Annotated in this window: 54 protein-coding genes, 3 tRNA genes and 1 riboswitch (1 of these 58 only partly in view); of the genes, 27 read left to right on the forward strand and 30 right to left on the reverse strand. The window is 60.6% G+C overall.

The window, feature by feature from the left end; all coding sequences use genetic code 11:
- The 4 genes from E2F50_RS13420 to E2F50_RS13435 form a co-directional block, all read left to right on the forward strand.
- On the forward strand, window positions 1–1,828 hold the 3' portion of the coding sequence (locus E2F50_RS13420; protein ID WP_245515411.1) for a glycosyltransferase family 2 protein. It extends 65 nt beyond the left edge of the window; 1,828 of the gene's 1,893 nt are visible here — the last part of the coding sequence; its start codon lies beyond the left edge, outside the window; it ends in the stop codon at window positions 1,826–1,828.
- Between the two features lie 65 nt (window positions 1,829–1,893).
- Entirely contained in the window at window positions 1,894–2,163 is a 270-nt protein-coding gene (locus tag E2F50_RS13425; RefSeq protein WP_133316676.1) for a hypothetical protein, read from the forward strand.
- Window positions 2,164–2,251: 88 nt separating this feature from the next.
- Complete coding sequence (locus E2F50_RS13430) at window positions 2,252–2,482, forward strand: hypothetical protein (protein ID WP_133316677.1); 231 nt, start codon at window positions 2,252–2,254, stop codon at window positions 2,480–2,482.
- 73 nt (window positions 2,483–2,555) lie between these two features.
- Window positions 2,556–3,008, forward strand: a complete 453-nt coding sequence (locus tag E2F50_RS13435) for a hypothetical protein (RefSeq protein WP_133316678.1) — start codon at window positions 2,556–2,558, stop codon at window positions 3,006–3,008.
- A 31-nt stretch (window positions 3,009–3,039) separates the two neighbouring features.
- Here E2F50_RS13435 and E2F50_RS13440 read toward each other — a convergent pair.
- Window positions 3,040–3,113, reverse strand: a tRNA-Gly gene (locus E2F50_RS13440).
- Between the two features lie 143 nt (window positions 3,114–3,256).
- Window positions 3,257–4,351, reverse strand: coding sequence for a 2'-deoxycytidine 5'-triphosphate deaminase (locus E2F50_RS13445; RefSeq protein ID WP_161974141.1), 1,095 nt, complete (start codon window positions 4,349–4,351; stop codon window positions 3,257–3,259).
- 90 nt (window positions 4,352–4,441) lie between these two features.
- Window positions 4,442–4,520: riboswitch (SAM riboswitch) on the forward strand.
- Window positions 4,521–4,561: 41 nt separating this feature from the next.
- Between E2F50_RS13445 and E2F50_RS13450 the strand changes: the two genes are divergently transcribed.
- Window positions 4,562–5,755, forward strand: a complete 1,194-nt coding sequence (locus E2F50_RS13450) for an O-succinylhomoserine sulfhydrylase (RefSeq protein ID WP_133316679.1) — start codon at window positions 4,562–4,564, stop codon at window positions 5,753–5,755.
- Between the two features lie 150 nt (window positions 5,756–5,905).
- Window positions 5,906–6,298 carry a Co2+/Mg2+ efflux protein ApaG gene (gene apaG / locus E2F50_RS13455; RefSeq protein WP_133316680.1) on the forward strand — a complete coding sequence of 131 codons (393 nt, stop codon included), beginning with the start codon at window positions 5,906–5,908 and terminating at the stop codon, window positions 6,296–6,298.
- Window positions 6,299–6,318: 20 nt separating this feature from the next.
- Here apaG and E2F50_RS13460 read toward each other — a convergent pair whose 3' ends face one another.
- The 3 genes from E2F50_RS13460 to E2F50_RS13470 form a co-directional block, all read right to left on the reverse strand.
- Entirely contained in the window at window positions 6,319–7,308 is a 990-nt protein-coding gene (locus E2F50_RS13460) for an Hsp33 family molecular chaperone (RefSeq protein ID WP_133316681.1), read from the reverse strand.
- A 177-nt stretch (window positions 7,309–7,485) separates the two neighbouring features.
- Complete coding sequence (argF, locus tag E2F50_RS13465) at window positions 7,486–8,403, reverse strand: ornithine carbamoyltransferase (protein WP_133316682.1); 918 nt, start codon at window positions 8,401–8,403, stop codon at window positions 7,486–7,488.
- Between the two features lie 54 nt (window positions 8,404–8,457).
- Window positions 8,458–9,654: an aspartate aminotransferase family protein gene (locus E2F50_RS13470; protein WP_133316683.1), complete on the reverse strand. Its 1,197-nt coding sequence runs from the start codon at window positions 9,652–9,654 to the stop codon at window positions 8,458–8,460.
- Between the two features lie 398 nt (window positions 9,655–10,052).
- Here E2F50_RS13470 and E2F50_RS13475 point away from each other — a divergent pair, with 398 nt between their 5' ends.
- A complete protein-coding gene (locus tag E2F50_RS13475; protein ID WP_133316684.1) occupies window positions 10,053–10,595 on the forward strand; it encodes a GcrA family cell cycle regulator in 543 nt (180 codons plus the stop codon).
- A gap of 179 nt (window positions 10,596–10,774) precedes the next feature.
- Entirely contained in the window at window positions 10,775–11,233 is a 459-nt protein-coding gene (locus tag E2F50_RS13480) for a PACE efflux transporter (RefSeq protein WP_133316685.1), read from the forward strand.
- On the opposite strand, the gene phoB is transcribed toward E2F50_RS13480, so the two are convergent.
- From phoB to phoR, 7 genes are all read right to left on the reverse strand, one after another.
- On the reverse strand, window positions 11,215–11,898 hold the full coding sequence (gene phoB / locus E2F50_RS13485) for a phosphate regulon transcriptional regulator PhoB (RefSeq protein ID WP_133316686.1): 684 nt from the start codon (window positions 11,896–11,898) through the stop codon (window positions 11,215–11,217). The genes E2F50_RS13480 and phoB overlap by 19 nt on opposite strands.
- A 28-nt stretch (window positions 11,899–11,926) precedes the next feature.
- Window positions 11,927–12,637: a phosphate signaling complex protein PhoU gene (gene phoU, locus E2F50_RS13490; RefSeq protein WP_133316687.1), complete on the reverse strand. Its 711-nt coding sequence runs from the start codon at window positions 12,635–12,637 to the stop codon at window positions 11,927–11,929.
- 53 nt (window positions 12,638–12,690) lie between these two features.
- The gene (gene pstB / locus E2F50_RS13495; RefSeq protein WP_133316688.1) at window positions 12,691–13,494 is read right to left on the reverse strand and encodes a phosphate ABC transporter ATP-binding protein PstB; all 804 of its coding nucleotides are present in this window, start codon (window positions 13,492–13,494) and stop codon (window positions 12,691–12,693) included.
- Window positions 13,495–14,331 (reverse strand): phosphate ABC transporter permease PstA, encoded by an 837-nt coding sequence (pstA, locus tag E2F50_RS13500; RefSeq protein ID WP_133316689.1) that lies wholly within the window; start codon window positions 14,329–14,331, stop codon window positions 13,495–13,497.
- A gap of 2 nt (window positions 14,332–14,333) precedes the next feature.
- Window positions 14,334–15,314, reverse strand: coding sequence for a phosphate ABC transporter permease subunit PstC (gene pstC, locus E2F50_RS13505; RefSeq protein ID WP_133316690.1), 981 nt, complete (start codon window positions 15,312–15,314; stop codon window positions 14,334–14,336).
- A 68-nt stretch (window positions 15,315–15,382) separates the two neighbouring features.
- Window positions 15,383–16,438 (reverse strand): phosphate ABC transporter substrate-binding protein PstS, encoded by a 1,056-nt coding sequence (pstS, locus tag E2F50_RS13510; RefSeq protein WP_133316691.1) that lies wholly within the window; start codon window positions 16,436–16,438, stop codon window positions 15,383–15,385.
- Between the two features lie 315 nt (window positions 16,439–16,753).
- Window positions 16,754–17,986 (reverse strand): phosphate regulon sensor histidine kinase PhoR, encoded by a 1,233-nt coding sequence (phoR, locus tag E2F50_RS13515; RefSeq protein WP_202615456.1) that lies wholly within the window; start codon window positions 17,984–17,986, stop codon window positions 16,754–16,756.
- Between the two features lie 201 nt (window positions 17,987–18,187).
- On the opposite strand from phoR, the gene ppk2 reads away from it, so the two are divergent.
- Window positions 18,188–19,069 carry a polyphosphate kinase 2 gene (gene ppk2 / locus E2F50_RS13520; RefSeq protein WP_133316692.1) on the forward strand — a complete coding sequence of 294 codons (882 nt, stop codon included), beginning with the start codon at window positions 18,188–18,190 and terminating at the stop codon, window positions 19,067–19,069.
- 33 nt (window positions 19,070–19,102) lie between these two features.
- On the opposite strand, the gene E2F50_RS13525 is transcribed toward ppk2, so the two are convergent.
- A complete protein-coding gene (locus tag E2F50_RS13525; protein ID WP_133316693.1) occupies window positions 19,103–20,269 on the reverse strand; it encodes a hypothetical protein in 1,167 nt (388 codons plus the stop codon).
- A 245-nt stretch (window positions 20,270–20,514) separates the two neighbouring features.
- Between E2F50_RS13525 and E2F50_RS13530 the strand changes: the two genes are divergently transcribed.
- Together E2F50_RS13530 and E2F50_RS13535 are read left to right on the forward strand one after the other, a co-directional pair.
- Window positions 20,515–21,471 carry an NAD(P)H-dependent flavin oxidoreductase gene (locus E2F50_RS13530; RefSeq protein ID WP_202615457.1) on the forward strand — a complete coding sequence of 319 codons (957 nt, stop codon included), beginning with the start codon at window positions 20,515–20,517 and terminating at the stop codon, window positions 21,469–21,471.
- A 139-nt stretch (window positions 21,472–21,610) separates the two neighbouring features.
- A tRNA-Thr gene (locus E2F50_RS13535) sits at window positions 21,611–21,686 on the forward strand.
- Window positions 21,687–21,728: 42 nt separating this feature from the next.
- Here the strand turns inward: E2F50_RS13535 and E2F50_RS13540 are convergent.
- Complete coding sequence (locus E2F50_RS13540; protein ID WP_202615458.1) at window positions 21,729–22,844, reverse strand: NAD(P)/FAD-dependent oxidoreductase; 1,116 nt, start codon at window positions 22,842–22,844, stop codon at window positions 21,729–21,731.
- Window positions 22,845–22,954: 110 nt separating this feature from the next.
- Here E2F50_RS13540 and E2F50_RS13545 point away from each other — a divergent pair, with 110 nt between their 5' ends.
- Window positions 22,955–23,908, forward strand: coding sequence for a D-2-hydroxyacid dehydrogenase (locus E2F50_RS13545; RefSeq protein WP_133316694.1), 954 nt, complete (start codon window positions 22,955–22,957; stop codon window positions 23,906–23,908).
- Between the two features lie 12 nt (window positions 23,909–23,920).
- Here the strand turns inward: E2F50_RS13545 and xth are convergent, their stop codons facing one another.
- Both xth and E2F50_RS23225 read right to left on the reverse strand, forming a co-directional pair.
- On the reverse strand, window positions 23,921–24,697 hold the full coding sequence (gene xth / locus E2F50_RS13550; RefSeq protein WP_133316695.1) for an exodeoxyribonuclease III: 777 nt from the start codon (window positions 24,695–24,697) through the stop codon (window positions 23,921–23,923).
- A 13-nt stretch (window positions 24,698–24,710) separates the two neighbouring features.
- The gene (locus E2F50_RS23225; protein ID WP_133316696.1) at window positions 24,711–24,887 is read right to left on the reverse strand and encodes a hypothetical protein; all 177 of its coding nucleotides are present in this window, start codon (window positions 24,885–24,887) and stop codon (window positions 24,711–24,713) included.
- A gap of 170 nt (window positions 24,888–25,057) precedes the next feature.
- On the opposite strand from E2F50_RS23225, the gene E2F50_RS13560 reads away from it, so the two are divergent.
- From E2F50_RS13560 to nadE, 3 genes are read left to right on the forward strand one after another with little or no spacing between them, the layout of a single operon-like run.
- Complete coding sequence (locus tag E2F50_RS13560; protein WP_133316697.1) at window positions 25,058–25,312, forward strand: acyl carrier protein; 255 nt, start codon at window positions 25,058–25,060, stop codon at window positions 25,310–25,312.
- A 10-nt stretch (window positions 25,313–25,322) separates the two neighbouring features.
- On the forward strand, window positions 25,323–26,879 hold the full coding sequence (locus tag E2F50_RS13565; protein WP_133316698.1) for a class I adenylate-forming enzyme family protein: 1,557 nt from the start codon (window positions 25,323–25,325) through the stop codon (window positions 26,877–26,879).
- Entirely contained in the window at window positions 26,876–27,874 is a 999-nt protein-coding gene (gene nadE / locus E2F50_RS13570) for an NAD(+) synthase (RefSeq protein WP_133316699.1), read from the forward strand. The genes E2F50_RS13565 and nadE overlap by 4 nt, the downstream gene beginning before the upstream one ends.
- On the opposite strand, the gene E2F50_RS13575 is transcribed toward nadE, so the two are convergent.
- Window positions 27,871–28,983, reverse strand: a complete 1,113-nt coding sequence (locus E2F50_RS13575; protein ID WP_133316700.1) for a hypothetical protein — start codon at window positions 28,981–28,983, stop codon at window positions 27,871–27,873. The two genes, nadE and E2F50_RS13575, sit on opposite strands and share 4 nt — an antisense overlap.
- A gap of 105 nt (window positions 28,984–29,088) precedes the next feature.
- On the reverse strand, window positions 29,089–29,481 hold the full coding sequence (locus E2F50_RS13580; protein ID WP_133316701.1) for a PRC-barrel domain-containing protein: 393 nt from the start codon (window positions 29,479–29,481) through the stop codon (window positions 29,089–29,091).
- A gap of 237 nt (window positions 29,482–29,718) precedes the next feature.
- On the opposite strand from E2F50_RS13580, the gene E2F50_RS13585 reads away from it, so the two are divergent.
- From E2F50_RS13585 to pgi, 3 genes are all read left to right on the forward strand, one after another.
- A complete protein-coding gene (locus E2F50_RS13585; RefSeq protein WP_133316702.1) occupies window positions 29,719–31,416 on the forward strand; it encodes a long-chain fatty acid--CoA ligase in 1,698 nt (565 codons plus the stop codon).
- Window positions 31,417–31,612: 196 nt separating this feature from the next.
- Window positions 31,613–32,800: an alpha/beta hydrolase gene (locus E2F50_RS13590; protein WP_133317108.1), complete on the forward strand. Its 1,188-nt coding sequence runs from the start codon at window positions 31,613–31,615 to the stop codon at window positions 32,798–32,800.
- Between the two features lie 82 nt (window positions 32,801–32,882).
- Entirely contained in the window at window positions 32,883–34,508 is a 1,626-nt protein-coding gene (pgi, locus tag E2F50_RS13595; protein WP_133316703.1) for a glucose-6-phosphate isomerase, read from the forward strand.
- A gap of 72 nt (window positions 34,509–34,580) precedes the next feature.
- On the opposite strand, the gene E2F50_RS13600 is transcribed toward pgi, so the two are convergent.
- The 3 genes from E2F50_RS13600 to pyrC form a co-directional block, all read right to left on the reverse strand.
- On the reverse strand, window positions 34,581–35,507 hold the full coding sequence (locus E2F50_RS13600) for a carbohydrate kinase family protein (RefSeq protein WP_133316704.1): 927 nt from the start codon (window positions 35,505–35,507) through the stop codon (window positions 34,581–34,583).
- Window positions 35,508–35,567: 60 nt separating this feature from the next.
- Window positions 35,568–36,263 (reverse strand): orotate phosphoribosyltransferase, encoded by a 696-nt coding sequence (locus E2F50_RS13605; protein ID WP_133316705.1) that lies wholly within the window; start codon window positions 36,261–36,263, stop codon window positions 35,568–35,570.
- Between the two features lie 104 nt (window positions 36,264–36,367).
- A complete protein-coding gene (gene pyrC / locus E2F50_RS13610) occupies window positions 36,368–37,411 on the reverse strand; it encodes a dihydroorotase (protein WP_133316706.1) in 1,044 nt (347 codons plus the stop codon).
- 223 nt (window positions 37,412–37,634) lie between these two features.
- Here pyrC and E2F50_RS13615 point away from each other — a divergent pair, with 223 nt between their 5' ends.
- Window positions 37,635–38,561 (forward strand): tetratricopeptide repeat protein, encoded by a 927-nt coding sequence (locus E2F50_RS13615; protein ID WP_133316707.1) that lies wholly within the window; start codon window positions 37,635–37,637, stop codon window positions 38,559–38,561.
- A 2-nt stretch (window positions 38,562–38,563) separates the two neighbouring features.
- Here E2F50_RS13615 and E2F50_RS13620 read toward each other — a convergent pair whose 3' ends face one another.
- Both E2F50_RS13620 and E2F50_RS13625 read right to left on the reverse strand, forming a co-directional pair.
- A complete protein-coding gene (locus tag E2F50_RS13620) occupies window positions 38,564–39,601 on the reverse strand; it encodes a proline racemase family protein (RefSeq protein ID WP_133316708.1) in 1,038 nt (345 codons plus the stop codon).
- 17 nt (window positions 39,602–39,618) lie between these two features.
- The gene (locus tag E2F50_RS13625) at window positions 39,619–40,326 is read right to left on the reverse strand and encodes an SDR family oxidoreductase (protein ID WP_133316709.1); all 708 of its coding nucleotides are present in this window, start codon (window positions 40,324–40,326) and stop codon (window positions 39,619–39,621) included.
- A gap of 222 nt (window positions 40,327–40,548) precedes the next feature.
- Here E2F50_RS13625 and E2F50_RS13630 point away from each other — a divergent pair, with 222 nt between their 5' ends.
- A complete protein-coding gene (locus E2F50_RS13630; RefSeq protein WP_133316710.1) occupies window positions 40,549–40,761 on the forward strand; it encodes a hypothetical protein in 213 nt (70 codons plus the stop codon).
- A gap of 53 nt (window positions 40,762–40,814) precedes the next feature.
- Here E2F50_RS13630 and E2F50_RS13635 read toward each other — a convergent pair.
- From E2F50_RS13635 to E2F50_RS13645, 3 genes are all read right to left on the reverse strand, one after another.
- Window positions 40,815–40,891: transfer RNA gene (locus tag E2F50_RS13635), tRNA-Arg, on the reverse strand.
- Between the two features lie 134 nt (window positions 40,892–41,025).
- On the reverse strand, window positions 41,026–42,522 hold the full coding sequence (locus E2F50_RS13640) for a sensor histidine kinase (RefSeq protein WP_133316711.1): 1,497 nt from the start codon (window positions 42,520–42,522) through the stop codon (window positions 41,026–41,028).
- A gap of 170 nt (window positions 42,523–42,692) precedes the next feature.
- On the reverse strand, window positions 42,693–44,726 hold the full coding sequence (locus E2F50_RS13645; RefSeq protein ID WP_133316712.1) for a methyl-accepting chemotaxis protein: 2,034 nt from the start codon (window positions 44,724–44,726) through the stop codon (window positions 42,693–42,695).
- Window positions 44,727–45,222: 496 nt separating this feature from the next.
- Between E2F50_RS13645 and rpmH the strand changes: the two genes are divergently transcribed.
- The 4 genes from rpmH (at window position 45,223) to yihA (ending at window position 48,361) form a co-directional block, all read left to right on the forward strand.
- The gene (gene rpmH / locus E2F50_RS13650) at window positions 45,223–45,357 is read left to right on the forward strand and encodes a 50S ribosomal protein L34 (protein ID WP_133316713.1); all 135 of its coding nucleotides are present in this window, start codon (window positions 45,223–45,225) and stop codon (window positions 45,355–45,357) included.
- Window positions 45,358–45,387: 30 nt separating this feature from the next.
- The gene (gene rnpA, locus E2F50_RS13655; protein WP_133317109.1) at window positions 45,388–45,777 is read left to right on the forward strand and encodes a ribonuclease P protein component; all 390 of its coding nucleotides are present in this window, start codon (window positions 45,388–45,390) and stop codon (window positions 45,775–45,777) included.
- A complete protein-coding gene (gene yidC, locus E2F50_RS13660) occupies window positions 45,777–47,576 on the forward strand; it encodes a membrane protein insertase YidC (RefSeq protein ID WP_133316714.1) in 1,800 nt (599 codons plus the stop codon). Before rnpA ends, yidC begins: the two co-directional genes overlap by 1 nt.
- Before the next feature lie 125 nt (window positions 47,577–47,701).
- A complete protein-coding gene (yihA, locus tag E2F50_RS13665; protein ID WP_202615465.1) occupies window positions 47,702–48,361 on the forward strand; it encodes a ribosome biogenesis GTP-binding protein YihA/YsxC in 660 nt (219 codons plus the stop codon).
- Window positions 48,362–48,447: 86 nt separating this feature from the next.
- On the opposite strand, the gene E2F50_RS13670 is transcribed toward yihA, so the two are convergent.
- The gene (locus E2F50_RS13670; RefSeq protein ID WP_133316715.1) at window positions 48,448–49,005 is read right to left on the reverse strand and encodes a fasciclin domain-containing protein; all 558 of its coding nucleotides are present in this window, start codon (window positions 49,003–49,005) and stop codon (window positions 48,448–48,450) included.
- Between the two features lie 337 nt (window positions 49,006–49,342).
- On the opposite strand from E2F50_RS13670, the gene argB reads away from it, so the two are divergent.
- Window positions 49,343–50,230, forward strand: a complete 888-nt coding sequence (gene argB / locus E2F50_RS13675) for an acetylglutamate kinase (protein WP_133316716.1) — start codon at window positions 49,343–49,345, stop codon at window positions 50,228–50,230.
- A 34-nt stretch (window positions 50,231–50,264) separates the two neighbouring features.
- On the opposite strand, the gene E2F50_RS13680 is transcribed toward argB, so the two are convergent.
- Complete coding sequence (locus E2F50_RS13680) at window positions 50,265–51,167, reverse strand: DMT family transporter (protein WP_133316717.1); 903 nt, start codon at window positions 51,165–51,167, stop codon at window positions 50,265–50,267.
- Between the two features lie 106 nt (window positions 51,168–51,273).
- Between E2F50_RS13680 and E2F50_RS13685 the strand changes: the two genes are divergently transcribed.
- Window positions 51,274–51,987 (forward strand): pyrimidine 5'-nucleotidase, encoded by a 714-nt coding sequence (locus tag E2F50_RS13685; protein ID WP_133316718.1) that lies wholly within the window; start codon window positions 51,274–51,276, stop codon window positions 51,985–51,987.
- A gap of 104 nt (window positions 51,988–52,091) precedes the next feature.
- Window positions 52,092–52,751, forward strand: coding sequence for an EF-hand domain-containing protein (locus E2F50_RS13690; RefSeq protein WP_133316719.1), 660 nt, complete (start codon window positions 52,092–52,094; stop codon window positions 52,749–52,751).
- Between the two features lie 134 nt (window positions 52,752–52,885).
- On the opposite strand, the gene E2F50_RS13695 is transcribed toward E2F50_RS13690, so the two are convergent.
- Window positions 52,886–53,800, reverse strand: coding sequence for a ribokinase (locus E2F50_RS13695; RefSeq protein ID WP_133316720.1), 915 nt, complete (start codon window positions 53,798–53,800; stop codon window positions 52,886–52,888).
- 49 nt (window positions 53,801–53,849) lie between these two features.
- The gene (locus E2F50_RS13700; protein ID WP_133316721.1) at window positions 53,850–55,058 is read right to left on the reverse strand and encodes a DNA recombination protein RmuC; all 1,209 of its coding nucleotides are present in this window, start codon (window positions 55,056–55,058) and stop codon (window positions 53,850–53,852) included.
- Between the last annotated feature and the right edge of the window lie 80 nt (window positions 55,059–55,138).

Genomic DNA, 55,138 nt, shown 5'->3' on the forward strand with positions numbered 1-55,138 from the left:
GCCTGGTCCTGAAACGGAGCTGGGCGCGCTTTCCGCGCTGGGTTTTTCCAAACCGCTGCTTGCCCGCATGGTAACGCAGGCGCGGCGCCACGGCACAAGCGTCGAAAACGAGCTTCTCAGAAGCGGCGAAGTGGAGGAGGAAGCCTATTATGGCGCGATCGCCCGCCTGCTGCGCCTGCCCTTCATCCTTTCCATAGATCCCGGCAGCGTCGCGGACTCCCTGGCGCTTGACAGCCAGTTGCAGCGCCCGACCATGCTTCGGATCGCCCATCGCCACCGGGCGCCGCAGACCGCCATCGTTCCTGAAGCGGGGCGGCTCGCCGATATTGCAGCGGCGCTCGCGACCATGCCGCTGCTCGGCCGCGATCTGGCCATCACCACGCCAAGCGCCATCCGAAATGCCGTCTGGCAGACGGGCGCGGCGCGGCGCGGCCGGCAAGCCACCTACGAGCTCTTCGAGCGCCGCCCCCAGCTGTCGGCGCGTATCGTGCTTGCCGGCCGCCAAGGCTTTTATGCCGGTCTGATCATGGCGTTCTTGGTATGCGCGTTCCTGCTACGCCCTATGGAGACGCTTTCCTTTCTGCATGTTACACTATCCTTTACCTACCTTGCCTCCCTTGTGCTGCGGCTGATTGCGCTGATGCGCAAGATCCACGAGCCGCCGAAGCGTACAGTCCCGCTTCCGCCGCCTGGACCTCTGCCGCGCTACACGGTAATGGTGGCGCTGTACCGGGAAGCAGGCATGGCGCAGCAGTTGATCTCCACTCTCCGAAGGATCGATTGGCCGCCCTCGCTGCTGGATATCAAGATCGTTTGCGAAGCGGACGATCAGGAAACCATAGCAGCGCTGAAGGCCCAAAAGCCCGGGCCGCAGTTTGAGATAATCGAAGTGCCGGATTTCGGCCCGCGAACGAAGCCCAAAGCGCTAACGTATGCACTGGCGGCGGCACAAGGCGAATTTCTGGCCATCTACGATGCGGAAGACCGGCCGCATCCGCAGCAGCTGCGCGAAGCCTATGCGCGTTTCCGCGCGTCGCCACTCGAGCTGGCCTGCCTTCAGGCGCCGCTGATCATCACCAATGCCCGTGAATCCTGGCTCTGCGCACTTTTCTCCTTGGAATATTCCGCGCTTTTCCGCGGCCTGCTCCCCATGCTGGGCAAGAGCCGCATGCCGCTGCCGCTGGGCGGCACATCCAATCATTTCCGCACCGAGGCACTGAAGGCGGCAGGCGGTTGGGACCCGTTCAACGTGACGGAAGACGCAGATCTCGGCCTTCGCCTTTACCGGCTGGGCTACCGGGCCGATGTCATCCAGCGACAGACGCTTGAAGACGCGCCGACGCGGATTCCCGTCTGGATGGCGCAGCGCAGCCGCTGGTTCAAGGGCTGGCTGCAGACCTGGCTGGTGCTGATGCGCAGTCCGCGGCGACTGATTGGCGAGATGGGACTGGCGCCTTTCGTGATATTCCAGCTAATGGTGGGCGGCATGTTGGTCTCGTCGCTTCTGCATCCCCTCATCGTGGTCTTCCTCGGCATCGGCATCAGTTCCATGCTGGCGGCGCCCGTCACAGACATCCCAGCCGAGGTGCTGTCGCTGTTCGTGATCGACTTCGTCAACATCCTGGGCAGCTACCTGATCTTCCTCGGGCTTGGCAAAGGTTCGATGATCGACCATGAAAAACGCCTGGTCGGCTGGCGCTGGGCAACTGTGCCCGTCTACTGGATGATGACCTCCTTCGCCGCCTGGCGGGCAGTCGTCGAGCTGAAAAGCAAGCCCTTCGTTTGGAACAAGACGCCGCATCAGCCAGTCTCCGACCGGTCTCCCTGAACCGGCGGGAACATTTTCGCCCCTCCAGGCGTCAGATAGGCAAGACCCAAGACTGGAGGAACAGGATGCAGACCTATCACCGTTACCGGCCGAGCGAGGCTGCAGAAGGGGCGTTGATCATCAAATTCTATCATTCCGGCGATCAGATCCGCGGCTATATCCGCAAGATCACCGATGAGAGGCAGGATGACAGCATCTTCCCAGGCGAGGAAATGGAGCCTGAGGATGCCTTTCGGATGGCGGACAACAAGAACCGCGACCCGGGTGGCCAGCCGATCTTCATCGAGCTTTCGGAAGGGGTTCAGTGGGATCCGGCCTGGGGCAAGCTGATCTAAGGTCGGCCTGACCTGCAGGATTGCTTGGTGGAACGATGCAGGCGCAAATCGGTTGTCAGTGCATAGACGTCCTTGAAGGAGACCCGTCATGTCCGACCAGAAAAATGCCATCGAAAAAGATGCTCAGGGCCAGTTCGCCAAATCGCAGGCAGATCCGAAGGCATCCGGTGTCCATAGCGCCAAGCCGACGGTCATCACCGGCTCGGAAGACGCCACGGCGCATAAACTGCCGCCAGGCGCCAAGTCACCGAAATCGGAAATCCCGGTGCATTACGATCCGGCGGAAATGAACGAAGGCAGCTTCCGCGGCTCGCGATAGCCGCGACGCCTCCAGGCGAGCGGGCCAGGAGTGTGTGAGCGAGACAACACGGCTTAAAGATTGAGGATGTCACATGTCAAATGCGACCCAAAGCGGAGATAGAGACGCGCCGAACAATGGTGAAAACCATAACCTCTTCGGCCGCTCGGTGGAAAGCAAGGCACAGATAGCCGATGCTGAGAAGATGGCATCCGGTACGGAAGAAGGCGAGGAGCTGAACGTCTACCGGCTTGTTCCGCTTGTTCTGCCTAACGACGCGCGTTGGCAGGACACAACGGACCCTCAAGAGATCGTGGTCGCCGCTCGCACCGCCGGCGATGCCCGCATCGTTGCCGCCGGCAGCGAACTCGACTTCATGGAGCTCGAAGCGGTGCCCGCCGAGGACGTGACGACCCGCAATGCCAGCATATTTCGCGACGAAAAGGCCTATACGGTGATCGCCGTGGAATTCGGGCGCGGTGATCTCAAGCGGGGCGTGCTGGAAGGCTTCGTGCCGGTCGATACGATCAAGCCGGTACAGGTCTGATCTCATTGGCGGCAGGCTTGGCAAGAAGGGCTGGAGCGGGTGAAGGGAATCGAACCCTCGTATTCAGCTTGGGAAGCTGCTGCTCTACCATTGAGCTACACCCGCGGAGATCCAAGACCTAACTGCCCTTGATCAGAAATTCAACCTCAAAGGCGCGCTGCGCAGAAGTTGCGCCCCGCCGTGAGGCGAGTCTTCGGCAGTGTGCCGATCAGGATAAGTCGATCGCACCTGCAGATTTGCCGCAGGTATCAGCTGCGAAAATGCTTGGAGAGCTTCAGACCCTGGGCCTGGTAGTTCGATCCGACGCCTGCGCCATACAAGCCTTCCGGCTTTTCCATCATATGCTCGTAGACCAGCCGGCCGACGATCTGCCCGTCCTCGAGAATAAAGGGGACTTCGTGGCTGCGCACTTCCAGAACGGCACGGCTGCCACGACCGCCGGATGCCTCATGCCCGAAGCCCGGATCGAAGAAGCCGGCATAATGAACCCGGAACTCGCCGACCAGTGGATCGAAGGGCGTCATTTCTGCGGCGTAGAGCGGCGGCACATGCACGGCCTCGCGGGACACGAGAATGTAGAACTCGTCCGGGTCCAGGATCAATTCACGGCGCCCACGGCTGTAAAGCGGCTCCCAGAAATCGAAGACGTCGTGCTGGGCCTTCTTGTCCACGTCGACGACGGCGGTGTGATGCTTTCCACGATAGCCGATCAGACCCTGTGCATCGCCGGCAAGATCGATCGACAGAGCGATGCCGCCGCCCGAGACATTGGGTTTGGCGGCTGCGACCAGTGTCTCGGCATCGTGCAGCTTCTGGAGTTCCGGCTCGCCGAGCAGGGCATTACCGACCCGGAAGCGGATCTGCGACAGCCGCGAGCCGCGCCGCACGACGATGGGGAAAGTACGCGGCGAGATTTCCAGATAAAGCGGCCCGGAATAATCTGCGGGGATCTTGTCGAACTCCTGCGCATAATCGGTGATCACACGGGTGAAGATATCGAGCCTGCCGGTGGAGCTCTTGGGGTTAGCCGAGGCGGACATATTGGCCGGCAGATCCAGCCGTTCCATCAAGGGCACGATATAAACGCAGCCGGTCTCCAGCACCGCGCCTTCAGACAGGTCGATGACGTGCAGGCTGAGACGATCGAGCTTGTCGGCAACAAGGCTGCTCGGCCCCGGCATGAAGCTTGCCCGGACGCGAAAGGCTTTTGCACCGAGGCGCAGGTCGAGGCTGGCCGGCTGGATCTGGTCGCGATCCAGCTCCCGTTCCGCGATCAGCCTGCCTGTGTCGAAAAGCGCCGCGATTGCGCGGTCCGCCAGAATTCCCGTTTCGCGAGCCATCATGCTCAATTCCTTGGCCCCACCCATCCATTGCCGGTCGCCGACAAAACCAAATGCCGGCCATTGACGCAAGCGGGACGCGGCGCTATGCAAATCTTATCCCGTGGTGATTTGGCCGGTCGGCTTGCAGCCACGTTAAATAAATGGCTAAAAAGACCGGGTGCGAAACCGGTCTGCTTATGCGGCCGGTTTTTTTGTTTTGAGGTGACCTGCATGACCAAGTCGTCCAACTCCTGGCGCCCTGCAACCCAGCTCGTCCACGGCGGAACGCTCCGCTCGCAATATGGCGAAATGTCGGAAGCAATCTACCTCACTCAAGGCTTCGTTTACGAGAATTCCGAAGCTGCCGAGGCGCGCTTCAAGGGCGAGACGGAAGGCTTCATCTATGCCCGCTACGGCAGCCCTACCAACGACATGTTCGAAAAGCGCATGTGTATGCTGGAAGGCGCCGAAGACGCCCGTGCCACTGCTTCCGGCATGGCTGCCGTCACCGCCGCCATTCTTTGCCAGCTGAAGGCGGGCGATCATATCGTCGCGGCCCGCGCCCTGTTCGGCTCCTGCCGCTGGGTCGTGGAAACGCTTGCACCCAAATATGGCATCGACTGCACCTTGGTGGACGGCCGCTTCCTGGAGAACTGGGAGAAGGCGATTACCCCGAAGACCAAGGTCTTCTTCCTCGAAAGCCCGACCAATCCCACACTGGAAGTGGTGGACATTGCCGGCGTCGCCAGGCTTGCCAATCAGGTCGGCGCCAAAGTGGTGGTCGACAACGTCTTCGCAACACCGCTCTTCCAGAAGCCGCTCGAACTCGGCGCCCATATCGTCGTTTATTCGGCCACCAAGCATATCGACGGCCAGGGACGCTGCCTCGGCGGCGTCGTGCTGTCGGACAAGGCCTGGATCGACGAGAACCTGCATGACTATTTCCGCCATACCGGTCCTGCCATGTCGCCTTTCAATGCCTGGACGCTGCTGAAGGGCGTCGAGACCCTGCCGCTGCGCGTCAAGCAGCAGACGGAGAATGCCGCGAAGATCGCCGACTTTTTGGCCGAGCAGAAACAGGTGGCGAAGGTCATCTATCCTGGCCGCAAGGATCATCCGCAGGCAGATATTATTGCCAAGCAGATGACGGGCGGCTCGACGCTGGTCTGCTTCGAGATGAAGGGCGGTAAGGAAGCGGCCTTCAAGCTTCAGAACGCGCTGGACGTCGTGACGATCTCCAACAACCTCGGCGACACCCGCAGCCTGATCACCCATCCGGCCACGACGACGCACAAGAACCTGACCGACGAGGCGCGAACCGAGCTCGGCATTTCTCCGGGAACCGTGCGACTGTCGGCAGGGATCGAGGATACGCAGGATCTGCTGGAGGATTTCGCCAAGGCCTTGGCGCAGGTCGCAGCCTGAACATGACATGGTGATCCGGCTTTCGGATTCACCATGTCAATTATCCCTAATGGCAGGAAGCAAGCCCTGGTACGGGCTCAACTTACGAGAATTCTTGACGTTTCTGTCTCCGTATACGATATCGGTCCAGCAAATCTGCAGAGGCCGCCCATGTACCGCGCCCGAACAAGAGACATAGAAGTCAGCGTCGAGCCCTTTTACCTGGAGGAACAATCCAGTGTGGAGGACAGCCGTTATGTCTGGGCTTATCACATCGTCATCAAGAACCATTCCTCGGTGACGGTGCAGCTCGTGCATCGGTATTGGCACATCACCGACCAGAATGGCGTCGTCGACGAAGTCGATGGGCCGGGTGTCGTCGGCGACCAGCCCCAGATCAAGCCCGGCGACTCCTACGAATATTCATCGGGCTGCCCGCTTGATACGCCGTCCGGTGTAATGTTCGGCCATTACGACATGCAGACGGACGAAGGCGAGATTTTCCAAGTGACGATCCCCGCCTTCTCCCTCGATTCCCCGGGCCTGATGCGCGTTCTCAACTGATCGCGCTTCATCGGACCGCCTCAAGCGGCGGCAAATTCCGCCGCTTCGTAGCGATAGGTCGTCGAGCAGAACTCGCAGGTTACCGCAATCTGACCGTCTTCCTGGCTCGCCTCGATTTCCTCGGCATTGAACCCGTCAAGCACGCCCTTGATCTTGTCGCGCGAGCAGCTGCAGCGGTCGAATACTGTCTGCGGCTGATAGACCCGCACGCCCCGCTCATGGAAGAGACGGAAAAGCAGCCTCTCGATCGCTACCTGCGGATCCGTAAGCTCGTCCGTATCGATCGTATCGACCAAGGTGCGCGCTTCGGCCCAAGCCTCGTCCTCCGTCAGGTCCGTATCGCGCTCGTCGCCATCGCCGCCATGCAGGTCCGGCTGGCGCATGCGCTCCGGCGACTTCGGGAGAAATTGCGCGATAAGGCCTCCTGCCCGCCAATTGTGGCGCGGCTTACCATCGGCATCCCGATCAAAGAGTTCAGCGACGCCGAGCCGCACCCGGGTCGGGATCTGCTCAGACTGCCGGAAGTAAACACCGGCGATTTCCTCCAGTGACGAGCCATCGAGCGGAACGATGCCCTGATAGGGCTGCATGCCGCGGCCCTGATCGATGGTAAAGGCAAGCACACCTTCGCCCAGCAGGTCCGGTGGCGAAATCTGCCCTGCCTTCACCGCTTCGGCCAAGGCATCCTCATCATAGCGAGCATAGGCGCGCAGGCTGTCGGGGGAAGAGAAATCGGCGACCAACAGGTCAACCGGTCCATCGCCCTTGGTCTGGACCGTGAACTTGCCATCGAACTTCAGGGATGTGCCCAAAAGCGCAGTGAGCACGATCGCTTCGGCAAGCAGCCGCGCCACCGGGGCTGGGTAATCATGCCGCCCGAGAATAGAATTCAGCAACGGCCCCAGCTGAACCGCGCGGCCCCGCACGTCAAGCCCTTCCACCTGGAAAGGAACGACGCGGTCGTCGCCGGCAAAGTCGAGTTCGTTCAGTTCCACAATCGCTTCCGCCATGACCTCACTCCTTCGCGCCGACCTTGGCTTTTACACAAGCGCGGGCAAAAGCGGAACCGCTCACCCGGGGGAAGACGCTGACAATGTTGTTGAAGCGCCCTCAATCAAGGTAGGGGCGCGGTTGAAAGCCGGTAGATGGTGGCGGTTGAAATGGAAATCAAGACCGCGCCTAGGGGCTCAAAGAGCCCCAAAACACCAGGCTAGGATGGACTTCTGCGCATGCAGCCGGTTTTCCGCCTCATCGAAGACGACCGATTGCGGCCCGTCGATCACCTGGTCGGTCACTTCCTCGCCGCGGTGGGCCGGCAGGCAGTGCATGAACAGAGCATCCTTGCCGGCACGCTTCATCAGCGCGTCATTGACCTGATAGGGCTGGAAAATGTTGTGGCCGCGCGCCTTGTGTTCCTGGTTCATGGAAACCCAGGTGTCGGTGACGACAAGATCAGCATCGGCGACAGCGCGCTCGGCATCATGATACAGCTTGACGTCGCCGCCATTGTTGCGGGCCCAGTTGAGGATCTTGTCGGAGGGTTCCGAACCCATCGGCACGGCCATGTTCATCCGGTAGCCGAAGCGCGCAGCTCCTTCGATAAAGGAGTGCAGCACATTATTGCCGTCCCCGGTCCAGGCCAGCGTCTTGCCGGATACGGATCCGCGATGCTCTTCGAAGGTCATGATGTCGGCCATGATCTGGCAGGGATGGGTGTCGTCGGTCAGGGCATTGATGACCGGCACGGTCGCGTGTTCAGCAAGCTCCAGCATGCGGGCGTGATCCGTGGTGCGGATCATGATGGCGTCGACATAGCGGGACAGCACCTTGGCCGTATCGCCGATCGTTTCGGCCCGCCCGAGCTGCATTTCCGTTCCCGACAGAAACAGCGTTTCCCCACCGAGCTGGCGCATGCCCACATCAAAGGAGACACGGGTACGGGTCGAGGGCTTTTCAAAGATCATTGCCAACATCTTGCCGGCCAAGGGCTTGTCGGCACTGCCGGCCTTGGTGGCCTGCTTGCGAACCTTGGCATCCTCGAGGATGGTGCGCAGATCCGCGGCGGAAACCGCGGAAAGATCCAGGAAATGTTTCGGTGCTGCCATTGTTTTGGTCCCCAATCACGAGGGGACCTTGAACCGGCACCCTCCTTCGCCCCCTCAGGCGGATTTTTTCATATCGCGAGCCGCAAGCTTTTCGGCTGCTTTCTCGATACGTGAAAGGCCTTCGCGGGCCTCCTCGGCGCTGACGATGAGCGGCGGCAGCAGACGGACGACATTGTCGCCCGCCGGCACGACCAGCGTCTGCTCGTCGCGTATGGCTGTCACCAAGTCTCCGGACGGCACCTTGGCCTTGATCCCCAGCAAAAGTCCTTCGCCGCGAATGTCTTCGATCACATCAGGGAAGCGATCCTTCAGCCCCGCCAGTCCCTGGCGGAAGACCAGCGCCACGTCGCGCACGCTTTCGAGAAAACCGTCCGCCAGCACCACGTCCAGCACGGCATTGCCGACCGCCATGGCAAGAGGATTGCCGCCATAGGTCGTGCCATGGGTGCCGGCCGTCATGCCGGAAGCAGCCTCAGCGGTTGCAAGGCAAGCGCCCAGCGGAAAGCCGCCGCCGATGCCCTTGGCGAGCGCCATGATGTCCGGGGTCACGCCGGTCCACTCATAGGCAAAAAGCCTGCCGGTGCGTCCGAGACCACATTGGACCTCGTCGAAAATCAGCAGCGCGCCGCTCTCGTCGCAGATCTGGCGCAGAGCCTGCAGGAATTCCTTTGGCACCGGCCTGATGCCGCCTTCGCCCTGGATAGGCTCGATGAGGATGGCAGCCGTGGTTTCCGTGACAGCGGCCTTCAGGGCTTCCAGGTCGCCGAAGGGCACCTGGTCGAAGCCCTCGACCTTGGGGCCGAAGCCTTCCAGATATTTCGCCTGGCCGCCGGCCGCAATCGTTGCCAGGGTGCGGCCGTGGAAGGCGCCCTCGAAGGTGATGATGTGGAACCGCTCCGGATGTCCCTTCACGAACTGATAGCGGCGCGCCGTCTTGATGGCGCATTCCAGCGCCTCGGCACCGGAATTGGTGAAGAACACCTTGTCGGCAAAGGAATTATCCGCCAGCCGGCGCGACAGCATCTCCTGACCCGGCACTTCATAAAGGTTCGATACGTGCCAGACCTTATCGGCCTGCGACTTCAACGTATCGACGAGATGCGGATGCGCGTGACCGAGCGAATTGACGGCGACGCCGGATCCGAAGTCTAGATATCGCTCGCCCTTTTCCGTCACAAGCCATACGCCTTCGCCGCGCTCGAAGCGTAGCGGAGCACGGGCAAAGGTGTCGAAAAGCGCGGCTTCGGCCATGGCGACATTACTCCTTGCGGCGACACGGGCGGGACTGCCCGTGAAATCAAAATGCCGCCCACGGGGCGGCGTCGGCACTATCATCGCTCAAGCCCGGGATGTCAACAAAACAGGGCAAATGGAGTGCTTCCGGCCGGCGTTTTGAGCGTCCAAAGCAATGTGACAAAAATGACTCTTTCAGGCAGCAAGTTGGGGAAAACCAAGAAATCGATTCGCAGGGATTCCGCCGACTCTTGCCACGGAGTCAGCCTCACACTAGGTTAACGATCAATTACTAGACTGCATGCGGCGGAACTAGTCACCTATCAGCATAGATATAGTGGTTGCTGCGGAATCATATCCGCAGCAAAGGTGGAAGGATTCTGCATGCCATCAACGTTCAAAGGCGGAGAACGGGCATGAATTGGACAGACGAGCGCGTCGAAAAGCTGAAGCGGCTATGGTCGGAAGGCCTGAGCGCCAGCCAGATCGCGGCACAACTCGGCGGCGTCAGCCGCAATGCGGTGATTGGCAAGGTTCACCGGTTGAACCTTCCGGGCCGCGCGAAAGCCGGCGGCACGGTGGCGACCAGCCGCAATGCAGGCAAGCGTCCAGCCGCAGCGCCGCGCGCTCCCAATTATGCAGCCCGCGCCACGACCACCCGGACCGTGACCCACGCTGCCGTCGGCGCGACTGCGCTGAAGGAAGAGATCGGCGTCGATGCCGTCCAGGAAATGCAATTCGTCCCCAAGAGCAATGTCGTCGTGCCGATTTCGCGGCAGCTCGCCTTGACCGACCTGACGGAACGCACCTGCAAGTGGCCGGTCGGCGATCCGCTGAAGGACGATTTCCACTTCTGCGGCTGCGAATCCCCCGACGCTTCGCCTTATTGCACCTATCATGCGCGTCTGGCTTATCAGCCGGCGCATGACCGCCGCCGCGCCGCCGCCATGCGCGCTTAACAGCGGACCGATCCAAAACGAAGAGCGGGCCTGTGGTCCGCTTTTTTGTTGGTGATCACAGTCGTAGCCGAGGCTTGCAGTCGGAAGCCGCGTCCCCTATCTATGGCCGGCGAGGACGACCTCCCCCAACACGGGCATGACACCGGGACGACCCGGAAGCAAAGCTCAAAGGTCCCTCCATGCGCTCGACATCAGACCGTATCCGCCACGCCATCAGCTTCGAGATCATCGGCCTCGCGCTCGTCACACCGCTCGGCGCATTGGCCTTCGATCAACCATGGTCGGCGATCGGGATCGTGGGTGTCGCAGGTGCGACGCTCGCAACCGGCTGGAACTATTTATATAATCTAGGCTTCGATCACCTGATGCAGCGGCTGACCGGCAGCAGCCGCAAAAGCGTGGCGGTCAGGGTGGCTCACGCCCTTCTTTTCGAATTGGGCTTGCTGATCGTGCTGATGCCGATGATTGCCTGGTATCTGGAGGTAAGCCTCATCCAGGCGCTGGCGATGGACATATCCTTCGCCGCCTTCTACGTCGTCTATGCTTTTGCGTTCAACTGGATCTATGACCGGCTGTTTCCGCTGCCCGAATGGCAGGGGAAAACATTGCCTGAAAACGCTCAGGCTTCCATCGAATAGCCGGCACCGCGAACGGTGCGGATGACATCCTGCATATTGGAGAAATTCAAGGCCTTGCGCAGGCGCCCCACATGCACGTCGACGGTCCGCTCGTCCACATAGATGTCATGGCCCCAGACGCCATCGAGCAATTGCGAGCGCGAGAAGACACGGCCGGGCGACGCCATGAGGAATTCCAGGAGGCGGAACTCGGTCGGCCCCAGCCTCACTTCGCGGCTCTTACGATGGACACGATGCGTCTCGCGATCGAGCTCGATATCGCCGCAACGCAGGACGCTCGAAAGGACCTCCGGCTTGGCACGCCGCAGCATGGCCTTGACGCGGGCCATCAGCTCGGGCGTCGAGAAGGGCTTGACGACATAATCGTCGGCACCAGTCGCAAGGCCGCGCACCCGTTCGCTTTCTTCGCCGCGCGCCGTCAGCATGATGATCGGCAGACGTTCGGTTTCCGGGCGTACGCGCAACCGCCGGCACAATTCGATACCGGAAACGCCGGGCAGCATCCAGTCGAGGATGAGGAGGTCCGGCGTGCGTTCCTGCAGGCGGATCTCCGCCTCGTCGCCACGCAGGATCGTTTCCACCTCATAACCTTCGGCTTCGAGGTTATAGCGAAGAAGCACGCTTAGTGCTTCCTCGTCTTCCACGACTGCTATTTTCGGCTGCATTCTCGCTCTGCTCCGTCACCAGTCCAGTTCAGCTGTTGGCAGCGCCGAGCGTGTTCGACGTGTCATCCTTCGGGCGCTCGCCTTCCGGCTGGGCACCCGTCGTCATGTAATAGATGGTTTCGGCGATATTGGTCGCATGGTCGCCGATACGCTCGATGTTCTTGGCGCAGAAGAGCAGATGCGTGCAGGTGGTGATGTTGCGCGGATCTTCCATCATGTAGGTCAGCAATTCGCGGAACAGCGACGTGTACATGGCGTCGATTTCTTCGTCGCGCAGCCGGATGGCTTCCGCCTTCTCGACCGAGCGGCTGACGTAAACGTCGAGAACTTCCTTGAGCTGAACCAGGGCCAGATCCGACAGATGCTCGAGACCACGCGCCAGCTTGCGCGGCACGCCGCCTTGAACGGCGATCACGCGCTTGGCGGTATTCTTGCCAAGGTCGCCGACCCGCTCCAGGTCGGCAGCGATCCGCAGCGAGCCGACGATTTCACGCAGGTCGGCGGCGACCGGCTGGCGGCGGGCAATGGTGATGATCGCCTTTTCCTGGATCTCACGCTCGGATTGGTCGAGGCCGACATCGTCAGCGATGACCTTCTGGGCGAGTGCCGAATCCGAGTTGACGAGGGCACGGACCGCGTCCGTGCACATCTGCTCGGCCAGCCCGCCCATTTCGGAAATGCGGCGGGTCAGATACTGCAATTCCTCGTCATAAGCGGACAGGATATGGGTCGAGGCCATGGTTTTTCCTTCCAGATGCACAGGTCACGGCATTGGTGAGTTGCAAAAATCGATCAGCCGAAGCGGCCGGTGACATAGTCCTGCGTCCGCTTCTCCTGCGGGGAGGTGAAGATCTTGGCAGTCTCATCGAATTCCACCAGTTCGCCTAGATACATGAAGGCGGTCTGGCGGGACACGCGGGCCGCCTGCTGCATGTTATGGGTAACGATGACGATGGTGTAATCGGCGCGCAGTTCGTCGATCAGTTCCTCGATCTTGGCTGTCGACAGCGGATCGAGCGCCGATGCCGGTTCATCGAGCAGGATGATCTCCGGCTTCACCGCAACGGTGCGGGCGATGCAAAGGCGCTGCTGCTGGCCGCCCGACAGGCTGAGCCCGCTGGCGTTGAGCTTGTCCTTGACCTCGTTCCAGAGGGCGGCGCGGCGCAGTGCCGCTTCGACCCGCTCGTCCATGTCGCTTTTGTTGAGGTTCTCGTAGAGCTTGATGCCGAAGGAGATGTTCTCATAGATCGACATGGGGAAGGGCGTCGGCTTCTGGAAGACCATGCCCACCTTGGTGCGAAGCAGGTTGAGATCCTGGTTGCGATCCAGGATGTTCTGGCCGTCGACCAGCACTTCGCCTTCTGCCCGCTGCTTCGGGTAGAGTTCGTAGATGCGGTTCAGCACGCGAAGCAGAGTCGACTTGCCACAACCCGACGGGCCGATGAAAGCCGTCACGCTGCGTTCCGGCAGCTGCAGCGAGATGTTCTTCAGAGCCTTGGATTCACCGTAGTAGAAGTTGAGATTCTTTATCTCGATCTTCGCCCGGTCATTGGCTTGCTGCGGCGCGGTTTTTTCGAGGGAAACCATGTTGGTCATCTATCCTTTGCGTCCGGTGAGGCTGCGGGCGAAAATGCTGAGGCCCAGCACGGTAAGGGTGATTATGAGAGCGCCGGTCCAAGCCAATTGCTGCCATTCCTCGTAAGGGCTCAGCGCGAACTGGAAGATGGTAACCGGAAGACTTGCCATCGGAGCATTGAGATCGCTGCTCCAGAACTGGTTGTTGAGAGCGGTGAACAGCAGCGGCGCCGTTTCACCGGAGATGCGGGCAATGGCGAGAAGGATGCCGGTGACGATGCCCGAGAGGGCTGCCCGATAGGCGACCGACCGGATGACGATCCAGCGCGGAGCGCCGATGGCGGTGCCCGCCTCGCGCAGCGCATTGGGAACGAGGTTGAGCATGTCTTCGGTGGTGCGCACCACGACCGGGATCACCAGAACCGCCAGCGCGAAGGCACCAGCAATCGCTGAGAAGTGCCCCATCGGCCGGACGATCAGTTCATAAACGAACAGTCCGACGATGATCGAAGGCGCCGACAGGAGAATGTCGTTGATGAAGCGGACCGCCGTTGTCAGCTTGGAGAAGCGGCCATACTCAGCCATATATGTGCCGGCCATGATGCCGATCGGGGTGCCGATTATGACCGCGATGACGGTGATGACCAAGCTGCCGACAATGGCGTTGAGCAGGCCGCCCGCTTCGCCGGGAGGCGGTGTCATTTCGGTAAAGACTGCGACGTTCAGGCCGGCAACGCCGTTATAAAGCAGCGCGCCGAGGATCAGGGCGAGCCAGGCGAGGCCGATTGCGGCAGCGACCACGCAGAGAACCATCATGATGCCGTTGGTTGCTTTGCGGCGAGGATAGATTGAGGACATTTTCAAGCTCCCGCCTTCCGACCGATCCGCATCAGCATGTAACGTGCGATCGCCAGGATAATCAACGTGATGAAAAATAGTATCAGGCCAAGCGCGATTAGCGAGGATGTATAGAGCTCGCCGTCGGCTTCGGTAAATTCATTGGCAATGGTAGCGGAAATCGTCGTGCCCGGCGCGAATAGCGAAGGGCTGATGCGGTGGGCATTGCCGATCACGAAGGTGACGGCCATGGTTTCGCCCAACGCGCGGCCAAGCCCGAGCATGATGCCGCCCATGATGCCGACGCGGGTGTAAGGAATGACAATGCGGCGGATGACTTCCCAAGTGGTGCAGCCGATGCCGTAGGCGGATTCCTTGAGGACCGCAGGCACCGTGTCGAAGACATCCTTGGTAATCGAGGTCACGAAAGGCAGAACCATGATCGCGAGGATCATCGCCGAGGTCAGCATGCCGATCCCGTAGGGCGGGCCGGCAAACAGGCTGGAAAGACCCGGAACATCCTTGAAAAGATTGATCACGAAAGGCTGGATCGTCGTCTGAACGAAGGGAGCAAAAACAAACAGGCCCCAGATGCCGTAGATGATGCTGGGGATGCCGGCCAGCAGTTCGACTGCAATCCCGATCGGGCGGCGCAGCGGACGCGGGCAGAGCTCCGTCAGGAAGATCGCAATGCCGATGCCGATCGGAACGGCGATCAGGATGGCGATCGCCGAGGTCACGACGGTACCGTATATCGGAGCAAGAGCGCCGAATTTCTCGGTGACCGGATTCCAGCTTTCCGTGGTGAGGAAGCTGAAGCCGAAGGTCGAGAGGGCCTGCCAGGATCCGACGACGAGCGAGATCGCTACGCCACTCAGGATCAGCAGAACCAGGATCGCTGCAGCTCGGGAAATACCCGCAAAGACCGCATCGGTCAAAGCGAAACGCTTTACAGCCTTGTCGCGCCGCGCATCAACGCGCTGTTCCGCCATTGCCAACGTCATACTCCTATGCCCTCACTTATTCGTACCGGGGAAACGAGAGGGGCGCCGATGACGCCCCTCCCAGAGGATTACTTCGCGGCGAACAGCGACTTGCCGTCCTTGCCTACGACGTCCTTCTTCCACATGTCTTCGACGCTCTTGACGACGGCTTCCGGCATCGGAACGTAGTCGAGTTCGTTCGCCATCTTGGCGCCGTTCTTGTAGGACCAGTCGAAGAACTTCAAAGCTTCGGCAGTCGCAGCAGCGTCATCCGGCTTCTTGTAGACGAGGATCCAGGTGGCAGCAGTCATCGGCCAGGATTCTGCACCCGGCTGGTTGGCGAGGATGACGCCATAACCCGGCTGCGAGTCCCACTTTGCATTGGCAGCGGCAGCCGAGAAGGATGCAGCAGTCGGCTCGACCTTCTTGCCGTCCTTGTTGATCATGTCGGCGTAGATCATCTTGTTCTGCTTGGCATAGGCATATTCGACATAACCGATTGCGCCTGCAGCCTGCTTGACGTTGTTGGCAACGCCTTCGTTACCCTTGGCGCCGATGCCGACCGGCCATTCGAGAGCCGAGTTGACGCCAACCTTTTCCTTCCACTCCGGGCTGGTTTCGCCGAGGTAGTAAGCAAAGTTGTAGGTGGTACCCGACCCGTCCGAACGGTGAACGACGGCGATTGCCTGCGAAGGCAGCTTGGAATCCGGGTTCAGCTTCTTGATGGCAGCATCATCCCAAGAGGTGATCTTGCCCATGAAGATGTCGGCAAGCGTCTTGCCGTCGAGAACCAGTTCGCCCGGATCAACGCCTTCGATGTTGACGACCGGTACGATGCCGCCCATGACCATCGGGAACTGAGCAAGACCGGAGGCTTCCAGATCTTCGCCCTTCAAAGGCGCATCGGTTGCGCCGAAGGTAACGGTCTTCGCCTTGATCTGCTTGACGCCGCCGCCGGAGCCGATCGACTGGTAGTTCAAGCCGTTACCGGTTTCCTTCTTGTAGGCGTCAGCCCACTTTGCATAGATCGGGTAAGGGAAGGTAGCGCCGGCGCCGGAAATATCCGCTGCCTGGGCAACCGGAGAAATGAAGCTGGCGGCCGCAGCCGTAGCGACAGCAAAGGCTGTCGGGATGAAATGTCTCATTGAGGTGCTCCTCTTTGGATCAAATCGACGCGAAGCGCCGACTAAAGCGCCCATAACAGGGCGGGATAACAGTTCGATGACGCAGCTTGCGCCATTGGGTCCGCCGTAGAAGCTGACTCCCGCCCCACAACTTTCCCCGATGGTTCTTGGTGCGACGCGGTCCCGGCTTGTCGCTCCCGCCGGCCCTCGCCAGCAACACTTAGCCGGTCTATCCCCGCTCTTTTATGTCAGTTCCGTAAAAGATTTATGACAACTTAAATGACTGAAAAATATTGGATTTATTTTGAACAGCTGCGCAGACCAGCATCCTGTATGTCAGAACCTGACGGTAAATTCCGTGCCCTTGCCGATTTCGGATTTTACGATCAGGCGAGCCCGGTGACGGGTGAGGATGTGCTTGACTATGGCAAGGCCCAGCCCCGTCCCTTTCTTGGACCGGCTATCGGCGACGCTGACCCTGTAGAAGCGCTCTGTCAGCCTGGGAACGTGTTCGGCCGGAATGCCCGGCCCCTTGTCGACGATGCTGACTTCCACAGGCTGGGCAGTGCCGTTCTTCAGGAAGACCTCGACCAGTTCGCCTTCCTGACCGTATTTACAGGCATTCTCGATCAGATTTTCGAATACCTGCACGAGTTCATCGCGGTCGCCGAGAACCTCCACCTTGCCCTCGGGCAGATGCAGGCGGATTTCGACACCCAGTTCGTCGGCAAGCGGCACCAGAGCATCGCGCACATGTGCGATCAGCGGCTTCAGATCCACCGACTGGTCAGGCGCAATGTGCGCCTTAAGCTCGAGGCGCGAAAGCGAAAGGAGATCGTCCACCAGCCGGCTCATGCGCGTCGCCTGGTCGAACATGATGCCGAGAAATCGTTCCCGAGCGGCCGGATCAGAGCGTGCCGGACCCTGCATGGTTTCGATGAAGCCGCGCAAAGACGCAAGCGGGGTTCGCAGTTCATGACTAGCATTGGCGACGAAGTCCGACCGCATGCGGTCGATGCGGCGCAATTCGGACACGTCCCGGAACGACAGGACATAGAGCTTCGTCGACGGCGGCACCACCCCGCTCAGATCAACGGGCGCCACGCGCAGGATGAACACCCGCTCGGACGGAAGCCGCTCGGAATGCTCCATCTGGTTCGGCTCATTGGTGGCGATGGTTTCGCGCACCATGTCCAGGATGCCCGGCGACCGCAACCTGGCCGACAGATGCGAGCCCAGGGGCAAGGCACCGAAGGACCGTTCGGCGGCATTGTTCTGGTAAAGAACCGTGACATCCTCTCCTACCACGAAGACGGGCATGTCCAGCGTTTCGAGCGTCGCGCCGATGAAGGGAAGCGGATCGAAAAGAGGTTGGTCGACCTCAAGCTGCGGCGTCGTGTCGGCCGCAGGTTCGGCCGGCCGGCGGGCGATCGCCACGAAAACCAGAAGCAGCCAGCCGACCAGCACGCCCGGCCAATCGAGGCCGGCAACAATGGCGATAAGCGCCAGTAACGACAAAAGCAGCAAGAGAGGCCGTTCGCGGCGCATGCTAAGAGCAAGTGCCGCCATAAATTTCCGCAGATTCGTCAGGACCTTTGTCAATTTCTTTTCTCGGCCTCTTCCCCTGAACACGCGCTCATATAACTCCTGCATGACAGATATGCATCGCTTCGGAAGAAAAGATGCAGGCGCCGGCGGTTCTCCCCATCCAGCCGGCATCGACCAGAGAGAGCACAGCAGAACGTGACGCAAGAGACAAGGAACGATCTTATGACGCAGAGCGGCGCAAACCCGGTGGTGGGATTGGAGATCGGTGGCAAGCACCGCAAATTCGACATCGACAACCCCGACCTGCCGGGCTGGGTGGAGGACCATGCGCTGGCCTCCGGCGGTTATCCCTATGACCACAAGATGGACAAGGAGAAATACGAAAAGCATCTCGAGCGGCTGCAGATCGAGCTCGTCAAGGTGCAGTTCTGGCTGCAAAACAGCGGCAAGCGGCTGATGGCTCTTTTCGAGGGCCGCGACGCAGCCGGCAAAGGTGGCACCATTTCCTCGCTGCGTGCCTATCTCAATCCGCGTTCAGCCCGCATCGTCGCACTAAGCAAGCCGACTGAAATCGAGGCTACCCAATGGTATTTCCAGCGGTATGTGAAGCATTTCCCGAGTGCCGGCGAAATCGTTCTTTTCGACCGCTCCTGGTACAATCGCGCCGTGGTGGAGCCGGTCATGGGCTTCTGCACCGAGGATCAGTACAGGAACTTCATGCGGGCCGTGCCGCACTTCGAAGAGATGATCGTCGACGAGGGCATCTATTTCTTCAAGTTCTGGCTCGATATCGGCCAGGAAATGCAGCTGAAGCGCTTCCACGACCGGCGCCACGATCCCCTGAAAATGTGGAAGCTTTCTCCCATGGATATCGCGGCTCTCAACAAATGGGAGGATTACACGGAAAAGCGCGACCGCATGCTGGAGGAGACGCATAGCGACCGGGCTCCCTGGACGGTGGTGCTCGCCAACGACAAGCGGCGGGCGCATCTCAACATCATGCGCCAAATCCTGCTGTCACTGGATTATGAAGGCAAGGATGCCGACGCAATCGGCGAGATCGACAACAAGATCCTAGGCTTCGGCAAGACCTCCGTGAAATAACCGGAGCCCAAACACTGCTCCGGCCCGGCCCGTTCAGCGGCCCGGCAAGATGCGGACGGAATACAGCAGAACCGGCTTGTCCGGGCCGTCGATGCCCGCATTGATGACCAGGCGGCCGGGGCTGTTGGGGGCAATAGTGCGTTCGAAGGTCACCTTGAACAGCGCCTCCAGCCTTTCCTGCGTCGCCGTGAACCGGTGGCGCGAGCAATTGCCAAGACTGCCGAAGTCGCAACGCACCGACATCTGCGCTGCCTGGTTCATCCCCGACTGGACGGTCAGCGCAATGGTCGAGCTCTTGGCCGCCATTTCGCGAAGCACTTCTGCCGGAACCTGGATGACGATGTCACCATCCTCTCCCGGTGCTGCCGAAACGAGCCGTACCGCCCGTCCTTCCGACCCGTCGACAGCCTCTGCCTTGGCCTGGCTGCCGAGCTGGAGTGCCGCGACATCCGCAGGCTTGAAGATTTCCGTCCATTCGTCCGAAAAGCCGCCGCGCGGATCGAAGGCGGCATTGCTGCGACCGCTTCCCTGCGCAGCACGATCGGCCGCCTGAATGGCTTCCTGAAGGACCGATTGCACCATGCCCGACTGGTAGAACCACCAGCAGGCAATACCGACAACGGCGAGCGTTATCATCCAAGTCGCCAGGCGTGACAGGAAGCCCCGCCGTCTGCGCGGCTTGGCGCCCGGCCCGGCAGCCATGTCCGGCTTGCCTGATCTTGCCCTGCGACGCCTGCCTTTGGGCGAAGACGCTTGCACGCCCAGTTCCGGCTGCGGCAAAGGCGCATCGACCATGGCCTGCGGAGCCTCGACCGAGACCGGCGCAATCCTGGTGTCAGGCTCGACGTCAGCATGTCCATCGAGCCGTCGCGTTTCCCCTTCAAGCAGAATTTCATCGTGCATATCTGCCTGTCTTGGCGAATGAACAGGCTCCGGCTCCACTTCGACAAGATCGGCAGGGCGGTCTTGTTCGGCGGAGGGGGCGGCCAGCTTGTCGATCTCCTCGGCCTCGATCTCGCGGATCTTCTCCTCGAGCCGCTTCTGCTGCTGCATGATGATCAGCGTGTCGGTCACCCCTTGCCGGCGAAGACCGGCTTCCAGCGCTTGGCGGGCAGACTGATAAATTTTTGCCCTCGTTTGCCCATCCGCCCGATCCGAACGATCCAGGGCATTTCTGATGGCCGTTTCCAAACCGCTCACTGCCGGTCCTTCCGGTTACGCTTACTCGAACCCATGTGGATTTACCTTTCGGTAACCTCTCCTCCAGGGAACTGCAAGCAAGGTTTCCACCGTTCCTCCCGGACAATAGCTGCAAAAATAAGTCCGAAAGTAGCAGGACCACATCCAACCAGGCCGTCGGACAAAAACCAAAGGCCAGCTTCCCGTCAGCAACGGGTTCTGCTAGATCTTCTTACGTTTGCGTAAACGTAAGACAGGAGGAAATCATGCTGCCAGCCATCCTGAAAGATAGCGCGCGACTGCCTGTTGTGGCCTCGCCACTGTTCATCATTTCCCATCCAGAGCTGACGCTTGCGCAATGCAAGGCGGGGGTGATCGGTGCCTTTCCGGCGCTCAACGCCCGTCCCGAAAGTCAGCTTGACGAATGGCTGGCGATGATCACGGAAGATCTCGCGGCTCACAATGCCGCCCATCCGGAAAGACCGGCCGCTCCATTCGCCGTCAATCAGATCGTCCACACGTCGAACAAGCGCCTCGAGCACGACCTGATGATGTGCGTCAAATACAAGGTGCCGGTCGTGATATCGTCGCTGGGCGCCGTGCCGGAGGTGAACGCTGCCGTGCATTCCTATGGCGGCATTGTGCTGCACGATGTGATCAACAACCGGCATGCGAGCTCCGCAATCCGCAAGGGCGCGGATGGCCTCATTGCCGTCGCTGCCGGCGCCGGCGGCCATGCGGGAACGCTATCGCCCTTCGCCCTGGTGCAGGAAATTCGCGAATGGTTCGACGGCCCTCTTCTGCTGGCCGGTGCAATCGCGACGGGCGGCGGCATACTGGCGGCCCAGGCCATGGGCGCCGACATGGCCTATATCGGCTCCCCCTTCATCGCCACGCGTGAGGCGCGGGCGGTCGAAGGCTACAAGCAGATGATCGTCGACTCGGCGGCCGCAGACGTCGTTTATTCAAACTATTTCACTGGCATTCACGGCAATTACCTGAAGGGCTCCATCAAAGCCATGGGGCTCGACCCGGATGCGCTGCCGACAGCCGATCCGAGCAAGATGGATTTCGACCAGGGAGTCAGCGGCCCCAAGGCCTGGAAGGAGATCTGGGGTGCGGGCCAGGGCGTCGGTGCCGTCAAATCCGTGGTTTCCGTTGCCGAACTGGTGGACAGGCTGGAAACGGAGTATCTGGCGGCGCGCCGGCGCCTGTCGCTCTGAACACCTGCGCTGGCACCGGACTCTTCGGTGAGACAGCACCGAGGAAATTGCCAGGCGCGGAAAAACCGGCTTGAAATCGCGCCTCATTGGCTGTATCAGCCGCATCACTTGCAGCCGAGGCCAATCCTTCGCTGCCCGTGCCGCTTTAGCTCAGGTGGTAGAGCACATCATTCGTAATGATGGGGTCGCAGGTTCGAGTCCTGCAAGCGGCACCACTTCCTCCAATCATTTGAACTCGGCGGTCGCACCATCATTGTCTACTGAGACACGAGTTCAGCCACTCGCCTGGCAATGGCCATGGATGCGGTCAACCCGGGCGATTCAATGCCGTAGAGTGCCACATAGGCCGGATGGCCGGTTGCTTGCGGCCCCTGGATCATGAAGTCCCCGCCGCCACCCTGCAACGGGCCGACAATTTTCGGACGTACGCCCGCATAGGCCGGCTGCAGCGCATGGTCGGGAAGTCCCGGCCAGTATCGGCGAATTGCGCCGTAAAACCGGTCGGCGCGGTGAGGATCGACGTCGTAGCCGACCTCGTCGATCCATTCCACGTCAGGACCGAAACGGGCCTGACCGCCGAGATCCAGCGTCAGATGCACGCCAAGTCCGCCCGGTTCAGGCACCGGATAGATGAGCCGGCTCGCCGGCGATCGTGCTGCAAGCGAAAAGTAGCAGCCCCTGGCATAATAGCGACCCGGAATGGTGGCGGGATCGAGGCCTTGCACGCTTTCCGAGACAGTCCAGGCGTCCAGCCCTGCCGCATTGACAACGAGTTTCGCTTCGATCTCGACAGGATCACGGCCGCCGACAGAAAGCCGCACCGCATTGTCCATAAGCGACCCGCCACGGACCGGCGAGCCGACGACAACCGTGCCGCCAGACGCTTCGATATCCGTTACATATGCCTGCATCAGCCGGTGGCTGTCGATGATCCCGGTCGAAGGGGAAAGCAGCGCAGCGAAACCCGCGATTTCCGGCTCCAGGCGTTGCAGCTCCGACCGATCGATCAGCATGCAGTCATCGACGCCGTTGGCATGCGCCTGTTTCAGCAGGGTTTCGAGATAGGTAACCTCCGCTTGACTGGAGGCGACGACCAGCTTGCCGCACTGGCGGTGCGATATGTGGCGCTCGCGGCAATAGTCGTAGAGCCTGCGCTTGCCCTCGACGCACAATTGCGCCTTCAGGCTGCCGGACGGATAATAAAGGCCCGCATGGATGACCTCGCTATTGCGCGAGGAGGTGACGCTGCCGGTGATGGCCTCTGCCTCCAGGAGCACCACGTCGCGGCCGGACAAGGCAAGCTCGCGCGCCACGGCAAGGCCGATGACGCCGCCGCCGATGACCACGCAATCCAGCGCCAGCACCTCAATCATTGCCCCTCCCTTTTTGTGTTCTGGTCAGCCGCCGGAATGATATATGGGACATCATCGCCGCCAGTCACGCGGCCTGACGGCAGTAAGTCAATCATGCAGAAAGTTCGATCATGCTGAAGGTGGTTTTTCTGGATCGCGACACGATCGGCCCGGCGGTCACGATCAGCCGTCCCGGCTTTCCGCATGAATGGGTGGAATATGGCAAGACGGCACCGGAGGATGTCGCTGCTCGCATTTCGGATGCTGATATCGTCATCACCAACAAGGCGCCCGTCCGGGAACAAGCCATGGAAGGAGCGCCCACGCTGCGAATGGTTGCGGTTGCCGCCACCGGCTACGATATCGTCGATCTGGCCGCCGCCAAGGCACGCGGCATCACCGTCTCAAATGTGCGGGGCTACGCGGTCAACACCGTGCCGGAACACACATTCGCGCTGATCTTCGCGCTACGTCGTTCCGTGATCGGCTTTCGTCAGGATGTGATCGCCGGGGAATGGCAGCGCGCCAACCAGTTCTGCTTCTTCAACCATCCCGTCCGCGACCTTGTGGGCTCGACGCTTGGCCTGTTCGGCCGTGGCACGCTTGGACAATCGGTTGCCAGGATCGCCGAGGCCCTGGGCATGAAAGTGATCTTCGCCGCTCGAAAGGGTGCAGGCCAAGCGGGGCTAGGCTATCACTCCTTTGACGAGGTGCTGGAGACATCCGACATCATCAGCTTCCACATGCCGCTCACGCCGGAAACCCGCAACCTCATCGGCATGGAGGAATTCCGGCAGATGAAACGGCGGCCGCTGATCATCAACACGGCGCGCGGCGGCCTTGTCAACGAGGCTGATCTTGTTCAGGCACTGGACGAGGGCCTGATTGCCGGTGCGGGTTTCGACGTGCTGACCAAGGAACCGCCCGCGCCCGATAACCCTCTGCTGACCGTTCTCGACCGTCCCAATGTCATCGTCACCCCGCATGTGGCATGGGCGAGCTACGAAGCCATGCAATCGCTTTGGGCGCAGGTGATCGATCATGTGGAGAATTTCCAGAAGGGCATCCCTTCCAACGTGCTCTGACCGCGCATTGTCTCACGTATCCGAAAGCTCGATCCAGGTTGGCGCATGATCGCTCGCATGGTCGCGGCCCCGTACGTCGCGGTCGATGCCGCCGCCTTGCAGTCTACCCACCAGGTTCGGGCTGAGAAGCAGATGGTCGAGCCGCAAGCCTGCATTGCGGCCCCAGGCGTTGCGGAAATAGTCCCAGAAGGTGTAGATTCGCTCTTCAGGATGGAGCTTTCGCAACGCGTCGGTCCAGCCCTGCGCCATGAGCCGCGCGAAGACCTTCCGTACTTCCGGGCGAAACAGGGCATCATCGCGCCAGCGCTCGGGCGAATACACATCCAGATCCGTCGGCATAATGTTGTAATCGCCGGCCAGAACGACGGGCGCGCCCGTTGCCAGCAGATCTTCGGCATGTGCCAGAAAGCGCTCATACCAGGCGAGTTTGTACTCAAATTTCGGGCCGGGAGCCGGATTGCCGTTCGGTGCATAAAGGCAGGCGATCAACACGCCGTTGACCGCCGCCTCCAGATACCGGCTGTGCAGGTCGTCCGGATCGCCCGGAAGGCCGCGCCGCGTCTCGACCGGATCGGCATTGCGGGCCAACATCGCGACGCCGTTCCAGCTCTTCTGGCCCTGCCAGATGGCACCATAGCCCGCCTTCTCCAGCGCAGCCGCCGGAAACTTGTTCTGCGGTGCCTTCAGCTCCTGCAGGCATACGACATCCGGCTCCGCTTCCTCGAGCCATTCGAGAAGTGCTTCCAAGCGACCATTGACGCCGTTTATATTGAAGGTCGCGATCTTCACGGGTATGGTGCCGTCAGTGCTTCCGGTCGCCGCGGTCACCTTGGCCAGATTTCACACTGGTCTTGGCAGATTTGCGGACATCCTGAGACAGGGAGCGGCCGACATCGTCGGACTCCTTGAAGCGGCCCTTGGCATCGCGGCGAACATACCGCTTATCGGTGCCCGTATCGATGAGTTCACGTTTGCTCATTTTCTTCTCCGTCGTGGACGCGGAGAAAACGCGTGAGCGGCGATTTGGATGCAATCCGGAGCCCCCATCCGAGCTCAACGGCCATTAGCGAAACATTTAAGCCTGACAGGCATGATAGCCGCTCCTGAACGCGCCGATGAGTGCGCTAAAGCTGCCTCTGGAGGGAAAAGATGCCGGAAGCCTTCGCAGCCACATTGCGTGAATTCATAGCCGAGAACTTTCTGTTTCGTGCAGATGCCGATGTCAGCGACAGCCAGTCGCTGCTGGACAGCGGCGTCATCGATTCCACCGGCGTGCTCGAACTGATCGCATTTCTCGAGCAGACCTACGGGATCCGCGTCGCCGACGAGGAGATTGTCCCCGACAATCTCGACAGCGTCGACAACATGTCGCGCTATCTCTCCACCAAGCTTGCCGCGGCCTGAGGATGGGCGAATGCGCCTAGAGGCACGGCTCAGACAGAGCGCCACGCGCTTCGGCGACAAGACGGCCTTGGTCGCCGGCGATGTCCGCTTGACCTATGCCGAAATCGATGACCTGTCCGACAACCTGGCGGCAACCCTCAAGCATCGAGGCCTTGCATCGGGCGATCGTATCCTGCTCGTCCTGGAGAATGGCCAGGAAGCGGTGATCGGATTTTTCAGCGCCTGGAAAGCCGGCTTGGTCGCCTGCCCGCTGCATCCTTCAATCAAGGCGGAGAAGCTTGCTTCGATCCTGCAGAGCACCGGCGCAACCGCCGTCATCGTGCAAGTGCGCCTTTTGAAAATGCTTCAATCCGCGCTGCAGATCGCCAAGGCGTCGCCCCTGGTCATTCTTGCCCAGGCTGATGCCACCCTCGAGCCTAGCAGCATACTGAGTTTCGAGGAGGCGGTGGCGCAGCAGTCGCCGGTTCTTCTCGGCCACCACCATGAAGACAGTGATGCCCTGGCGCTTTTGATCCACACTTCGGGGTCTACAGGCGTTCCGAAGGGCGTCATGCTCAGCCATGCCAATGTGACGGCCGCCTGCGAGGCGATCACCACCTATCTCGGCAATACCGCATCCGATATCGTCCTCAGCGTCCTGCCGCTCTCCTTCGGCTACGGCATCACGCAAATGGTCACGATGGCGATCGCCGGCGGCACGCTGGTGCTGGAGAAAAGTTTTGCCTTTCCCCGCAAGATCCTGGAGCGACTGCAGGAGGAAAAGGCCACCGGCTTTCCGCTTGTGCCTGCCATGGCAGGCCTTCTGACCGGGATGAAGGACCTGCAGCCGGGCCTGCTTCCCCATCTTTGTTATATCACCAGTGCCGCGGCTGCCATGCCGCCGACGATGAGCCAGGGACTGCAGCATCTGTTTCCGGCTGCCCGGCTATTCCTGATGTACGGCCAGACGGAATGCCTGCGGGCGACTTATCTGGCACCCGAGGAAACCTCGCGCCGGCCGCTTTCCGTCGGCAAGGCGTTTCCCGGCAGCCGCGCTTTCGTGGTCGATGAAGAGGGCCGCGCCCTGGCACCGGGCCAGATCGGTGAACTCGTCGTCGAAGGACCGCATGTCATGTCCGGATATTGGGGCGACAGTCTCGCTTCCGTCCGGAGCCTTGCTCCAGCAGGGGCTGGCCGGCGGCTTTACACCGGCGACCTATTTCGAACCGATGAGGACGGCTTCCTTTATTTCGTCAGCCGGCGCGACGACATCATCAAGACGCGCGGAGAAAAAGTCAGCCCGCAGGAAGTCGAACGCGCGCTCTACGCGCTCCCCGGCATCCGCGAGGCGGCCGTCGGCGGCGTCGACGACCCAATCTTCGGCCAGACGATCCGCGCCTATGTGGCGCTGGAAGACGGTACGGTGCTCACCGAACGCGACATCATCCGCCACTGCGCCGGTATGCTGGAAGATTACATGGTGCCCAAAAGCGTCGAATTCCGCGACAGGCTGCCGCGCACGACGACGGGCAAGATCCGCCTTGGAGCCGATGAGCCCGAGCCAATCATGAAGGGTAATGTCGCATGAGCCAGAGCCTCAACAGCCTATCTTCGAAGAATGGCTTCTCCGCCGAGACCCTCAGGCTCGATGCTGAGGCGGAAATCGAACGCATCTGTGCATGGTTGCGCGAAACGGTGCTGAAGAATCTGCGCAAGCGCGGGGCGGTGCTGGGCCTCTCGGGCGGCATCGATTCCAGCGTTACGGCAGCGCTCTGCGCGCGGGCGCTCGGCCCGGGCAAGGTCACCGGCGTCTTCATGCCCGAGCACGATTCCGATCAGGACAGCCTGCGGCTGGGCCAGGCGCTCGCGTCCGCAACCGGCGTGGAGACCGTGCTGGAGGATATTGGTCCGGCACTTTCCGCCGCCGGCTGCTACACGCGGCGTGACAGCTTCATCCGCCAGGTGGTTCCGGAATTCGGCGAAGGCTGGGGCTGCAAGGTCGTGCTGGAAAACGCGCTGACGGGGCGCGGCTACAATATTTCCTGGCTGGTCGTCGCCAATCCCGACGGCGAGCAAAGCCGGCACCGCATGCCGCTCGACGTCTACCTCGGCATGATCGCTGCCGCCAACATGAAGCAGCGCACCCGAAAGCAGATCGAATATTACCATGCGGACCGGCTGAACGCGGCCGTCGCCGGCACGCCGAACCGGCTGGAATATGACCAAGGCTTCTTCGTCAAGAACGGCGATGGTGCCGCCGACTTCAAGCCGATTGCGCATCTCTACAAGAGCCAGGTTTATCAGCTGGCGGAAGTCTTAGGCGTCCCTGAAGAAATACGCCGGCGGCCGCCGACGACCGATACCTGGTCGCTGCCGCAGGGACAGGACGAGTATTACTTCTCACTGCCCTATGACCGGATGGATCTCTGCCTCTACGGGCTCGACAACGGCATTCCGCGCGAGGGCGTGGGTGAAGCAGCCGGTCTGACGCCTGACGAGGTGGATGCCGTCTGGCGCAATATCGCATCGAAGCGCAAGGTCGCCGAATATCTTCACGCCGAGCCGGCGACGATGCTGCGCTAGTCGAAGCGGTCGCCGATCAGGCGCGTCCAGGTCTCGCCGGCAAGCCCGCTGACAAGCGCCCTACCCGCCTTGATCGGCTCCAGAAGGCTCTTGTCGCGCGCATCGGCAATGAAGAAAGAACGGCCGTAGAGCATGGTCCTGCGGCTCATCAGAGCGGGAATCAGCCAGGGGTGAGAGCTGCCGCGGACACCGGAATAGCCCATCTCATAAGCGTGCGCGAAAAGATCGTCGACAAGCTCGCCTTCGCTGCCCGGCGCGCAGACGGCCTGCAGCAGCCAGCCTATGTTTCCAGGCGACGAGAAATAGACATAGGCGCCAAGAAGCTGACCCTTCGGGCCGTATCCGACCCGCCATTCCGGATAGCCGAGATCCCGTTTCTCCTGTGCCTGGGCGAGGAACCACAACAACGTGCGCTCATCCCAGCGGGGCCTCAGGGGAAAATGACGAGATAGCGTCATCATCGCTGTAGCGAACTGTTCCGGCGTTGCGTCGCTGAAGCTCACTTTCGACGCCGTCCTTTCGGCGGGGCGAAAGGGCATCAGTCTGGCCAAGGCCGCACCGCGATCGAGAATGCGCCCGACAGGCCGCAGGATACCGGCGGGCGGCACGATCCGGCCGCCGGTATCGGCTGCGGCGGAAAACGGCCGCAGCACCCGCAGCCACCCCATGCTATAGCCCGGATCGAGCGGATACCCCGCCTTCTGCCACATGCCGAGCGCCGTGTGATTGGCCGTCTCGGTGATCGAAATGTCCTGAGGGCCGGCCATGAAGGCCCGCAGAAGCCGCGCACCCGCCAGCGGATTTCCCTTCGGGTCGTCGACCATCAGCGATCCGGCAAATGCAGCCCTCACCGGCCGCGCATCCAGTTCCAGTCGCGACGGAAAGACACCGACAAAGCCTGTGACCTGACCGCTGGCTTCGACGAACACCTTGGAGCATATGTCCGGATCGCTCCAAGGATGGTTGAGAAACACTTCCTGCAGATAATCGGTCAAGGAAGCGGTCGGCGGCTTGGACCTGCGGAAGGTCTTTGCAAACAACGACGCGACCATTTGCAGGTCGCCCACTTCCAGATCGCGGACCATGCCCGCCTGCGACTTGCCCGCCATGTTCTACCCCGTTCGAAGACCAAGACCTTGCACGAGGAGCATTAAAATAAACGAAAAGAGGCTCCGCTGCGGGCGGAGCCTTCGAAAATCATCTTGATGATGACCTTACATCCAGTAAGGCGGGACGCCATAATAGTCGTAGACTGTCCGATTGTTCGCCCGGTACCAGCTCTCGTCGTTCAGGTCGTCATAGCGCGGTGCGCCGACAATTTGGTCCTTGGTCAGATCGATGCGATAACCATCGAGCTGCTCGTCATAGCGCAGCTTTTCCCAAGGGAGCGGGTAGTAGTCGTCACCGATACCGAGAAAGCCGCCGAAGCTGAGCACAGCATAGGCCACTCGACCGCCGCGCTTTTCCAGCAGAATGCGCGCGATGGAGCCGATCCGCTTGCCGTCGGCGCCATAGACTGCCGTGCCTTCCACCTTGTCGCTGGAAATCAGCGAGGGGGTGTCTTTGACGTAAGGGTCCTGACCGGCTCTTGGTTCCTGGTGTAACATGACGCACCTCCTTGTTGTTGTGCATTGTCACGGTGGTAAAACGCAGACCGGTGCAGGGAGGTTCCGCTCTAGACGGCTCCGGCGATTTGACGTTTACGTCAAAGTTAGCTAGCTGTAGGCATAAATGTCGCTGGCTTGAAGCGGCAACGGCATGCATATTCTTTTCCGCAGCAAGTGGAGGACTTGGGCCCGCAAGGGCGGCTGCGGACAAAAAAACGGCTGAAGGAGGAGGTTTTGATGACAGAAATGACAGCGCGCGCCGGAGCGCGTTCGAACAAGATTTGGCTTGCCTCCTACCCGCCTACCGTTCCTGAAGAGATTGCGCCGCTGAAACACCGTTCTCTCGGGGAGCTGTTCGAGGCGAGTTGCGCCCGCTATGCGGACCGGCCTGCCTTTTCCAGCATGGGCAAATCCCTTTCCTTCGCGCAGTTGGGGGTGGAAAGTGGCAAGATCGGAGCCTGGCTGCAGGCGCAGGGGCTCGAAAGGGGCGACCGGGTAGCCGTCATGCTTCCGAATGTTCTCCAGAACCCAGTCATCGTCTACGGGATCCTGCGGGCCGGCATGATCGTGGTCAACGTCAACCCGCTTTATACCCCGCGCGAGCTGCAGCACCAGTTGAAGGACTCCGGCGCAAAGGCGATCTTCGTCCTGGAGAACTTCGCCCATACCGTGGAACAAGCCCTGTCCGAAACGGACATTCGGCACATCGTGGTCGGCACCATGGGCGATATGCTCGGCCTGAAGGGGCACATCGTCAATCTGGTCGTTCGCAGGGTGAAGAAGCTCGTGCCTGCCTGGTCGCTGCCGACAGCCAAAAGCTACCGCCAGGTCGTCGCCGAAGGCGAACGCTTGAGCCTCAAGCCCACCGATGTCCAACCTCAGGATATCGCCTTTCTGCAGTATACTGGTGGCACGACGGGAATTTCCAAGGGCGCAACGCTGAGCCATGCCAATCTGCTCGCCAACAAGGAACAGATGAGCGTTTGGCTCGATTCCGCCTTTCTTGAAAAGCAGAGGCCGGAGCAGTTGCAGTTCCTCTGCGCCTTGCCGCTCTATCACATCTTTGCGCTGACGGTGAACTCGCTGATGGGCGTTGCGACCGGCAGCCATAATATCCTCATCGCCAATCCCCGTGACATCCCGGCGCTCGTCAAAGATCTCCAGAAGTACTCGATCCACATCTTTCCGGGACTGAACACCCTGTTCAACGCCCTGATGAACAATGCCGAGTTCCAGAAGCTCGACTTCTCCTCGCTGAAGCTGGTGTTCGGCGGCGGCATGTCGGTGCAGCGGCCCGTAGCGGAGCGATGGCTCGCCATGACCGGGTGCCCGATCACGGAAGGCTACGGCCTTTCGGAAACATCGCCTGTCGCAACGGCCAACCGATGCAACAGCAAGGAATTTTCGGGCATGATCGGCCTGCCGATCTCGTCCACCGAAGTCTCGATCCGCGAAGATGATGGCCACGAAGTGGACAATGGCAATGTCGGCGAGATCTGCATCCGCGGCCCGCAGGTCATGGTCGGCTATTGGAACCGGCCGGACGAAACAGCCAAGGTGATGACCGACGACGGATTCTTCCGGACCGGCGACATGGGCTACATGGACGCCCGCGGCTATATCAAGATCGTCGATCGCAAGAAGGACATGATCCTCGTTTCGGGCTTCAACGTTTATCCGAACGAGGTGGAAGAAGTGGCGGCCATGCATCCGGGCGTTCTGGAATGCGCCGCCATCGGCATACCGGACGAGCATTCCGGCGAGGCCGTCAAGCTGTTCGTCGTCAAGAAGGACCCCGACCTGACCGAGGCCGAACTGAAGTCGCATTGCGCCGCCAATCTCACCAATTACAAGCGGCCGCGCTTCATTGAATTCCGCGATCAGCTGCCGAAGTCCAATGTTGGCAAGATCCTGCGGCGCGAGTTGCGCAAGTGAGCCATCGTTGCATCCGCGCGACAGCCGGGTTGCGAAGCACCGGCCGTCGCGTGCAATCCGGCGTTTCGAGATAGACGCGCCCTGGCTACTGAACTAGCCATGAAACCAACCTAGCCGCTGACGGCATGTTGGAGTTCGCGTGACGAGGCCTGCCTTATCCTTTTTTCGTCTCATCGCCGTTCTTGCTTTATGCGGGATGGGGACTGCCTGTGCGGGACGCCCGGAAGGCGTCCTCGTTCCCCAGGCGCAAACAGTCAGCGGAGCCTCCAAGGTGGATGTGCTGGTGGCAACCACACGCCGACCGTCTGGAACGCCCGGCATCCTGTTCTCGGGTGAACGCGACAAAGGCACGCATGTCACGGAGATTTCCGTTTCCATTCCTCCCGACACGATGCGCAAAGCAGGACAGGTACAGTGGCCGGCAAAGCTGCCTGCCGATCCGGCCAAGGAATTCGCCACGCTTTCCGTGACGCCTCTGTCACCGCCGGCGGCTCATGGCTGGCTGAAGCAGAACCTGCCGAAAAGCCGGCGCGTCCTCGTCTTCGTCCATGGTTTCAACAACCGCTATGAAGATGCCGTCTACCGCTTTGCGCAGATCGTTCACGACGCGGGCGGCGATGTGGCCCCGGTTCTGTTTACCTGGCCGTCGCGTGGAAGCATCTTTGCCTATAATTACGATCGCGAAAGTACCAATTATTCCCGCGACGCGCTGGAAGACATGCTGCAGCGGCTGGCCAAGGATCCGGCCGTCGGCGAGGTCACACTCATGGCACATTCCATGGGCTCATGGCTGACAGTTGAAGCGCTCCGACAAATGGCTATCCGCGACGGGCGCGTCGCTCCGAAGATCCAGAACGTCATCCTTGCCTCCCCCGACATGGATGTGGATGTCTTCGGCCGGCAGTTTGCATCGCTCGGACCTCGGCACCCGCATTTCACGCTGTTCGTGTCGCGCGACGACCGGGCGCTCAACCTGTCCAGGCGGATATCCGGCAACGTGGATCGACTGGGTCAGGTCGACCCAACCGTCGAGCCCTATCGCAGCGAATTTGAAAAAGCCGGTATTGTCGTTCTTGACCTGACCGCGCTGAAGACCGGCGACCGTCTCAACCACGGAAAATTTGCCGAGAGCCCGGAAGTGGTCAAGCTGATCGGCAACCGTCTGATTGCCGGGCAGACGGTCAGCGACTCCGATGTCGGGCTCGGGGACCGGATCGGCGCCGTGGCGCTTGGCGCGGCGCAAACGGTCGGCGGCGCCGCAACCGTTGCCGTCAGCACGCCGATCGCGGTGTTCGATCCCGCGACCCGGCGCAATTACGGCGGCCAGGTGCAGCGTTTCGGCACGGCCGTCGGCAACACGGTCACCACAGCCGCCGGACAATAAATATGCCGTCGACGCCAAGCTTGATTTGATCGGGAAAGCGAATAGGTTCCCGTGCATCATGTCCCGAGCGCGAGGAACCCCCATGCAGGCCATCGTTCAACAGCTGAAATCCACCGTCGAGAAGACCAAGGCGACCGACATTCGCGCAGCCTTCGCCGCCGATACCGGCCGCTTCCAGAAGTTCAGCGCTCGTTTCGACGACCTCACGATGGACTATTCCAAGACGGCGGTGAACGACGAGATCCTTGCCCTGCTCGAAAATCTCGCCGAAGCCGGCGGCGTCGCCGCCAAGCGGGAGGAAATGTTCTCGGGCGTTTCCATCAACTTCACCGAAGGCCGCGCCGTGCTTCATACGGCCTTGCGCAACCGTTCCAACAGCCCTGTCATGGTGGATGGCAAGGATGTCATGCCGGACGTCAATGCCGTGCTCGAAGCCATGGGCAAGTTTGCAGAAGGCATCCGCTCCGGAGAGCTGAAGGGCGCAACCGGCAAGCCGATTACCGATTTCGTCAATATCGGCATCGGCGGTTCCGATCTTGGTCCGGTCATGGTGACGCTGGCGCTGGCGCCTTATCATGATGGGCCGCGTGCCCATTTCGTTTCCAATGTTGACGGTGCCCATATCGCCGATACGCTGAAGCTGCTGAACGCCGAAACGACCCTGTTCATCGTCGCCTCCAAGACCTTCACGACGATCGAGACCATGACCAACGCGGCCTCAGCCCGCGCCTTCATCGCCGAGAGACTGGGTGAAGGAGCAGTCGGCCATCACTTCGCAGCCGTATCCACGGCACTCGACAAGGTTGCCGCCTTCGGCATCGACAGTGACCGGGTATTCGGCTTCTGGGACTGGGTCGGCGGACGCTATTCCATCTGGTCCGCCATCGGCCTGCCGCTGATGATCGCCGTCGGGGCCGAGAACTTCGGCAAGTTCCTCGACGGAGCGCATGCCATGGACAGCCACTTCCGCACTGCACCGACCCGCCAGAACCTGCCCATGCTGCTCGGGCTGCTCGGCTTTTATCACCGCAACGTGCTGGATTATTCAACGCGGGCCATCCTTCCCTATGACCAGCGGCTACTGCGCTTCCCAGCCTACCTGCAGCAGCTCGACATGGAATCCAACGGCAAGGGCGTGACCATCGACGGCAAGCCTGTCGAGGGGAATTCCGGCCCGGTCGTGTGGGGCGAGCCGGGCACCAACGGCCAGCACGCCTTCTACCAGTTGATCCACCAGGGCACGAGCATCATTCCGGCTGAGTTCATGATCGCCGCCAATGGTTTCGAGCCACATCTGCGCCACCAGCACGACCTGCTGATCGCCAATTGCCTTGCCCAGTCGGAAGCCTTGATGAAGGGACGCAGCTTCGAAGAAGCCAAGGCGCAGCTGACGTCAAAGGGAATGGCCGACGACAGGGCGGACTTCATCGCGCCGCACCGCGTCTTCACCGGCAACCGTCCGTCGATCACCTTTGTTTACGACAAGCTGACCCCATTTGCGCTGGGCCGGCTGATCGCCCTTTACGAGCACCGCGTCTTCGTGGAAGGCGTATTGTTCCGCATCAACTCCTTCGACCAGTGGGGCGTCGAACTCGGGAAGGAACTGGCGACGGGCCTGCTGCCGGTGGTCGAGGGCAAGGAAAGTGCCGAGGGGCACGACAGCTCGACTCAAGGACTGGTTACGACACTGGCGGCATTGAAGTCCTAAGCCTGAACAAGCAAAGCCCTCCGAACCGTGGGTTCCGGAGGGTTTTTTATATCGGGCTGAACAATCGCTGGATCAGAGACCGATTTCGTGGGCAAAGGGCGGATTGGCGCCGGCGCGCAATACGGTGACCGCCGCGGCTTTGGCGCCAAGCGCCAGCGCCTGGGCGATCTGGTCTTCCGTCAAGCTCGCGACCTGCGACTTGGCCAGCAAGTTCTGCATCTTCAGCGATGCCAGCACGCCGGCATCAAACGTATCGCCGGCGCCGACCGTGTCGACCACCGTGACCTTCTCGCTTGGCACTTCCACCTTATGATCAGCCGTATAGCCGGCCGCGCCTTCGGCACCGCGGGTGACGACGACCAGCTTGGCCCCATGATGCAGCCAATGACGGGCGAGCGTCTCCTCGTCACCGTCCATGCCGAACCAGGTGAGATCCTCGTCGGAGAACTTGACGATATCCGACATGGCGGCCATCCGGCGTATGCGCGCCAGGTGCGAAGCCTTGTCCTTGATGAAGCCCGGCCGGATATTCGGATCCAGCGAAATCACCCGCTTTTCCTGCTCGCGGCTCATCAGTGCTTCGTAGGTCGACCCGCAGGGCTCCGGGATGAGGCTGATCGCGCCGAAATGTAGCGCCTCGCAATCCTCCCCCAGCGCCGGCAAATCAGCCTCGGTGATCATCCGGCCGGCCGTGCCTTCGTCATAGAAGGCATAGGTGGCATGGCCGTCAACGAGCTTTACGAAGGCAATTGTGGAGGGGCGCGAGGCGGTGGCGCAGTAGCTGAAGTCGACATTGCTGTCACGCAGCGTATCCCGCAGCACGTCGCCCATCATGTCGTCGGCAAGACCGGTGAAAAAGCCGGTCTCCACTCCCAGCCGCCCAAGCGCAATCGCCGTATTGAAGATCGCACCGCCGGCATAGGGCGAAAATCCCTTTTCCCCTAAGGTCGTCTCACGCGGCAGCATGTCGATCAGAGCTTCACCGCAACACAAAATCATGGACGTCCTCCCAACGGCAGTCGATATCATCAACCGATTAAGCGAGCTTTTGTCAAAAGGCTAGAGCGAAAGCTCACTGACGCCGCCATTGCGCCCGGACCATGCGAGCGGCGCATCGAGGAAGGACTCCACTTCGCTTAACGTTGTTTCGTCGAAGCGCTTCTGGTCGCGCGCCACCGCCAGCACGTTGCGCCAGGTGGCGATGTGATGCAGCTGCACCCGGCCATTGGTAAAGCGCTGCTCGGCTTCGGGGAAAATGCTGTAGAAGAAGAGTGCGATACCGTGATCGACGACACCACCGGCCGCGCGGATGGCATCGATGAACTTAAACATCGAGCCGCCGGCAGTCGTTAGATCTTCAATGACGAGGACGCGCGCCCCCTCCGGCATGTGACCCTCGATCTGGGCATTGCGCCCGTGGCCCTTGGGCGCCTTGCGGACATAGATCATCGGCAGGGCAAGCCGGTCGGCCAATAGAGCTGCAAACGGAATACCCGCCGTTTCGCCGCCGGCGATACAGTCGAATTTCTCGAAGCCGGCACCGCGCAACAGCGTCGAGACGGCGAAATCCATGATGGCCGAGCGGACACGCGGATAGGAAAGCAGCTTGCGGCAATCAATATAGAGGGGGCTCATCATGCCGGAAGACAGCTTGTATGGCTTGTCGGCGCTGAAATGAACCGCCCCGATCTCCCACAGCATGTTCGCCATCAGCTCGGCCATCACGCTGCGTTCCGGAAATGTCGTGGTCATCATGCGCCCGCTCCTTATGTCAAAAAACAACGCGCGCCATATCAGCAAGCGCGCCTCCGCGCCAGCAGGACCAGCGGAAGTTCATGCACTGGCAGCCTTATCCGCTGTCAATCACCGGCTACCTGCCAATGAAGCGGGAACATCGGATCGAAGACGGTAATGTCTCCGGCACCGGTCTGACGCTTTGCCGGAAACTGCACCGGCTCCTCCTGCCTTGCCAGGGTGATCCTCTCCTCGTTGGGAGAAAGTCCATACCAGGCCGGGCCGTTGAGCGAGACAAAAGCCTCCAGCTTATCCAGGGCATCGTCCTGCTCGAAGACATGCGCAAGGCAGCTCATTGTATTGAGTGACGTATAAACGCCGGCGCAACCGCAGCTGCATTCCTTCAGCGGATCCACATGCGGGGCCGAATCGGTGCCGAGGAAGAAGCGGGGGTCGCCGGACGTGGCTGCCGCTCTCAATGCCAGGCGGTGGCTTTCGCGCTTTGCAACGGGCAGACAATAATAATGCGGCCTGATGCCGCCGACCAGAATTGCGTTGCGGTTGATGATCAGGTGATGGGTGGTGATCGTGCCGGCAATATTGGCATCCGCGGACTTGATATAGTCGATGCCCTCAGATGTGGTGACATGCTCCATCGTCACCTTCAGTTCCGGCAGGCGCAGGCGCAGGGGATCGAGCACCGTTTCGATAAAGACGGCTTCCCGGTCGAAGATATCGACCTCCGGCGTCGTCACCTCACCATGCACGCAGAGCGGCAATCCGATCTTTGCCATCCGTTCGAGCACCGGCATGACCTTGTTCAGGTCGCGGACGCCGCCATGCGAATTGGTGGTGGCGCCAGCGGGATAAAGCTTCACCGCCGAAATCAGGCCGCTGGCCTTGCCCTCTTCCACATCATCCGCATCCGTATGCTCGGTGAGATAGAGCGTCATCAGCGGTTCGAACCGGTCGCCCTTGGGAAGCGCTGCCAGGATGCGCTGGCGATAAGCCTTGGCATCATTCGTCGTCACCACCGGCGGCACGAGGTTCGGCATGATGATGGCACGCGCGAAATACCGACTCGTATCGCCGATGACGCCTTCGAGAACCGCGCCGTCGCGCAGATGCAAATGCCAATCGTCAGGGCGGCGGATGCTGATGGTCTTCATGAATGTTCCGATTTCTTGCTGATCGTCCTGCCTTACCATCATTGGCTTCGACAAGACAATTGCAGCGCACAGGCACGGCTAAATCTGCCACTGCTCGAGGCGGACTTCACAAAGACGTGCGGGAAATAAAGGGGGTTTGGGAGGAAAGCACAAAAAGTCCAGGAACCAGGTCCGGACTTTGGCGTTCATTAAGCAAATCGAAAGATATCAATCGGAGCGGACAATGAAATCCCGGGCATCAAAAGTCAACAGGGGATTTGCAGTACTCACAGGCGCTACTGTTGCGCTGTGTGCACTGACGGTTTCCCCCGGCGCCAAAGAGCGTGGCAACCTTGTTCTCGCCTCTGCCATGCAGAGCGAATGCGACCAGCTTGCCGGCAGCCCCTTCGATGAACAGCGCAATAACCAGTTCGCGCCTGTCGACATTGCCAAGATCGATGGAACGGCCGTGGATGCATGCCGGGTGGCTTTTGAGACCACCGGCAATCCCCGTTTCGCTTACCAACTGGGCCGTGCACTGAACAATTCCAACCTCGCTGACCAGGCCATGACCGCTTATGACGCAGCGGTTCAGGGCGGATATGCGGCTGCCAAGGTCAATTTCGGCATGCTGATGGGCCGGCTGGGCGACGAGCAGGCCGAGTTCAAGCTGTACACGGAAGCCGCCAGTAGCGGTAACCGTCTGGCCGCCTACAACCTCGGCGTAGCCTACCGCGACGGGCTCGGCACGCAGCCTGACGTCAACCAGGCCTTGACCTGGTTCCAGAAGGCCGCCAGCGAAGGCGACGACACGGCAGCCTTCAATATCGGCGCCATCTATGACGAAGGCCAGCTTATTCCGCAGGACGATCAGACGGCAATCGCCTGGTACGATGTTGCTGCCCAGCGCGGCAACACGGATGCCATGATCAATCTCGGCCTCATGTACGAAGCCGGCGAAGGCATCCAGGCTAACGCCCAGAAGGCTGCAGAAATGTATGCCGAAGCCGCCAAGAAGGGCGATGTCTTCGGCGCCTACAAATACCTGCAGTTCCAGCAGATGGGCGTCGTTCCAGCACCGTCTGAAGATGCAACATTCGAAGGCGTGAGCAGCTTGGTTCTGAAGCAGGGCGACATGGAAACCCCGACAACTGTGGGTAAGGAAATCTGATCTCAGATTTCTCCGGCAGAGGGTCCCCAGACATCCGTCATCGCGAAGCCGTCTGCGAGCGGATCGAACGGATCAAGCGCAACCTGATGCAGGCCGAAGGTGAAGCCTCGGCCGGAAATCGTCGGCACGATGGCCATCCTGCCGGCAATTTCAGTCTCTTTTGCCAACCCCACTTCGAATTGCGTGCCGATGATCGAACGAGATCTGAAGACGTCGCCAACCTTCACCTGTCCGCGTGCATGAAGCGCCGCCAGATTGGCAGAATTGCCGGTGCCGCAGGGAGAGCGATCTGCCCGTCCCGGCCACATGGTGGTGCAGGTGCGAACCGTGCCATCCGGCTCGGTTTCCCTAAACATGACATAAGCCACACCTGAAATAGCCGGTATTTCGGGGTGCACGACCGTGTGCTGCTTGTTGATAAGATCCTTCAGCACCATGCCAGCTTTGACAAGCTCGGCGGCATTCGCCTTTTCGATTGTCAGGCCTATCTGGTCCACATCCACCAGCGCATAGAAAATTCCGCCATAGCAGAGGTCGAGCCGGATCGGGCCCCAGAGAGGGGTCTGCAGGATTACGTCGAGCTCGTGCACGAAGGAAGGCACCATGGTCAGCTTGACCTTCTCGCACCGTCCGTCGCGACAGGTCGCGACCGCCCGAACGAGGCCCGCGGCGGTTTCCAGCGTGACAACGGTTTCGGGCTCTTTCATCTCGACGATGCCGGCTTCCAGCAAGGCCGTGGTGACGCAGATGGAATTGGAACCGGAACTGGCATGCGCCTGATCCGGCTGCAGGATGATGAAGGCTGCGTCGGCATCGGCATGCCGCGCCGGCAAAAGCAGGTTGACCGAGCCGATTGGCGCGCCGCGCGGTTCAAGGCAAAGGAAGCGGCGAAGCTCCTGCCCCTTCGGATCGGTGTTGAGCCAGGTGAGCTGGTCGGCAACCGTCTCGCCCGGAATTTTCGGCACGCCGCCGATTGCCACGCGACCGATTTCACCCTCTGCATGGACGTCCAGCAGTTGGATCGTACGCTTCCATCTCATCGTCTTTTTCTTCCTGCTTACACGTGCCGGGTCGCGCCGCCGTCGACGCGGATGTTCTGCCCGGTAATATAGCCTGCGCCATCCGATAGCAGGAAAGCCGCAGTCTTGGCGATCTCTTCGACCTGCCCGATCCGCTTCATCGGTACCTTTTCGGCCGTGCCCGGCTTGTGCTCGAGGCTGTCGATATAGCCGGGCAGAATACAGTTCATGCGGATGTTGTCGGCTGCATAGCGATCTGAATAAAGCTTGGTGAAGGCACCGGCTGCGGCCCGGTAGGTGCAGGAAACCGGGAAGACCAGCGAAGGCTCGTAGGCTGCAAAAGTCGTAATGTTGACGAAGGCACCCTTGCCCTGGCTCAACATGACCGGCGTCACCAGCCGGGCCATGCGGACCAGCGACAGGACCATCATGTCCGAACCGAGGGCCCAGGCTTCGTCGCTGAGGTCCAGGAGATCGCCCTTCGGCGGATGGCCGGTATGATTGACCACCGCGTCGATGCGGCCATAGGCCTTCATCGTCAGGTCGAAGATCGCCTGGATGTCCTCCGCCTTTTCGGCCACGCCGCGAGAAGCGACGCCGCCAAGTTCGGCTGCGAGCTTCTCGCAGCTTTCCGAAGGCGACATCAGTGCCAGCTGGTAGCCCTCTGCATGCAGTTCCCGCGCAATGGCTTCACCCATTCCACGTCCGCCACCTGTGATCAGCGCAACCTTCTGCATCTCAGTCATCCTTCCTCTCCCGCAATCGCCGCGTCGGATGCAGCCTCTCGGACAAATATATCAGGGTCGGCGTTTTGCCTACTGTCTGCGACGCCGGGCCACCCCCGCGGGTTCGGCACAAGGAGAGGCGTCGCACCAAAGGACGACAAGCTGCTACAGTGTCATGGCATACAGGAAATTCATCTGGCCCATCTCAAACGATTGGGCCCCCGCACTTGCACCGGAGACCAGATGCCACTCGTTCAAGAAGAAGGTTCGGTAGCGCTCCCGTCCCATCCCGAGGAAATCAAATCGACCTTCGAGATGCGCGTGGGCAAGAACATCACCTTGCAAGCCAGCGCCAGGATAACGCCGGCAGGCGTGATCAGCACTGGAGTTGCGCTCGCCGCCATGATGTTCGCTGCGGGCTATCTGGTATCGTCACTGCGAGGCAGCCGTCGATAAACAGATTCAGATCCGCAACAGGCCATGAGATGGAAACAGAAGAAGAAAGAGAATGGCGCACCCGAAGAGATTCGAACTCCTGACCCCCAGATTCGTAGTCTGGTGCTCTATCCAGCTGAGCTACGGGTGCGTGGTCAAGCGGCTTAACCGCTTGCGTGGCGATCCTCTAAAGGCTGGAGCAAAGGATTGCAAGTGGTTTTACCAGAACAAACGTCATTTTAGTGTCACCTAGCTGGTAAGCGTCTGATAAATTGGAGGATGCGTTCATGCGCGCGCCCGGTAGTCATCGAGAGAGACCGGCCGGTCGGGAATCTCGATGCGGAACTGGGTGCCCGGACCCGGTTTTTCTACAAGGCCGATCGTCCCGCCATGGGCGAGCACCAATTCGCGGGCAATCACCAGGCCAAGGCCTGTACCGCCGGAGCGAGCCGAGCCTCGAAAAGCGGAGAATAGGTTCTCGCGCGCCTTGCGCGGCATGCCGGGGCCGGTATCATCGATGGTGATGCTGACGACGCTGCCGACGCGATGGGCCGCGACCGTGATGCGGCGGCCCATGGCGCTGTCTTCCGGGTTGAAGGTTGCCAGCGCCTGGAAGGCATTGCGGCACAGATTGTGGATAACCCGGAAGATCTGCTCGCTGTCGCAATCGATTTCCACATCCGCCGGGATCTGGTCCAGGAATTCAATTCCGGCTTCGGGGTCGATGGCAAGAATATCGCGCACCTCCTGGCAAAGTTCCGCCAGCCGAATGCGCCGCCGCCTCGGCGCGGCTTCCGAGGCCTGGCCATAGGCTAGAACCTCGCTCGTATAGCCGACGGCCCGGTCAATGGTGCGCAAGAGCTTCGGTGCGAAGCTCCTCACCATCGGATCTTCCACATCGGTCAGGCGGTCCGACATCAGCTGGGCAGAGGCCAGGATGTTGCGCATGTCGTGGTTGATCTTGGAAACGGCGAGGCCGAGATCGACGAGGTTCTTCTGCTGCTTCAGCGTACGCTGCAATTCCTGCTGCATGACGGTCAGGTGTCGGCCTGCGACCGCCAGTTCGCCGCGCGAGCGATCGGCCGCGAAGACACGCGACGGATCCTCCGGCTGTTCCGAAAACATCTGCATGCTGCGGGTCAGCCGACGGATCGGCATGATCATCATCCGGTTGATGGCGACGAAAATGAGAACCGCCGTGATCAGCGAGATCAGCAAAGAGAGAAGGAACATCATCTTCGAATATTTCAGCATCTCCTTGCGCAGCGCGTCGTCGGTCATGACCAGCTCGATCATCATGTCGCTGTCGCCGATCGGGCCGAAGACGCGCATGACCTTTCCGCCGCCGAAGAAGAGCGTTTCGAGCGCGTCGCGCATGGAGGCCAGCATGGGTGTGTCGGCGAGATCGTATTGCGCATCGACCTGCGGCGGCAGGTCGGTCGCGGCAAGTAGGCGCGAGGTGCCGTCCTTGCGAAGCGCGATCACTTTCGTGCCCGTTGCCAGAAGCGTATCATCCTGGACCGCGCGGGGCAGTTCGGCCGGCTGGAGACCATCGATGACGATACCGGCGGCCGCCGCCGTATCCAGCCGGTCGCGCAGCCAGTTCATCCGCATGCCGGCCACCGAAGGCACGAAGATGAGAATTTCGGCCAGCATGACGAAGATGACGGTCAGCCAGAGAAGCCTGCCGGAAAGACCGCGGAACAGGCGCGGCATCGCTTCCGGACCGGCACCGTCTGCCCGGGCCTGCGAGGCCGCCGAGGCTTGAACCTCGTCATCCATGCGGTTTCCACTCCATGTCGCAGGCTGCTTGCCGCCCGTGATCACAAGATCATGCCGCCATTCTACCCTGTCGGGCGATTTTTGCCAGCCCTTCCTGGCCGCCCCTCTTGCACCGCAAAAAGGGCAGCCACCAGTTGAGGTCGCGCCCTTTTATTGATGCTGGTGTCAGATCAGAATTCTTCCCAGTCCGATGCTGCGGCTGCAGCTGTGGCAGAGGCCGCACCGCCCCCGAAAGCCCGGGCCAATGTGCCCGTCAATGCTTTGACCGGAGACATGCGGGGCCTGTGATCAGGGCTCGCAGGCGCCGGGCGGGACTGCCTTGAAGGCGCTGCCGCCGCTCCGCCTTCGTCACCGATCTGGAAATGGGCGATCAGAGTAAACAGGCTGTTGGCCTCTGAGGCGAGCTTGGCGGTGGCGGCGGAGGTTTCCTCGACCATAGCGGCATTCTGCTGCGTCACCTGATCCATCTGGTTCACGGCCGTGTTGACCTCCGCCAGGCCGGTTGCCTGTTCACGCGAGGCTGTCGCGATCGAGTGGATGTGGTCGTTGATCCGCAGGACCCGCAGTTCGATTTCGGACAAGGCCTCGCCGGTCTTCTGGACCAGGTTGACGCCGCCTGCCACTTCCTGACCGGATTTGCTGATCAGGCCCTTGATATCCTTGGCGGCACTTGCGGAACGCTGGGCCAGTTCACGCACTTCCTGCGCCACCACCGCAAAGCCCTTGCCCGCTTCACCGGCGCGCGCCGCTTCGACGCCGGCATTTAACGCCAGCAGGTTGGTCTGGAAGGCGATCTCGTCGATGACATTGGTGATCTGGGCAATCTCGCCGGAGGCCTGCTGGATGCGCTCCATGGCCTGGACCGCGTTGCGAACAACTTCGCCCGACTGGACCGCGCTCTGCTTGGCCTCGCCGACCATGACGGTTGCTTCCTGGGCACGATCGGTCGACGTCCGGACGACGGCGGTGATTTGGTCAAGTGCTGCGGATGTTTGTTCCAGTGCCGCGGCCTGCTGTTCGGTGCGCTTGGACAAGTCATTGGTCGCCGAGCTCAGTTCGCTCGTGCTTCCGTTCATGGAGGCCGTCCCTACTCGAACATTGCGCATTGTGTCGCGCAGGGTCGCCATGGTGCCGTTGACGTTCTGCTGCAGTTCGGCGAAGGCGCCCTTGAACTGGCCCTTCATGCTGTCGGTCAGATTGCCGTCCGCAAGACTTCTGACGACACGGCGGGTTTCCGAAACACCTGTATCCACGCTGGCGAGCAGTTGATCCACCGTACTGGCGAAAGCGTCGAGGCTTTCCTCGCCCCACTGCTTGTTGATGCGGCGCGTAAAATCGCCTTCGGCAGCGGCCGCCACCACGACGGACATGGACTTCTGGAGATCGTCGCTTTTGGAGCGCAAGGCGGCGTCCGACTTGTTCATCCGGGCAACGTCAAGGCCGTTCCTCTTGAACACCTCGACTGCTGCGGCCATGTCGCCCAACTCGTCTTTACGTCCTGCAAATGGCACATCCGCGCTGTAATCGCCGTCCGCCAGCAGCTTCATGGACGAGGTCAGGTCAAGGATCGGCTGGCTGATCTGCCTGCGGCCCAGGTTGAGACCGAAAGCCAGCCCGCCGGCGACACCCAAGAGGGTCGCGGCCAAGACACTGTAGAAGACGGAATCGCCAAAATCTTCCATTTTGCTGGTAAGGCTTGCAAGCTCTGCCTGATCGAACTTGACGATCGAGTCGATCTCCGCTTGGTATGCTTTGCGGTTTGCGCGATTTCCCTCGTTATTTCCCTGAACGTTTGCCGCCTGCGGGCCGTCTGCCTGGCTCAGGCGAGCTGTCTCGGAGCGGAAGGCCTTGAATTCCTGGAAACGGGCGACCAGCTTGTCGAAGCCTTCCTTTTGGCTGGCCGGAACCTGCGGCTTCCATTCGGCGATCAGCTTTTCAATCTCGTCCAGCGACTTCAACAGGCCGTCGCTGAACTGCTTGGCTGCCGCGACGTCCTTCGCCGCGTAGATGCCGCGGGCGTCCATCACGACCGCCGTTACCATGCGATTAAGACGCTCGCCTTTGTATGCGCGGTCGGCGACACGGGCATAATCCAGACTAAGCGCATGGTATTGCTTAACCGCAAAGAGCGAGATGCCTCCGATGATACAGGCCACTAAACTCATCATGCCGACGAGTAATGTTATTTTCGCTCTGATCTTCACTGAAGCATCCCCTAGACAGATCGAGACCAGGAGAAGAGCATCCGCCCTCGCCTTGGTCGACTACTGCGAAAAATAACATCGACCCGTTAAGAATGTTTGAGTGGCGCCCGCCCAGCGAGTGGGCAAACATGCAGGATAATCTTCCAATACTCGGCCAGATTCGCGGGATAAACAGCCCACACCTGCCGCCAGGGACCGAACTATGAATAATTATCCCTCATTTTCGACAGTACTTACAAATGCAGGCCGAGGCCGCAATCTTTAATAACAGGACAAAACGTTAACCACCTGCAGTGGTACGACCCCGATCCTGACGCTCCATCAGGATGAAAACGCCGCTGCAATTGACTTTTCCAGCCAACTTCTCTTATAAGCCGCGCACGTCCGCACAAGCAGGCTTGCGCTTTAGCCATGCCAAAGCTTCCGGACGTTTCCGAAACGCTCCTGCTTGAAAAAGCAAGATCCAAGAAGGGCCGCACACCGCGGTATTAAATAAATGAAGCGTACCTACCAACCGTCCAAGCTTGTTCGCAAGCGCCGCCACGGTTTCCGTGCCCGCATGGCCACCACTGGCGGCCGCAAGGTTCTTGCTGCACGCCGCGCACGCGGCCGCGCTCGTCTCTCGGCCTAATGCCGGGATGCCCGAGACAACCGGGCTATGATGAACGGGAAGAACATCGACAAGACTGTCGGGCGACTTAAAAGTCGGCCGCAGTTTCTTGCCGTGCGCAAAGGCGAAAGCCGCCGCGGCCGGACCTTCCTTCTGGAGGTCCTTGACCGACACCAGCCGGACGAGCCTCCGCGGGTCGGATTCACCGTAACAAAGAAGCATGGCAACGCTGTGGAACGCAACCGCATGCGCCGTCGGCTCAGGGCGGCGGTGAAGCAGTCTGCCGCAATTGCAATGAAGAACGGACACGACTATGTCATTGTCGCGCGGCGGGACGTGCTGACGGCGCCGTTCGCAGAGATGACGGCCCAGCTCATCGCACGCATTGAAGGCAAGCCTAAAACGAGGGGATCCGAGGAGCCCCGTTCCAGGAAAGCATGATGGAAAAAAACCGTAATTACTTCATCGCGATCGCGCTTTCGGTGGTGATCGTCCTTGCCTGGCAGTTCCTCTACATGAACCCGCGGATGGAAGCCCAACAGCGCGCCGAGGAAGCCCGGCAGGCGCTGCAGCAGCAGCCAGCACAGAACTTTACGCCCGAGAGCCCAGGTGCCGCAACAACGACCGGCGACCTGCCCGGCGCGACCGGCCAGGCACAGGCGACCGCAACCCGCGACCAGTCTCTGGCAAAGTCTCCACGCGTTGAAATTGACACGCCTGCGCTTTCGGGCTCAATCAATCTCGTTGGTGCGCGCTTCGACGATCTCAAGCTTCGCGAATATCACGAGACTGTGGACGACAAGAGCCCGATCATCACGCTCTTTTCACCTGCCGATACGAAGGACGGCTATTTCACAGAACTCGGCTATGTCGGCAGCGAGACGAGCGGCTCGGCACCGGGCCCCGGCACGCAGTGGACGCTGGCAAGTGGACAGAAGCTGACCCAGACGACGCCGGTCACCTTGTCGTTCACCAACGACAAGGGCTTGGTCTTCACCCGCACCCTGACCGTCGATGAACATTACATGATCACGGTTGCCGACAAGATCGACAACCCGACAGGTGCGCCCGTCACGCTTTCCTCCTACGGCCGCGTGACCCGCAACAATAAGCCGGTAACGCCTTCTGTGTGGGTCATCCACGAAGGATTTCTTGGCGTCCTCGGCAAGGATGGAAGCCTCAGCGAGCACACCTATTCGAGCATTGAAGAGGAAGCCGTCTCGAACGACAAGGCGGCCGGAGGATGGCTCGGCATCACCGATAAGTACTGGGCGACGACCATCGTGCCGCCGCAGTCGACGCCCTACGAGTCCCGCTTCACCCATTTCACCGACGGACAGCCGCGCTACCAGGCCGACTATAAAGCCGATCCGCTGACCATTCAGCCGGCCCAGTCGGCTGAATTGAAGAACCTGGTTTTTGCCGGTGCCAAGGAAGTCCCGCTGGTCGACCGTTATGTGGAAGAATATTCAATTCCGCATTTCGACCTGGTGATCGACTGGGGCTGGTTCTATTTCATCACCAAGCCGATGTTCATGCTGATGGACTTCTTTTTCCGTCACGTCGGCAATTTCGGCGTCGCCATTCTTCTGACCACGGTTGTGGTGAAGCTGCTCTTCTTCCCGCTGGCCAGCAAGCAATATGCTTCGATGGCCAACATGAAGCGCATGCAGCCGAAGATGGAAGAACTGAAGGCCAAGCATGGCGACGACCGCATGGCACTGCAGCAGGCGATGATGCAGCTCTACAAGGAAGAGAAGATCAATCCGATCGCCGGGTGCTGGCCGGTTGTCCTGCAGATCCCGATCTTCTTCTCGCTCTACAAGGTCATCTATACGACGATCGAAATGCGGCACGCGCCCTTCTTCGGCTGGATTCAGGACCTTTCGGCTCCCGACCCGACCTCGCTCTTCAACCTGTTCGGCCTCCTGCCTTATGACGTGCCGCATTTCCTGATCATCGGCGTATGGCCGATCGTCATGGGCATTACCATGTTCCTGCAGATGCGCATGAACCCGACACCGCCGGACCCGACCCAGGCGATGATCTTCACCTGGATGCCGCTGGTCTTCACATACATGCTGGCCTCTTTCCCGGCCGGTCTTGTGATCTATTGGGCCTGGAACAACACACTCTCGGTGGCACAGCAGGCACTTATCATGAAGCGGCACGGCGCCAAGATCGAGCTTTTCGGCAATCTTAGATCGCTGTTCAAACGAAAGCCGGCTGAGTCCAAATAAAGACTTCAAAACCCCGGCTTGTCCGGGGTTTTTCATGACGGGCTTGAGGATGACGGTGAAAGCTTGACATCTTGGGCTAAAACACGGAATCCGTCTGCTTGAACGAAGACAGGACCGCCATACCAATGCCCGCAGACCGGAACATGGACGACAAGCCGCTTTTCGGGCGCCCGTGGATCTTCATCCGGGGCGTGCCCTCGATGAAATTCTTGCCTCCGGAAGGTCCGCTGGAAGTCGCCTTTGCGGGCCGCTCGAATGTCGGCAAGTCTTCCCTGATCAATGCGCTCGTGGCTCACAAGGGCTTGGCTCGTACGTCCAATACGCCGGGCCGCACGCAGGAGCTCAATTATTTCGTGCCGGACGGCTATTCCGGTGAAGGCGCCGATCTTCCGCCGATGGCGCTAGTGGATATGCCCGGTTACGGCTATGCACAGGCTCCGAAGGAGAACGTGGATGCCTGGACGAAGCTCGTCTTCGACTATCTGCGCGGCCGCGCGACGCTGAAGCGCGTCTATGTGCTGATCGACAGCCGCCACGGCATCAAGAAGAATGACGAGGATGTGCTCGATCTTCTCGATAAGGCTGCCGTCTCCTATCAAGTCGTGCTGACCAAGACCGACAAGATCAAGGAGCCAGCCGTGCCGAAGCTGGTGGAAGAAACGGTGGAGAAGATCCGCAAGCGCCCGGCCGCGTATCCGGTTGTTCTCTCGACCTCGTCGGAAAAGGGCAAGGGTCTGGATGAACTTCGTCAGGCCATTTTAGAGGCCGTTGGTCGGCAGGCCTGATCTAGCTGCCTCCCCAAATGCCAAAGCCGGCCGCCCATGGGAGCGACCGGCCTTTTCTCATGTCATGCCTGGAAAGGCGCTGCCGATTACATCTTCGGCAGCAGCACCTTGTCGACCACGTGAATGACGCCGTTCGACTGCTTGACATCGGCAATGGTCACATTGGCGACATTGCCCATCTCGTCGGTCAGGGTGATCTTGCCCATGCTTTCCTTGGCCTTCAGGACGCAGCCGCCGACGGTCTTGACGTCATGCGTGCCCTTGTCGTCCTTGATCATCTTTTCGATGGCCGTCGACATGGCATTGGCGGCAACCACGTGGCAGGTCAGCACCTTGGTCAGCTGCGCCTTGTTTTCCGGCTTCAGCAGCGTATCGACAGTGCCCTTCGGCAGAGCTGCGAAGGCTTCATTGGTCGGCGCGAAGACAGTGAACGGGCCCTTGCCCTGCAGCGTCTCGACCAGGCCGGCAGCCTTGACGGCGGCAACCAGGGTCGTGTGGTCCTTCGAGTTGAGAGCATTCTCGACGATGTTCTTGTCTTCATACATGGCCGCGCCGCCAACTTTCGGATTAGCTGCATGGGCGGCAAAGGCGGCAGATGAGACAACGGTAGCGATGGTGAATGTACGGAGTGCGGATTTCAACATAGTGGTTTCCTCTTCCTCTCTTAGGAACTTATTGCCCGGCGCAGAGCGCGCCTTCCAAAGGCTTGGTGCTCCGACAGCATCGGAGACAGGACAAGGGACGGGTGCCGGACGCAAAGAGTTTCAGGCGCCTGAAGAAATCGGGACAGAAAACTCCAAGCCTCTGCTTCCGCTCGTTTATTTGTTCCATCATCCACAGCGGCAAGAACCGCCTGCATTAGGCGGCGACGGTGGCGACATCCGAGGCTTGTATATTCTGCAGCACAAATCTTCCCGGCGGATTGTTTCTTCTGTCAAAAACATGCGCTAAAAGGCGCCACTTATTCTTCAGGGGTTTTCGATGACGGTTTCCGAGAGCGAGCTTCAGGCCAAGCTTCTGGCACAGGCGCTGCCTTACATGCAGCGCTACGAGAACAAGACGATCGTCGTGAAATATGGTGGCCATGCCATGGGCGATTCCGAACTTGGCAAGGCCTTTGCCGCCGATATCGCGCTTCTGAAGCAATCCGGCGTCAACCCCATCGTCGTACACGGCGGCGGCCCGCAGATCGGTGCCATGCTCACCAAGATGGGTATTGAATCGAAGTTCGAGGGTGGCCTGCGCGTCACCGACGCCAAGACCGTCGAGATCGTTGAAATGGTGCTGGCAGGCTCCATCAACAAGGAGATCGTCGCGCTCATCAACCAGACCGGTGAATGGGCGATCGGGCTTTGCGGCAAGGACGGCAACATGGTGTTTGCCGAAAAAGCCAAGAAGACGATCATCGATCCGGACAGCAATATCGAACGCGTCCTCGATCTCGGCTTTGTCGGCGAAGTCGTGGAGGTCGACCGGACCTTGCTCGACCTGCTGGCAAAATCGGAGATGATCCCGGTCATTGCGCCGGTAGCACCGGGCCGCGACGGCGCGACCTACAACATCAATGCCGACACATTTGCGGGAGCGATCGCTGGAGCGCTGCACGCGACGCGTCTGCTATTCCTCACCGACGTGCCGGGCGTCCTCGACAAGAACAAGCAGCTCATCAAGGAGCTGACGGTCGCCGAAGCGCTCGCGCTCATCAAGGACGGCACGATTTCCGGCGGGATGATCCCCAAGGTCGAGACCTGCATCGATGCCATCAAGGCGGGCGTACAGGGCGTAGTCATCCTCAACGGCAAGACCGCTCACTCGGTGCTGCTGGAAATCTTCACGGAACACGGCGCCGGGACGCTGATCGTGCCCTGAGGCCTAGCGGCGTGGCTGCGGCAGCGCTGTCGGGCTAGGAGAAGATTACGCCCAGGATTCCGCAGAGGATCAGCAGGCAGCCGCACAGCTCCAGCCGGTTCACCCGCTCATGGAAAAGGAAGTAGGAGGCCATGAAGGTGAAGACCAGTTCGATCTGGCCGAGCGCCCGGACATAGGCCACCTGCTGCAGGGCCATTGCCGTGAACCAGCCGGCCGAGCCAAGCACGCCGGCAAGCCCGACCAATGAGGAGGAGCGCCAGCTGCGCAGGACCTCGAAAATTTCCGTCTTGTCCTTCCAGAACATCCAGACCAGCATGAACATGGTCTGGAAGCTGGTGACGCAGGCCAGCGTCACCGCCGCCTGCATGACCGGCCCGGGGCCTTCCAGCGAAAGAGCCGCGCTTCTATAGGCAACGGCCGAAACGCCGAACACCGCGCCCGATGCGATGCCGATCAGGGCCGTGCGCCCTGTCAGCGCAACGAGCAGGTTGCGCCAGGAAAGCGGCAGCTTCGCCATAGAGATCAGCATGACGCCGATGACGCCAACGATGATGGCTGCCACCGAACCCGGGCTGAGTTTCTCGCCAAGAAGCACGAAGCCGAAGATGGCTGCCTGCACCGGCTCGGTCTTGGAATAGGCCGTCCCAACGGCGAAGTTCCGCAGGGAGAACAGGTAGACAAGCATCATGGTTGCGAAGATCTGCGCCAGGCCGCCGACGACCGACCAGAGCGCAAAGCTCCAGTTGAGATTGGGAAAGCTGTACCCGCCCAGGTGATGAAGGCAGAGCACGTATAGGATAGCAATCGGAAAGCCGTAGCCGAAGCGAACGAAGCTCGCGCCGCGCGTGCCAAGCCTGCCCTGCAGGTGTTTCTGCAAGGCAGAGCGAAGGTTTTGCATGAACGCAGCGGCTATGGTGATCGGGATCCAGAGTTCCATCCGGCCGCCGTATCACGTCCCGAAAGAAGCCGCCAAGGCCGGATTCAACCTCAACCGTCCGCCTTTTCGATTTTATTCGACCAAAGAGCCGTGCATAAGATGCGGCATGAACACAATGCCGAAGACATCGCCAAACGCCGCCGATTTCGCTTATGTCCGTGACTGGGTATTCGATCTCGACAACACGCTCTATCCTCATCACATCAATCTGTTCGGGCAGATCGACAAGAACATGACGGCCTATGTGCAGGCGCTGCTGCAGGTCGAGCCGGAAGAGGCGAGAGCCCTGCAGAAGCAGTATTATCACGAACATGGCACGACGCTGCAGGGCCTGATGCTGCACCACGGCATCGATCCGGACGGCTTTCTGGAGCAGGCGCATGCCATCGACTATTCTGCGCTGCTGCCCGATCCGGCACTGGGAGAGGCCATCAAGTCGCTGCCCGGCCGCAAGTTCATCTTCACCAATGGCAGCGTGCCGCATGCCCAGGCTGCCGCCCGGGCGCTCGGCATACTGGATCACTTCGATGACGTCTTCGATATCGTCGCGGCCGGCTATCTGCCCAAACCTGCCGGCGCCACCTATGACAAGTTCGCGAGCCTGCACAGGATCGACACCGGCCGCGCCGCCATGTTCGAGGACCTGCCACGCAATCTGAAAGTGCCAAAAGCGCTGGGCATGCGCACGGTTCTTCTAGTTCCGCGCAATCTGGACACCGTTCATTTGGAGAGTTGGGAGCAGCCGACGGCGGAAGACGATCACATCGATTATGTGACCGACGACCTTGCCGGCTTCCTTTCCGCGATCGTGCCGGCTTAGGCCCCTGCCTTACCAAAAGTTCACCCACATTACCGATGTTTAAGTGGTTCTAGCCGGTTGCCAGCCTTACCTTCAGGCTATCGAACAACCGGAAAGGACGCCCCATGAACGTCAAGAAGATCGCGATCGCAACGCTCGGTGCCGCCTTGCTGGCCGGTGCTTCGCTGCCAGCGCTCGCCGCACCGGATCATCATGGCCGCGGCGGCCCCGAAGGCCGCGGACGCGGCATGATGCAGGACCTCACTTTCGTCCGCCTGCTGAAGATGGCCGATACCAACAAGGACGCCAAAATCTCCAAGGAGGAGGTGACGGCCTGGCAGGACCAGCTGTTTGCGCAGATCGACGCCAACAAGGACGGCACGCTGACACGCGGCGAGCTGATCGACTTCCGCGCCGCCAAGATGGATGAGTTCCGCAAGAACAATCCGCCGCCGGAGCAGGTCGATGACGAGGATGACCGTCGCGGCCCGCCCATGGACGACGAGGATGATGACGATCGTGCGGACAGGGATCGCCCCGGCCACCACCATGGATGGCGTGATGACAACCGGGACGACCGTCGCGGCGGTCGGGACCGCCACGAAGGCATGGGGCACCGCGCAGGCATGATGAGCCGTGGCTTGTTCCGAATGATCGACGAGGATCGCGACGGCAAGATCACCAAGGCGGAAGCGGTTGCCGCCTCCGACAAGCTGTTCGCCCGCATGGACATCAACAAGGACAACCAGATTACCATCGACGACCTGCCGGACCGCCCCCTCTAGTTCACCGCCCCCTCCGAACTAGTTCCGACAGTCGTCAAATGGACCCGCTCCCTTCCGCAAGGGGGCGGGTTCATGCTTTTGAGTTCAGGATGTTTGGCGAATTTCAGTCGGCCCAACCGAGCGTATACCGAGCACTAAACGTGCTGCGAAAGCCTGGCATCGACGTCCCTCGCAAGCGGGATGGACGGCTGGGCACCGCGCTTCAAGCAGGCCAATGATCCCGCCATGGCCGATCGCTTTAGCGCATCCTCGAAGGCAAGACCCTGATCGAGGCTGGCTGCCAGATAGCCGCAGAAAGTATCCCCTGCCCCGACCGTATCCACCGGCTGGATCGGAAGGCTGGCCGCGAGAAGGATCCGGCCTTCATGGGCAGCGATCACGCCATCGGCTCCAAGCGTCACCACGAATGTCTGGCGCGTGCGGGCGTGAAGCTCTTGCAGCACTGCCTTGCGCGTCGCGTCATCCTTGACCTCGCAGCCGGCCAGAAGTTCGAACTCCGTTTCGTTGGCAACGACGATATCCGCCAGTGCCGCCAGTTGCACCGCCTCTGCCGTCAAGGGCGCAGTATTGATGACGGTCCTGACACCGCGAGCACGGGCAGACCGCAGTGCGGCTTCGACCGCGCCCGGCGGCACTTCCAGCTGCAGCATCAGGATATCGCCGGCCGACATGGCGCTGACCGCTGCCCGGGCCACCGCTTCATCCACCGTTCCATTGGCGCCCGGCACGACGGCGATCATGTTCTCGCCCGTGCCGCCGACAAGGATCAGCGCTGTGCCGGTCGGCTCTGAGGCGACCGTTGCGACGCCTGAAAGATCCACGCCGGCTTCGCCAAGAAGCGCCAGCGCCGGCTCCGCAAACGCGTCGCTGCCGACTGCGCCGACCATATGCACCGCATTTCCAGCACGCCGTGCCGCCAATGCCTGGTTGGCGCCCTTGCCACCGGCTGCCGTCGAGAAAGTTGAGCCCGGAACAGTCTCGCCCGGCTGGGGCAGGCGATCCGTCGTAGCGATGAGGTCCATGTTGATGGAGCCGAAGACGGTGATCATGGTGCTGCCTGCCTGCTTGTGTCCGTTGGCGTGACACTGCCCGACAGGATCACTCCTCGTCAACCACCCGAAGCTTCAGAAGTCCGGTCCGGCTTTCCACCGACTTGGCGCTTTGCTGCGACGCCTCCGGGCGTGCATCGCCGGCTGGAACCTCCAGTTCCAGGGCCTCGATCTTGGCGCCGCGACGATTGAGCTTGTCGCTGGAGATGAGGATCTGCTCCACGTCCTTCTGCGCCGTCAGAAAATGGGACTGAAGTTTCCGTGTGCGCTCGTCCAGACGGCCGAGGTCATCCATCAGCAGCGCCACCTCGTTCTGGATCAGATGCGCCTGCTCGCGCATGCGCTGGTCCTTGAGCACCGCCTGAATGACCTGGATGGACAGCATGAGGAGCGAGGGGGAGACGATGACGATGCGGGAACGCTGTGCCTTCTGCACCACCGCCTCGAAATGCTCGTGGATTTCGGCAAAGATGGATTCCGACGGCACGAACAGGAAAGCCATGTCCTGGGTTTCGCCCGCAATCAGGTATTTGTCCGAGACATCGCGGATATGAACTTCCAGGTCGCGGCGAAATTGCTGGGCAGCCGCGCGGCGCGCTTCCGGCGCCGCAGCCTCACGAAAGGCATTCCATGCTTCAAGTGGAAATTTGGCATCGATTACCAGAGGCGGGGCACCGTTCGGCATCCTCACTGTACAATCGGGCCGGTTACCGTTCGATAGCGTCGTCTGAAATCCGTAGGCACCGAGAGGCAAACCGTCCGCGACGATTGTCTCCATCCGGCCCTGGCCAAAGGCACCGCGTGTCTGCTTGTTGGAAAGGATGGCCTGTAGCCCCACAAGATCCTTTGCAAGCGTCTGGATATTGTTCTGCGCCGTGTCGATCACCGCCAGCCGCTCCTGCAACTGCCTGAGGTTCTCGTGGGTGGATTTGGTCTGCTCAGTAATGGTCGCGCCGAGGCGATGGGTCATTCCATCAAGCCGCTGGCTGACCGTCTGGTTGAGCTCCGATTGACGGGTCGACAGGCTTTCCCCCATCAGCGAAAGACGGCCCTGCATGTCGGCCTGCATCCTGATCAGCTCCAGGAGACGAGCCTCCGAATCGGCCGTCCGCCGCTCTACCTCCGCCTGACGCCGGCGGCTGCGGGATGTAAACACGATCGCGACGATGACGATCACCAGGACCGCCGCCAGAAGAGCCACGGCGGCACGGGGACCACCTGCGGTCACTAAGGTAAGCAAGGCTGCAGCTTCGTTCATGACCACAGCCTAGCAGAAATCGGCCGATTGCAAAGATCAAAACGTGAACATCTCGTCCTTATGGCAAGGAAATCATGTTC

It is taken from the genome of Rhizobium deserti (genome assembly GCF_004358025.1).
GTDB classification, from domain to species: domain Bacteria; phylum Pseudomonadota; class Alphaproteobacteria; order Rhizobiales; family Rhizobiaceae; genus Neorhizobium; species Neorhizobium deserti.

Bases quoted from the DNA above. Each gene is read 5' to 3' on its own strand.
- E2F50_RS13425 (WP_133316676.1), top strand. From the start codon at position 1,894: ATGCAGACCTATCACCGTTACCGGCCGAGCGAGGCTGCAGAAGGGGCG.
- E2F50_RS13430 (WP_133316677.1), top strand. From the start codon at position 2,252: ATGTCCGACCAGAAAAATGCCATCGAAAAAGATGCTCAGGGCCAGTTC.
- E2F50_RS13435 (WP_133316678.1), top strand. From the start codon at position 2,556: ATGTCAAATGCGACCCAAAGCGGAGATAGAGACGCGCCGAACAATGGT.
- E2F50_RS13445 (WP_161974141.1), bottom strand. From the start codon at position 4,351: ATGATGGCTCGCGAAACGGGAATTCTGGCGGACCGCGCAATCGCGGCG.
- E2F50_RS13450 (WP_133316679.1), top strand. From the start codon at position 4,562: ATGACCAAGTCGTCCAACTCCTGGCGCCCTGCAACCCAGCTCGTCCAC.
- apaG (WP_133316680.1), top strand. From the start codon at position 5,906: ATGTACCGCGCCCGAACAAGAGACATAGAAGTCAGCGTCGAGCCCTTT.
- E2F50_RS13460 (WP_133316681.1), bottom strand. From the start codon at position 7,308: ATGGCGGAAGCGATTGTGGAACTGAACGAACTCGACTTTGCCGGCGAC.
- argF (WP_133316682.1), bottom strand. From the start codon at position 8,403: ATGGCAGCACCGAAACATTTCCTGGATCTTTCCGCGGTTTCCGCCGCG.
- E2F50_RS13470 (WP_133316683.1), bottom strand. From the start codon at position 9,654: ATGGCCGAAGCCGCGCTTTTCGACACCTTTGCCCGTGCTCCGCTACGC.
- E2F50_RS13475 (WP_133316684.1), top strand. From the start codon at position 10,053: ATGAATTGGACAGACGAGCGCGTCGAAAAGCTGAAGCGGCTATGGTCG.
- E2F50_RS13480 (WP_133316685.1), top strand. From the start codon at position 10,775: ATGCGCTCGACATCAGACCGTATCCGCCACGCCATCAGCTTCGAGATC.
- phoB (WP_133316686.1), bottom strand. From the start codon at position 11,898: ATGCAGCCGAAAATAGCAGTCGTGGAAGACGAGGAAGCACTAAGCGTG.
- phoU (WP_133316687.1), bottom strand. From the start codon at position 12,637: ATGGCCTCGACCCATATCCTGTCCGCTTATGACGAGGAATTGCAGTAT.
- pstB (WP_133316688.1), bottom strand. From the start codon at position 13,494: ATGACCAACATGGTTTCCCTCGAAAAAACCGCGCCGCAGCAAGCCAAT.
- pstA (WP_133316689.1), bottom strand. From the start codon at position 14,331: ATGTCCTCAATCTATCCTCGCCGCAAAGCAACCAACGGCATCATGATG.
- pstC (WP_133316690.1), bottom strand. From the start codon at position 15,314: ATGACGTTGGCAATGGCGGAACAGCGCGTTGATGCGCGGCGCGACAAG.
- pstS (WP_133316691.1), bottom strand. From the start codon at position 16,438: ATGAGACATTTCATCCCGACAGCCTTTGCTGTCGCTACGGCTGCGGCC.
- phoR (WP_202615456.1), bottom strand. From the start codon at position 17,986: ATGGCGGCACTTGCTCTTAGCATGCGCCGCGAACGGCCTCTCTTGCTG.
- ppk2 (WP_133316692.1), top strand. From the start codon at position 18,188: ATGACGCAGAGCGGCGCAAACCCGGTGGTGGGATTGGAGATCGGTGGC.
- E2F50_RS13530 (WP_202615457.1), top strand. From the start codon at position 20,515: ATGCTGCCAGCCATCCTGAAAGATAGCGCGCGACTGCCTGTTGTGGCC.
- E2F50_RS13540 (WP_202615458.1), bottom strand. From the start codon at position 22,844: ATGATTGAGGTGCTGGCGCTGGATTGCGTGGTCATCGGCGGCGGCGTC.
- E2F50_RS13545 (WP_133316694.1), top strand. From the start codon at position 22,955: ATGCTGAAGGTGGTTTTTCTGGATCGCGACACGATCGGCCCGGCGGTC.
- E2F50_RS23225 (WP_133316696.1), bottom strand. From the start codon at position 24,887: ATGAGCAAACGTGAACTCATCGATACGGGCACCGATAAGCGGTATGTT.
- E2F50_RS13560 (WP_133316697.1), top strand. From the start codon at position 25,058: ATGCCGGAAGCCTTCGCAGCCACATTGCGTGAATTCATAGCCGAGAAC.
- E2F50_RS13565 (WP_133316698.1), top strand. From the start codon at position 25,323: ATGCGCCTAGAGGCACGGCTCAGACAGAGCGCCACGCGCTTCGGCGAC.
- nadE (WP_133316699.1), top strand. From the start codon at position 26,876: ATGAGCCAGAGCCTCAACAGCCTATCTTCGAAGAATGGCTTCTCCGCC.
- E2F50_RS13575 (WP_133316700.1), bottom strand. From the start codon at position 28,983: ATGGCGGGCAAGTCGCAGGCGGGCATGGTCCGCGATCTGGAAGTGGGC.
- E2F50_RS13580 (WP_133316701.1), bottom strand. From the start codon at position 29,481: ATGTTACACCAGGAACCAAGAGCCGGTCAGGACCCTTACGTCAAAGAC.
- E2F50_RS13585 (WP_133316702.1), top strand. From the start codon at position 29,719: ATGACAGAAATGACAGCGCGCGCCGGAGCGCGTTCGAACAAGATTTGG.
- E2F50_RS13590 (WP_133317108.1), top strand. From the start codon at position 31,613: ATGGGGACTGCCTGTGCGGGACGCCCGGAAGGCGTCCTCGTTCCCCAG.
- pgi (WP_133316703.1), top strand. From the start codon at position 32,883: ATGCAGGCCATCGTTCAACAGCTGAAATCCACCGTCGAGAAGACCAAG.
- E2F50_RS13600 (WP_133316704.1), bottom strand. From the start codon at position 35,507: ATGATTTTGTGTTGCGGTGAAGCTCTGATCGACATGCTGCCGCGTGAG.
- E2F50_RS13605 (WP_133316705.1), bottom strand. From the start codon at position 36,263: ATGATGACCACGACATTTCCGGAACGCAGCGTGATGGCCGAGCTGATG.
- pyrC (WP_133316706.1), bottom strand. From the start codon at position 37,411: ATGAAGACCATCAGCATCCGCCGCCCTGACGATTGGCATTTGCATCTG.
- E2F50_RS13615 (WP_133316707.1), top strand. From the start codon at position 37,635: ATGAAATCCCGGGCATCAAAAGTCAACAGGGGATTTGCAGTACTCACA.
- E2F50_RS13620 (WP_133316708.1), bottom strand. From the start codon at position 39,601: ATGAGATGGAAGCGTACGATCCAACTGCTGGACGTCCATGCAGAGGGT.
- E2F50_RS13625 (WP_133316709.1), bottom strand. From the start codon at position 40,326: ATGACTGAGATGCAGAAGGTTGCGCTGATCACAGGTGGCGGACGTGGA.
- E2F50_RS13630 (WP_133316710.1), top strand. From the start codon at position 40,549: ATGCCACTCGTTCAAGAAGAAGGTTCGGTAGCGCTCCCGTCCCATCCC.
- E2F50_RS13640 (WP_133316711.1), bottom strand. From the start codon at position 42,522: ATGGATGACGAGGTTCAAGCCTCGGCGGCCTCGCAGGCCCGGGCAGAC.
- rpmH (WP_133316713.1), top strand. From the start codon at position 45,223: ATGAAGCGTACCTACCAACCGTCCAAGCTTGTTCGCAAGCGCCGCCAC.
- rnpA (WP_133317109.1), top strand. From the start codon at position 45,388: ATGAACGGGAAGAACATCGACAAGACTGTCGGGCGACTTAAAAGTCGG.
- yidC (WP_133316714.1), top strand. From the start codon at position 45,777: ATGGAAAAAAACCGTAATTACTTCATCGCGATCGCGCTTTCGGTGGTG.
- yihA (WP_202615465.1), top strand. From the start codon at position 47,702: ATGCCCGCAGACCGGAACATGGACGACAAGCCGCTTTTCGGGCGCCCG.
- E2F50_RS13670 (WP_133316715.1), bottom strand. From the start codon at position 49,005: ATGTTGAAATCCGCACTCCGTACATTCACCATCGCTACCGTTGTCTCA.
- argB (WP_133316716.1), top strand. From the start codon at position 49,343: ATGACGGTTTCCGAGAGCGAGCTTCAGGCCAAGCTTCTGGCACAGGCG.
- E2F50_RS13680 (WP_133316717.1), bottom strand. From the start codon at position 51,167: ATGGAACTCTGGATCCCGATCACCATAGCCGCTGCGTTCATGCAAAAC.
- E2F50_RS13685 (WP_133316718.1), top strand. From the start codon at position 51,274: ATGAACACAATGCCGAAGACATCGCCAAACGCCGCCGATTTCGCTTAT.
- E2F50_RS13690 (WP_133316719.1), top strand. From the start codon at position 52,092: ATGAACGTCAAGAAGATCGCGATCGCAACGCTCGGTGCCGCCTTGCTG.
- E2F50_RS13695 (WP_133316720.1), bottom strand. From the start codon at position 53,800: ATGATCACCGTCTTCGGCTCCATCAACATGGACCTCATCGCTACGACG.
- E2F50_RS13700 (WP_133316721.1), bottom strand. From the start codon at position 55,058: ATGAACGAAGCTGCAGCCTTGCTTACCTTAGTGACCGCAGGTGGTCCC.